The organism is Actinacidiphila cocklensis (genome assembly GCF_907177275.1).
GTDB lineage: Bacteria > Actinomycetota > Actinomycetes > Streptomycetales > Streptomycetaceae > Actinacidiphila > Actinacidiphila cocklensis.
The window spans coordinates 1-49,753 of sequence record NZ_CAJSLV010000083.1 but is presented as its reverse complement, the minus strand read 5'-3'; the positions used below and the strand labels follow the sequence as shown (position 1 = coordinate 49,753).

At 72.1% G+C, this 49,753-nt stretch carries 38 protein-coding genes; 22 read left to right on the top strand and 16 right to left on the bottom strand.

The features are described from left to right. The 6 genes from infB to NFU81_RS30680 form a co-directional block, all read left to right on the top strand. The coding region (gene infB / locus NFU81_RS30705) for a translation initiation factor IF-2 (RefSeq protein WP_251497148.1) at nucleotides 1-2,009 on the top strand (2,009 nt) is incomplete at its 5' end. Nucleotides 2,010-2,125: 116 nt separating this feature from the next. Then, on the top strand, nucleotides 2,126-2,419 hold the full coding sequence (locus NFU81_RS30700; protein ID WP_251497145.1) for a DUF503 domain-containing protein: 294 nt from the start codon (nucleotides 2,126-2,128) through the stop codon (nucleotides 2,417-2,419). Between the two features lie 31 nt (nucleotides 2,420-2,450). Next, on the top strand, nucleotides 2,451-2,921 hold the full coding sequence (rbfA, locus tag NFU81_RS30695) for a 30S ribosome-binding factor RbfA (RefSeq protein ID WP_251497142.1): 471 nt from the start codon (nucleotides 2,451-2,453) through the stop codon (nucleotides 2,919-2,921). After that, a complete protein-coding gene (truB, locus tag NFU81_RS30690; protein ID WP_251497139.1) occupies nucleotides 2,918-3,814 on the top strand; it encodes a tRNA pseudouridine(55) synthase TruB in 897 nt (298 codons plus the stop codon). Before rbfA ends, truB begins: the two co-directional genes overlap by 4 nt. 430 nt (nucleotides 3,815-4,244) lie before the next feature. After that, nucleotides 4,245-7,985, top strand: a complete 3,741-nt coding sequence (locus NFU81_RS30685) for a S1 family serine peptidase (RefSeq protein ID WP_251497136.1) — start codon at nucleotides 4,245-4,247, stop codon at nucleotides 7,983-7,985. Between the two features lie 171 nt (nucleotides 7,986-8,156). Then, on the top strand, nucleotides 8,157-9,125 hold the full coding sequence (locus tag NFU81_RS30680; RefSeq protein ID WP_251497133.1) for a bifunctional riboflavin kinase/FAD synthetase: 969 nt from the start codon (nucleotides 8,157-8,159) through the stop codon (nucleotides 9,123-9,125). 75 nt (nucleotides 9,126-9,200) lie between these two features. Here the strand turns inward: NFU81_RS30680 and NFU81_RS30675 are convergent, their stop codons facing one another. From NFU81_RS30675 to eccE, 7 genes are all read right to left on the bottom strand, one after another. Next, nucleotides 9,201-9,869 carry a response regulator gene (locus tag NFU81_RS30675; RefSeq protein ID WP_274037888.1) on the bottom strand — a complete coding sequence of 223 codons (669 nt, stop codon included), beginning with the start codon at nucleotides 9,867-9,869 and terminating at the stop codon, nucleotides 9,201-9,203. An 86-nt stretch (nucleotides 9,870-9,955) separates the two neighbouring features. Next, nucleotides 9,956-11,323 (bottom strand): sensor histidine kinase, encoded by a 1,368-nt coding sequence (locus NFU81_RS30670; protein WP_251497130.1) that lies wholly within the window; start codon nucleotides 11,321-11,323, stop codon nucleotides 9,956-9,958. 10 nt (nucleotides 11,324-11,333) lie between these two features. Further along, nucleotides 11,334-12,182 carry an ABC transporter permease subunit gene (locus tag NFU81_RS30665; RefSeq protein ID WP_251497127.1) on the bottom strand — a complete coding sequence of 283 codons (849 nt, stop codon included), beginning with the start codon at nucleotides 12,180-12,182 and terminating at the stop codon, nucleotides 11,334-11,336. Next, the gene (locus NFU81_RS30660; RefSeq protein WP_251497124.1) at nucleotides 12,179-13,108 is read right to left on the bottom strand and encodes an ATP-binding cassette domain-containing protein; all 930 of its coding nucleotides are present in this window, start codon (nucleotides 13,106-13,108) and stop codon (nucleotides 12,179-12,181) included. Before NFU81_RS30660 ends, NFU81_RS30665 begins: the two co-directional genes overlap by 4 nt. Before the next feature lie 246 nt (nucleotides 13,109-13,354). Continuing rightward, entirely contained in the window at nucleotides 13,355-16,411 is a 3,057-nt protein-coding gene (locus NFU81_RS30655) for an SCO5717 family growth-regulating ATPase (protein WP_251497121.1), read from the bottom strand. Between the two features lie 653 nt (nucleotides 16,412-17,064). Next, complete coding sequence (locus NFU81_RS30650) at nucleotides 17,065-17,853, bottom strand: hypothetical protein (protein ID WP_251497118.1); 789 nt, start codon at nucleotides 17,851-17,853, stop codon at nucleotides 17,065-17,067. Further along, nucleotides 17,853-19,040: a type VII secretion protein EccE gene (gene eccE, locus NFU81_RS30645; protein WP_308208338.1), complete on the bottom strand. Its 1,188-nt coding sequence runs from the start codon at nucleotides 19,038-19,040 to the stop codon at nucleotides 17,853-17,855. Before eccE ends, NFU81_RS30650 begins: the two co-directional genes overlap by 1 nt. A gap of 281 nt (nucleotides 19,041-19,321) precedes the next feature. On the opposite strand from eccE, the gene eccB reads away from it, so the two are divergent. From eccB to mycP (NFU81_RS30610), 7 genes are all read left to right on the top strand, one after another. Further along, nucleotides 19,322-20,833, top strand: a complete 1,512-nt coding sequence (eccB, locus tag NFU81_RS30640) for a type VII secretion protein EccB (RefSeq protein WP_251497112.1) — start codon at nucleotides 19,322-19,324, stop codon at nucleotides 20,831-20,833. An 83-nt stretch (nucleotides 20,834-20,916) separates the two neighbouring features. After that, nucleotides 20,917-21,396, top strand: coding sequence for a hypothetical protein (locus NFU81_RS30635; protein WP_251497087.1), 480 nt, complete (start codon nucleotides 20,917-20,919; stop codon nucleotides 21,394-21,396). Between the two features lie 76 nt (nucleotides 21,397-21,472). Further along, complete coding sequence (locus tag NFU81_RS30630; protein WP_251497079.1) at nucleotides 21,473-22,954, top strand: WXG100 family type VII secretion target; 1,482 nt, start codon at nucleotides 21,473-21,475, stop codon at nucleotides 22,952-22,954. Nucleotides 22,955-22,997: 43 nt separating this feature from the next. Then, entirely contained in the window at nucleotides 22,998-24,386 is a 1,389-nt protein-coding gene (gene mycP / locus NFU81_RS30625) for a type VII secretion-associated serine protease mycosin (protein ID WP_251497074.1), read from the top strand. Nucleotides 24,387-24,518: 132 nt separating this feature from the next. Beyond that, nucleotides 24,519-24,845 (top strand): WXG100 family type VII secretion target, encoded by a 327-nt coding sequence (locus NFU81_RS30620; protein ID WP_251497071.1) that lies wholly within the window; start codon nucleotides 24,519-24,521, stop codon nucleotides 24,843-24,845. A 57-nt stretch (nucleotides 24,846-24,902) separates the two neighbouring features. Continuing rightward, on the top strand, nucleotides 24,903-25,199 hold the full coding sequence (locus NFU81_RS30615; RefSeq protein WP_251497068.1) for a WXG100 family type VII secretion target: 297 nt from the start codon (nucleotides 24,903-24,905) through the stop codon (nucleotides 25,197-25,199). A 141-nt stretch (nucleotides 25,200-25,340) separates the two neighbouring features. Continuing rightward, a complete protein-coding gene (gene mycP, locus NFU81_RS30610) occupies nucleotides 25,341-26,570 on the top strand; it encodes a type VII secretion-associated serine protease mycosin (RefSeq protein WP_422665332.1) in 1,230 nt (409 codons plus the stop codon). Between the two features lie 71 nt (nucleotides 26,571-26,641). Here mycP (NFU81_RS30610) and NFU81_RS30605 read toward each other — a convergent pair whose 3' ends face one another. From NFU81_RS30605 to eccCa, 8 genes are all read right to left on the bottom strand, one after another. Further along, nucleotides 26,642-27,946, bottom strand: a complete 1,305-nt coding sequence (locus NFU81_RS30605; protein ID WP_251497065.1) for a YrhB domain-containing protein — start codon at nucleotides 27,944-27,946, stop codon at nucleotides 26,642-26,644. A gap of 4 nt (nucleotides 27,947-27,950) precedes the next feature. Continuing rightward, nucleotides 27,951-28,310 (bottom strand): YrhB domain-containing protein, encoded by a 360-nt coding sequence (locus NFU81_RS30600; protein WP_251497046.1) that lies wholly within the window; start codon nucleotides 28,308-28,310, stop codon nucleotides 27,951-27,953. Nucleotides 28,311-28,444: 134 nt separating this feature from the next. After that, nucleotides 28,445-30,136 carry a putative T7SS-secreted protein gene (locus tag NFU81_RS30595; RefSeq protein ID WP_251497043.1) on the bottom strand — a complete coding sequence of 564 codons (1,692 nt, stop codon included), beginning with the start codon at nucleotides 30,134-30,136 and terminating at the stop codon, nucleotides 28,445-28,447. A gap of 240 nt (nucleotides 30,137-30,376) precedes the next feature. Beyond that, entirely contained in the window at nucleotides 30,377-30,655 is a 279-nt protein-coding gene (locus NFU81_RS30590) for a hypothetical protein (RefSeq protein ID WP_251497040.1), read from the bottom strand. 4 nt (nucleotides 30,656-30,659) lie between these two features. Then, complete coding sequence (locus tag NFU81_RS30585) at nucleotides 30,660-32,468, bottom strand: putative T7SS-secreted protein (protein WP_251497037.1); 1,809 nt, start codon at nucleotides 32,466-32,468, stop codon at nucleotides 30,660-30,662. Continuing rightward, the gene (locus NFU81_RS30580) at nucleotides 32,468-33,127 is read right to left on the bottom strand and encodes a hypothetical protein (protein WP_251497034.1); all 660 of its coding nucleotides are present in this window, start codon (nucleotides 33,125-33,127) and stop codon (nucleotides 32,468-32,470) included. The genes NFU81_RS30585 and NFU81_RS30580 overlap by 1 nt, the downstream gene beginning before the upstream one ends. Beyond that, nucleotides 33,124-33,771, bottom strand: a complete 648-nt coding sequence (locus NFU81_RS30575) for a hypothetical protein (protein ID WP_308208337.1) — start codon at nucleotides 33,769-33,771, stop codon at nucleotides 33,124-33,126. Before NFU81_RS30575 ends, NFU81_RS30580 begins: the two co-directional genes overlap by 4 nt. Before the next feature lie 107 nt (nucleotides 33,772-33,878). Beyond that, on the bottom strand, nucleotides 33,879-37,811 hold the full coding sequence (gene eccCa / locus NFU81_RS30570; RefSeq protein WP_251497031.1) for a type VII secretion protein EccCa: 3,933 nt from the start codon (nucleotides 37,809-37,811) through the stop codon (nucleotides 33,879-33,881). Nucleotides 37,812-37,946: 135 nt separating this feature from the next. Between eccCa and eccD the strand changes: the two genes are divergently transcribed. The 6 genes from eccD to NFU81_RS30540 all read left to right on the top strand — a co-directional run bounded on the left by eccD (nucleotide 37,947) and on the right by NFU81_RS30540 (nucleotide 45,101). After that, complete coding sequence (gene eccD, locus NFU81_RS30565) at nucleotides 37,947-39,413, top strand: type VII secretion integral membrane protein EccD (protein ID WP_251497028.1); 1,467 nt, start codon at nucleotides 37,947-37,949, stop codon at nucleotides 39,411-39,413. 177 nt (nucleotides 39,414-39,590) lie between these two features. Further along, entirely contained in the window at nucleotides 39,591-39,878 is a 288-nt protein-coding gene (gene rpsO / locus NFU81_RS30560) for a 30S ribosomal protein S15 (RefSeq protein ID WP_033173003.1), read from the top strand. A 331-nt stretch (nucleotides 39,879-40,209) separates the two neighbouring features. After that, nucleotides 40,210-42,432: a polyribonucleotide nucleotidyltransferase gene (locus tag NFU81_RS30555; RefSeq protein ID WP_251497025.1), complete on the top strand. Its 2,223-nt coding sequence runs from the start codon at nucleotides 40,210-40,212 to the stop codon at nucleotides 42,430-42,432. Next, nucleotides 42,429-43,805 (top strand): M16 family metallopeptidase, encoded by a 1,377-nt coding sequence (locus NFU81_RS30550; protein ID WP_251497022.1) that lies wholly within the window; start codon nucleotides 42,429-42,431, stop codon nucleotides 43,803-43,805. The genes NFU81_RS30555 and NFU81_RS30550 overlap by 4 nt, the downstream gene beginning before the upstream one ends. A 68-nt stretch (nucleotides 43,806-43,873) precedes the next feature. Then, a complete protein-coding gene (gene dapB / locus NFU81_RS30545) occupies nucleotides 43,874-44,647 on the top strand; it encodes a 4-hydroxy-tetrahydrodipicolinate reductase (protein ID WP_251497019.1) in 774 nt (257 codons plus the stop codon). 4 nt (nucleotides 44,648-44,651) lie between these two features. Then, nucleotides 44,652-45,101: a tetratricopeptide repeat protein gene (locus NFU81_RS30540; RefSeq protein ID WP_251497016.1), complete on the top strand. Its 450-nt coding sequence runs from the start codon at nucleotides 44,652-44,654 to the stop codon at nucleotides 45,099-45,101. A gap of 15 nt (nucleotides 45,102-45,116) precedes the next feature. On the opposite strand, the gene NFU81_RS30535 is transcribed toward NFU81_RS30540, so the two are convergent. Then, complete coding sequence (locus NFU81_RS30535) at nucleotides 45,117-45,662, bottom strand: hypothetical protein (RefSeq protein WP_251497013.1); 546 nt, start codon at nucleotides 45,660-45,662, stop codon at nucleotides 45,117-45,119. A 155-nt stretch (nucleotides 45,663-45,817) separates the two neighbouring features. Here NFU81_RS30535 and thyX point away from each other — a divergent pair, with 155 nt between their 5' ends. The 3 genes from thyX (at nucleotide 45,818) to NFU81_RS30520 (ending at nucleotide 49,518) form a co-directional block, all read left to right on the top strand. Further along, nucleotides 45,818-46,603, top strand: coding sequence for an FAD-dependent thymidylate synthase (gene thyX, locus NFU81_RS30530; protein ID WP_422665331.1), 786 nt, complete (start codon nucleotides 45,818-45,820; stop codon nucleotides 46,601-46,603). A 187-nt stretch (nucleotides 46,604-46,790) separates the two neighbouring features. Next, nucleotides 46,791-47,690, top strand: coding sequence for a 4-hydroxy-tetrahydrodipicolinate synthase (gene dapA, locus NFU81_RS30525; RefSeq protein ID WP_251497007.1), 900 nt, complete (start codon nucleotides 46,791-46,793; stop codon nucleotides 47,688-47,690). A gap of 142 nt (nucleotides 47,691-47,832) precedes the next feature. After that, nucleotides 47,833-49,518, top strand: coding sequence for a ribonuclease J (locus NFU81_RS30520; RefSeq protein ID WP_251497005.1), 1,686 nt, complete (start codon nucleotides 47,833-47,835; stop codon nucleotides 49,516-49,518). Nucleotides 49,519-49,753 lie beyond the last annotated feature (235 nt).

Below are 49,753 nucleotides of genomic sequence, written 5' to 3'. Positions count from 1 at the left end.
CTCCCGGCGGTGGCGGCGGCTTCGGCCCCCGTCCCGGCGGCTTCGGCGGTCGTCCCGGCGGCCCCGGCGGCCGTGGTGGCACGCAGGGCGCGTTCGGTCGCGGCCCCGGCGGCCGTCCGGCGCGCGGCCGAAAGAGCAAGCGCCAGCGGCGCCAGGAGTACGAGGCCATGCAGGCCCCGTCCGTGGGCGGTGTGCTGCTGCCCCGCGGCAACGGCCAGACCGTGCGCCTGTCGCGCGGTGCCTCGCTCACCGACTTCGCCGAGAAGATCAACGCCAACCCGGCGTCGCTCGTCCAGGTGATGCTCAACCTCGGTGAGATGGTCACGGCCACCCAGTCGGTCTCGGACTCCACCCTGGAGCTGCTGGCCGGCGAGATGAACTACGTGCTGGAGATCGTCAGCCCGGAGGAGGAGGACCGCGAGCTGCTCGAGTCCTTCTCGATCGAGTTCGGCGAGGACGAGGGCGGCGAGGAGATGCTCGTCTCCCGTCCCCCGGTGGTCACCGTCATGGGTCACGTCGACCACGGCAAGACCCGCCTGCTCGACGCGATCCGCAAGACCAACGTGGTCGCGGGCGAGGCCGGCGGCATCACCCAGCACATCGGCGCCTACCAGGTCGCCACGGACGTCAACGGTGAAGAGCGCGCCATCACCTTCATCGACACCCCCGGTCACGAGGCGTTCACCGCCATGCGTGCCCGTGGTGCGAAGTCCACCGACATCGCGATCCTGGTGGTCGCGGCCAACGACGGTGTGATGCCGCAGACGATCGAGGCGCTGAACCACGCCAAGGCGGCCGAGGTGCCGATCGTGGTCGCGGTCAACAAGATCGACGTCGAGGGCGCCGACCCGACCAAGGTGCGCGGCCAGCTCACCGAGTTCGGTCTGGTGGCCGAGGAGTACGGCGGCGACACCATGTTCGTCGACATCTCCGCCAAGCAGGGCCTGAACATCGACAGCCTGCTCGAGGCCGTGATCCTCACCGCGGACGCCTCGCTCGACCTGCGTGCCAACCCGGAGCAGGACGCGCAGGGCATCGCGATCGAGGCCCACCTGGACAAGGGGCGCGGCGCCGTGGCGACCGTCCTGGTCCAGCGCGGCACCCTGCGGGTCGGCGACACGATGGTCGTCGGCGACGCGTACGGCCGCGTCCGCGCCATGCTCGACGACAAGGGCGAGAACGTGGAGGAGGCGACCCCGTCGACTCCGGTGCTCGTCCTCGGTCTGACCAACGTGCCCGGCGCCGGCGACAACTTCCTGGTCGTCGACGAGGACCGCACCGCCCGGCAGATCGCCGAGAAGCGCGCGGCGCGCGAGCGCAACGTCCGCTTCGCCCGCAAGGGCGTCCGGTTCTCCCTGGAGAACCTGGACGAGGCGCTCAAGGCCGGCCTGGTGCAGGAACTCAACCTCATCATCAAGGGCGACGCGTCCGGATCGGTCGAGGCCCTGGAGTCCTCGCTGCTCCAGCTCGACGTCGGCGACGAGGTCGACATCCGGGTCCTGCACCGCGGTGTGGGTGCGGTCACCGAGTCGGACATCGACCTGGCGACCGGCTCCGACGCCATCGTGATCGGCTTCAACGTCCGTGCGGCCGGCCGTGCCGCGCAGATGGCCGAGCGCGAAGGCGTGGACGTCCGCTACTACTCGGTGATCTACCAGGCCATCGAGGAGATCGAAGCGGCGCTCAAGGGCATGCTCAAGCCGGAGTACGAGGAGGTCGAGCTGGGCACCGCGGAGATCCGCGAGGTCTTCCGCTCCTCCAAGCTCGGCAACATCGCCGGTGTGCTGGTCCGCTCCGGCGAGGTCAGGCGCAACACCAAGGCCCGGCTGCTCCGCGACGGCAAGGTCATCGCGGAGAACCTCAACATCGAGGGCCTGCGTCGCTTCAAGGACGACGTCACCGAGATTCGTGAGGGTTACGAGGGCGGTATCAACCTCGGCAACTACAACGACATCAAGATCGACGACGTCATCGCGACGTACGAGATGCGCGAGAAGCCGCGCGGCTGATGCCGCGGTCCGGCCGTACGGAACTCCGTACGGCCGGGCGACGGCTCTGGGCCGGGGCCGGTCGGCGGGGGAAATCCCGTCGATCGGTCCCGGCCGTCGCCTGTAACGTCGTACCCATGTATGCAGGCACGTTGTGCTTCGACCTGCTCCTGGGTGACGTACGGTCCCTGAAGGAGAAGCGGTCCGTCGTCCGTCCGATCGTCGCCGAGCTGCACCGGAAGTTCGGGGTGAGCGTGGCGGAGACCGGCGAGCAGGACCTCTATCGCAGGGCCGAAATAGGAATCGCGGTGGTGTCGGGAGACCTCGGGCACCTCAAGGGCGTACTCGACCGGTGCGAGCGCTGGATGATCGCCCGTCCCGAAGTGGAACTGCTGTCGGCACGGCAGCGCATCCACGGTGACGACGACTGACGAACGACCAGGACACAGAGAGAAGAAGACGATGACCGACACCGCGCGGGCGCGCAAGCTGGCCGACCGCATCCGGGTCGTGGTCGCGGAGACCCTGCAGCGGCGGATCAAGGACCCGCGGCTGGGCTACGTGACGATCACCGACACCCGGGTCACCGGCGACCTCCGGGAGGCGACGGTCTTCTACACGGTCTACGGCGACGACGAGGAGCGGGCCGCCTCCGCCGCCGCACTGGAGAGCGCCAAGGGCGTGCTCCGTTCCGAGGTGGGCCGGCAGACCGGGGTGCGCTTCACGCCCACCCTGGCCTTCGTCGCCGACGCCCTGCCGGACAACGCGCGGACCATCGACGACCTGCTGGCCAAGGCAAGGGCCGCCGACGAGGAGGTCCGCAAGACCGCCACGGACGCGCAGTACGCGGGGGAGGCGGACCCCTACCGCAAGCCGGCCGACGAGGACGGCGAACTCGACGACGAGGACGAGGGCGGTACGTCGCCGGCATGACCTCCCGTACCGCAGTTCCCTCCGGGCTGGTCGTCGTCGACAAGCCCGGAGGGCTCACCTCGCACGGCGTCGTCTCCCGCATGCGCCGGCTGGCCGGCACCCGCAGGGTCGGCCACGCGGGCACCCTCGACCCGATGGCGACCGGCGTCCTGATCATCGGCGTGGAGAAGGCCACCAGGCTGCTCGGCCACCTCGCGCTGACCGAGAAGGAGTACGTCGCCACCATCCGGCTCGGCCAGACCACGGTCACCGACGACGCCGAGGGCGACGTCACCGCGACGGCGCCGCCCGACGCGGTCGCCGCGATCACCCCGGAGGCCCTCGGCGCCGGGATCGCCGCGCTCACCGGCCCGATCCAGCAGGTGCCGTCCAAGGTCAGCGCGATCAAGGTCAACGGCGTGCGGTCCTACACCCGGGTGCGCGAGGGCGAGGACTTCGAGCTTCCCGCGCGCCCCGTGACGGTCTCGTCCTTCACGGTCCAGGACGTCCGGCCCGCCCCCGGGGTGCTCGACCTCTACGTCACCGTGGTCTGCTCCTCCGGTACGTACATCAGGGCGCTGGCCCGCGACCTCGGCGCCGGGCTCGGCGTCGGCGGCCACCTCACGGCGCTGCGCCGCACCCGGGTCGGCCCGTACGACCTCGCGGGGGCGCACACGCTCGAGCAGCTGACCGAGGACTTCGGAGTCCTCCCCATCGAGGACGCCGCCGCTGCGGCCTTCCCCCGCTGGGACGTCGACGCGCAGCAGGCCGACCTGCTGGGGCACGGGGTGCGCATCCGGACGCCGGAACTGGCTCCCGGCCCGCACGCCGTCTTCGGCCCCGACGGCCGCCTGCTGGCCCTCGTGGAGTCGCGCGAAGGCCAGGCCCGTATCGTCGCGGGCTTCCCGGCGTAGCCCCTGCGGGGGGCTCGCCGGGCTCCCTCCCACGCGCGTGGGCGGGCGGACGGCCCCCGCCGGGGTGCCTTCTTGTCGTCCGGGGGTCTTCTGCCGATGGTGGGCGGCCCCGCCGGACTGCCTTGTCCTGTTGCGCCGGGACCCTCCGCCGGTGGCGGGTGCCTCCGGGGTGCCTCGTCCTGTCGCCCCGGGACCTTCTGCCGGCGGTGGGCTGGCCCTGCAGTTCCCCGCGCCCCTGAAGCGGTTGCCCTCTGCCGTTCGGCAACTGGGGAAGGCCCCGGTCCCCGTCGGGTCACCCGGGTGGTGGGGCGCTCGGGGTGAGGCGGGGCGCGCGAGGGGGCGCCTTCGCTTGGTGATCTAGGCGTGGAGATCAACCGACACTACCGTCGAAGCGGGACGAACTGGGCGCGGTAGTGGGGGAGGTGCCGGCATGGCGGCGGCGGCACGGGGCTCGGCAGGCGGCGGACCGGACGACGTACTCGTCCGGGTCTGCGACCTCGCCGGACGCCCCCGCGGCACCGGCTTCCTCGCCGACGGCGACGGCACGATGCTGACCAGCCACGAGGCCGTCGACGGCCTCGCCCGGCTGGTCCTGCACGCCCCGGGCGGGCAGCTGTGCCTGGTCGAGGCCGCGGCCATCACCGCGCTTCCCGAGCAGGGCCTCGCCCTGGTGGCCACCGAAGGGCTGAGCGTGCCGCCGCAGGCGCTGGCACCCGCAGGCCCCGCGCACCCCGAGCGGCGGATACGGGTCCGGCTGCCGCAGCGCACCGAAGGCTCGGTGCTGGGCACGGCGACGGTGACGTACACCGCCACCGACCGCTTCCACCTGCTGGAGGACGTCTACGAACTCGCCCTGGACGGCACCGACCTGAGCCGCGTGCCGCCGCAGGCGTCCGGCACACCGGTGGTCGACGCGATGACCGGCGCGGTGCTCGGCGTCGTCGCAACCGCACTGCACGCCGGGCACCGCGCCGCCGGGTTCGCGCTGCCGCTGCGGCCCGCGGGAGCCCCGCGCGCGCTGGCCGACCTGCTCGCGCGCAACGCCGCGACCGTGCCCGGCTACGGCCCGCACCTGAATCTCGCCGGTGCGCTGCAGCTCGCCGCGACCTCCGTCGGCACCGCGTCAGGCCCCGCCGAGTGGCGCGAGCCGGTCGCGCGCCCGGACGTGTCCGGCGCCCTGCGGGACTTCCTCACCGCCGGCGGCGAGGGCGCCCCGCTGGTGCTCGGCCTGGTCGGCGAACCCGGCACCGGCCGCAGCACCGAGCTGGCCCGGCTCGCCGCCGACCGGACCCGCGGCGCGCTTCCCGCGCCCACCGTGTGGCTGCGGGGCGCAGAGCTGCGCCCCGCGGACGGCGGCATCAAGGACGCGGTGGAGCGCTCGCTGCGCACCGCGGCCCGGATCGTCGGCGCCGCCACGACCTCGGAGCCGCTGCACGCCTCGCCCGACGCCGTCGCCGACCTCGCGCGCGCCGCGGGACGCCCGCTGCTGATCGTCCTCGACGCCCCGGAGGAGATGCCCCCGGTCCTCGCCCACGCCCTCGCCGACTGGACCGCGGGCACCGCGAGCTGGCTGCGGGCGGGCGCGGCCCGGCTCGTCGTGGCCTGCCGGCCCGAGTTCTGGGACCAGGCCGGCCGGCTGCTGCCCGCAGCCCTGCTGCACGGGCGGCCCGCACCCGCACCGCACGACGACGGCGGACAGCCGCTGCCGCCGTGCGTGCCCGTCGGCGACCTGGACACGGCCCAGGCCGCGGCGGCCCGTGAACGGTACGGCGTACCCGACGGCGTGCTCGGCAGCACCGACGAAGCGCATCCGCTGACGCTGCGGCTGCTGTCCGAGGTGCGCGCGGCCGTCCCCGGGGGCGCGGACGGCACCCCGTCACGCGGGGAGGTCTTCGCCGCCCACCTCGACCTGGTGTGCCTGCGGATCGCGGTCCGGCTGGCAGCCGCCGCGGAGCCGCCGGTACGCGGCACCGGGGTGCGGCGGCTGGCCGCCCGGGTCGCGGGCCAGGTACACGAGGCCGCCCGCCGCTGCCTCGGGCCGGGCCAGGGCGAGCTGGACCGTGAGGCCTTCGAGGAGCTGTTCCCGTGGCGTACGGGCTGGGCCTCCGCAGTGCTGACCGAAGGCCTGCTCGTCCCCGCAGGCGCCGGCTACCGCTTCGCCCACGAGGAGGCCGCCGACTGGCTGCAGGCCGCGCACCTGGACCTGGACGCGGCCCTGCACGCCCTGGTCCACCGCTGGTTCGCCGCCCCGGCCGCGGGCTCCGCGGACGCGCCCGTACGCCTCCCCTCCCGGCCGGCCGCCCGCGCCGGGCAGCCGCCGCCCGTACCGCCGGCCCCAGCGGTCGCCCGGCCGTCAGGACCCCGCTCGCTGCCCGTGCCCCGGCACCGCGCGGGACCGGTCGTCCAGGCGCTGCTGATGGCGCCGCCCGGCATCCTGACCGGGCATCTGGCCGACCTGGTCCAGGCCCTGGACCACAGGACACCGCCGCCCACCCGCTGCACCCCACGCAAGGCGCCCGCACTGCCACCGCCCTCCGCCGACCTCGACGCCGACACGGTGCCCAACCCCCGTACCCGCCGCGCCTTTCGCGCCGAGGCGACGCGGCCGCTCGACCCGGACGACGGCGGCTGGCCCGACGGCGTGTCGGTCGCCGGGCGCCCCGCCCTGCCCGGCCCCGCCGAGCGGCGCGGCGACGCCCTGTGGTGGGCGGCACACCTGCTGCGCGAGGTGCTGCTGCGACTGCCGGACGCCACGGTCTGCCGCGAAGTGCTGCGCGACCTGGCCGCGAGGACGGCCGTACGCGCGGTGGAGCGCGGCGGGTTCACGGCCGAGGGCATGAGCGGGCTCGGCGACTTCGGGCCGAGGTTCTGGCGCCGGGTGCGGCTGCCGCTCGCGGAGCGACTCGAACTGCTGCGGCTGCTGCTCCCCGCCGACGGCCCGCCGGGCGTGCCGGACCGCCAGGACCGCTTCCTGACCGGGGTCGCCGAGCTGCTGTGCGCGCGCCCTGCCGAGGTGCTGCCCGGCGTGTGCGGCTGGTTCGACGACGACCGTCCGCTGCAGGCCCCGCCGGGTCTCGACGGGCTGCGGCTGACCGTCGCCTCCGCCGCCCAGGCCCTGCTGCACACCCACCGCAGGCTGGCCGTGGACGACCTGACAGAGGCCCTCGTCGCCGCGGCGCACCCGGGCGCCGACGAGCTGCTGGCCGCACTGGCGGAGGACGAGCCGTCGGCGGTGTGCCGCGCCGTCGACCGCTGGGCGCACGACCCGCGCCCGGCCCGGCACGTCGCGGCGGCCGCTTACGGCCCGCGCGCCGCCCTCCACGTGCGTTCGGACGCCGACCGCGAACTGCTCCGCTACGCCGCCCTCGTCATCCTCGCCCGGCCCGGCGACTGCTCGCTGCACGGTGCCGCGCTGGGCATGCTGGTCCGCGACCCGGCCACGCGCGGCCGCCACCTTCCGGCCGCGCTCGACCGCTTCTCCGCGGGAGACCCCCGGCTGCCTGCCGGTGCGCTGGCCGTGGCGCTGACCAGCCACCCGGAGCCGGTACTCGCCGCCTTCCAGGCCCGTCTGCGGTCCGCGGAGGACGGCGCCGCGGAGCTGCTCGCGGAGATGGCCGCTGTCACCGACCCGGCGCTCGCCCGCAGGACCGCTGCCCTGGTCCAGGACCACCTGCGGCACCGGCCGGCCGGCGCGGCGGGCGTCGCCCGCTTCCTCGACCTGCGGCTCGAACAGGGTCCAGGGGTCCGGGCCGTCGTCCTCCCGCTGACCTCCGCGCTGCTGCGCGACAACCCGCCGGAGGTCCGCGGCGCCCTGGCCGCGGTGCTCGCCGCACCCGGGAGCCACCTGTCCCGGCCGCTGCGCCAGGAACTGCTGGACGCGGCGCTGGAGACCGAGCGCGACCCCGACGTCCTGGACGCCCTGCTCACCGCCGCCGCCGACGGCGCAGGCCGCCGCCCGCCCCCGCTGACCCATGACCTGGTGCGCCGCCTCGCCCTGCTGCTGGGCCGCACCCCCGAGGGCACCGCCCGCTTCGACCGCCGCATCGTCGAACTCGCCGCCACCACCCCCGACTTCTCCCGCCTGCTGCTCGGCTGGCTCACCGACACCGCCATCTGGGACCCCCTCCTCGGCCCGAGCGCCCGCCGCCGCCTCAGCCGGACCCCCGGCTGAGCGCCGCCCCGCGCGAGGCGGTGGGCTTTCGGGGGGCGTGGGGAACTGCACACCCGGCGCGGAGAAGGGCACCAGGCCGGGCCGGGGGGCCACCGTGCCCGCGGACATGGCAGTCTTGGCTCTGCAGAAAAGCGAATGTCAGGGATTCAGCGAGGGAAGCGGAGCGTCAAGGTGCAGCGCTGGCGGGGCTTGGATGACGTTCCCGGTGACTGGGGACGCTGCGTCGTCACCATCGGCTCCTACGACGGCGTCCACCGGGGCCACCAGCTGATCATGGGCCGTGCGGTGGAGCGGGCCCGTGAGACGGGGCTGCCGTCGGTCGTCGTGACCTTCGACCCGCACCCCAGCGAGGTGGTCAGGCCCGGCAGCCACCCGCCGCTGCTGTCCGCCCACCACCACCGCGCGGAGCTGGTCTCCGCGCTTGGCGTGGACGCGCTGCTCATCATCCCCTTCACCAGCGAATTCTCCCGGCTCTCGCCGAGCGAGTTCGTCCGGACGGTGCTGGTGGACGGGCTGCACGCCAAGTACGTGGTCGAGGGTCCGAACTTCCGCTTCGGCCACAGGGCGGCCGGCGACGTCGACGTCCTCTCCGCGCTCGGCCTGAAGTACGACTACGAGCTGGAGGTCGTGGACCTCTTCATGAGCGGCGCCGCCGGGGGCGGCGAGCCGTTCTCCTCCAGCCTGACCCGGAGGCTGATCAGCGCGGGTGACGTGGAGGGCGCAGCCGAGGTGCTCGGCCGGCCGCACCGGGTCGAGGGCGTCGTCGTGCGCGGCGCGCAGCGCGGCCGGGACCTGGGCTACCCCACCGCCAACGTCGAGACGCTGCCGCACACCGCCATCCCCGCCGACGGTGTCTACGCGGGATGGCTGCACGTCGGTGACGAGGCCATGCCCGCGGCGATCTCGGTCGGCACCAACCCGACCTTCGACGGCACCGCCAGGACCGTCGAGGCCTACGCCATCGACCGGGTCGACCTGGACCTCTACGGCCTGCACGTGGCCGTGGACTTCCTGACGTACCTGCGCGGGATGGAGAAGTTCGACACGATCGACGCGCTGCTCGAACGGATGGCCGACGACGTGAAGCGGGCCAGGGACCTGGTCGGGGCGGCTACCCAGCCCACCCGGTCCGACGGCTAGCGCCGCAACCGCCGGGGGCGCTCGACCCTCCGGGTCCTCCAGCTCCTCCGGGTCCTGCACCGGCCCGGGGGATGCTCAGGTCGGGCGAACCAGCCGGGTCTCGTAGGCGAAGACCACCGCCTGGACGCGGTCGCGCAACTCCAGCTTGACCAGCACGCGGCTGAAGTGGGTCTTCACCGTGGCCTCCGCCAGGTGCAGCGACGCGGCGATCTCCGCGTTCGACAATCCGCGGCCCACCTCCACCAGTACCTCGCGCTCCCTGGCCGTCAGCCGCGACAGCCGCTCGTTCGCCTCAGGCCCGTCGGCACCGCCCGCGGCCGGCAGCTGGTGCGCGAAGTTCTCCAGCAGCCGCCGGGTGATGCGCGGCGCGACCACCGCGTCCCCCGCCGCCACCGACCGGATCGCCGCCAGCAACTCCTCGGGCAGCGCGTTCTTCAGCAGAAAACCCGACGCACCCGCCCGCAGCCCGGCGAACGCGTACTCGTCCAGGTCGAAGGTCGTCAGGATCAGCACCTTCGACTGCGGGCAGCTCTCGATGATCCTGGCCGTCGCCTCGATGCCGTCCGTGCCCGGCATCCGGACGTCCATCAGCACCACGTCGGGACGCAGCTCCCCGGTGAGCCGCACCGCCTGGGCGCCGTCGCCCGCCTCGCCCACCGCCTGCATGTCGGCCTGGGCGTCCAGCACCATCGTGAACGCCATCCGCAGCAGCGGCTCGTCGTCGACCAGCAGCACCCGGATCACCGGTGCCGCCTCCTGCCTGCGCGGGACCGCCCGCCCGGGCGCGGCACCGCCCGCGGTCCGGGCTGCGGCGGGTGCGGATTCTGCGGTCACAACGGCTCCGGAGTGGTCAGAGTGAGAACGGCGGCCACCTGCCAGCCGCCGCCGGGCAGCGGCCCTGCCGTCAGCCTGCCGCCGTAAGCCGCGGCACGCTCACGCATCCCGGGGAGCCCATGTCCCGTGGACGCGGCGGGGTCGCGCGGCACCGCAGGCCCGGCGCCGTCGTCGGTCACCGTGACCGTCACCGCGTCCGGCGCACATTCGACCCGCACCTCCGCCCTGGTACCCGCCGGAGCGTGCTTCAAGGTGTTGGTCAACGCCTCCTGCACCAGCCGGTAGACGGTCAGCTGCGCCGCGACCGGCACGTCCGACGGATCGCCCGCCACCCCGAGCCGGGTCGGCAGCCCCGTCGCCCGCACCTGCTCGACCAGCGCCGACAGCTGGCCGATCCCCGGCATCGGATGCCGCAGCGCGTCCGGCTCGTCAGCCCGCAGCACCCCCAGGAAGCGCCGCATGTCGGTGATGGCCTGCCGCCCGGTCGCCGACACCTGCCGCATCGCGGTGGCCGCCCGCTCCGGGTTGCGCCGCTGGGCGAAGACCGCGCCGTCCGCGAGCGCGACCATCACCGACAGGTTGTGCGTCACGATGTCGTGCATCTCCCGGGCGATCCTGGCCCGCTCCCCGGCCACCGCGAGCTGCGCCTGCTGGTCCCGTTCCCGCTCCAGCCGGACCGCCCGGTCCTCCAGCGACGCCAACCGGTCCCGCCGGCTGCGCATGTTGAGCCCCAGCACCATCGCCGCGGTCGCCATCGCCGACAGCGACACGAACGTCCCCGCACCCCTGTCGTGCACCGACCACCGCAGTGTCGCCAGCAGGATTCCGCCCTCCAGCACGGCGAACGCCAGCAACGCACGGCGCCGGCTGCTGTAGGCCGCCACCGCGTACAGGGCGATCAGCAGCGCCACATCCGTCGGAATCCGCACGTCGAAGCACCACTGCACCAGGGCGGTACCCGCGACGGTGCAGAACACCGCCATCGGTGCCCTTCGCCGCCAGATCAACGGCAGTACCAGTGCCGCGTGCAGCGGCAGCAGCGTCTGCGGGTGGGCGCAGAGGGGCGCACGCAGCGCAGCCGCGGTCGCCAGGAACAGCCCCACCGCGAACACCGCGTCCACTGCGGGCGGCGACAGCCGCACCCAACAGGCCACCCGGGCATAGCCGACCCGGCCCACCTGCTCCGCCCAGGCCGCCGCCCGCCCCACCGGCCCTGTCGCGGGACCCGCGGCGCTGTCCACCGCCTCGACCCCGCCGGCCGGCAACGGCCCCTGGACTGAAGGGGCCAGACCCGAGGGCTGGCCCGCTTCCTGGACCGCCGCCTCCGCGGGCTGCCCGCCCGACGACGGCACCGCGAACGTCATGGCGCCACCGTCACGCGTCGCGCCGCTTGAGCAGCACCGCGGCCGCCGCCAGCGCAAGCGCCGCATACAGGCAGAACACCGCGAATCCCGTCCATGGCGCCAGCGTATGCGCCTCCCTGTGCAGGGCGATCAACGACTGGCCCGCATTGCTCGGCAGCCACTGGTTGACATGGTTCGACCAGGACGTGGGCAGGGCCTCAGCGAGCACCGGCACCACCAGCAGCAGCCCGAACACCGTGGCGATACCGCCTGCCGTGTTCCTGATCAGCGCGCCGATCGCCACCCCGAGCAGACCCACGACGGTGAGATACAGGCCGACGCCCATCACCTGGCGCAGCACGCCCGGATCGCCCAGCGACGTACCTATGTGCTTCGAGGACATCGTCGCCTGGCCGATCAGGAAGGCGACGAGCGCACCCGCGGTCATCAGCACCCATGTGACCGCGGCATACAGGCCCGCCTTCGCCCACAACACCGGCAGCCTGCCCGGCACCGCCGACAGCGACGCCCGGATCATCCCGGTCGCGTACTCGCCGCTGATCATCAGCACTCCGAGCACTCCCACCGCGAGCTGCGCCAGGAAGAAGCCCCGCAGGCTCGTCATGCCGGGCTCGAAATCGGCCCGCTCATGCGGGTTCATACCGGCCCAGTGGCTTGCGGTGAACGCCGAGAACAGCGCCCCGAGCCCGACCAGCGCCACCACGGCCGCTATCAGCGTGTAGAAGGTGGAGCGCAGACTGCGCATCTTGATCCACTCGGAGTGGAGCACCCGCAGCTGGGTGACCTGGCCGCGCGGGGCGGTCGGCGCGGCCGGCGGCACGGCGCCGCCCGCCATGACCGTGCTGGTGGTCGTACTCATGCCGGCTGTCCTTCCCGCTCGCGTGCAGGGGCGTGATACTCCACGGCATCCCTGGTCATCTCCATGAACGCCTCTTCCAAGGACGCCTGCTGCGGCGTCAACTCGGCCAGGGCTATCCCGGAGTCCGCGGCGATCCGGCCGATCCGGTCGCTGCTCAGCCCCGTGACCTCGAGCACCTCGCGCTCGGTCGAACTCACCGTGACGTCACGCCCTGCCAGCGCCTGGCGCAGCCGGTCCGCCTCCTCCGTCCGCACCCGCACCGACGTGCCCGCGGCGGACCGGACGAACTCCGCCACCGAGGTGTCGGCCATCAGCCGCCCGCGGCCGATGACGATCAGATGCTCGGCGGTCAGCGCCATCTCGGACATCAGATGCGACGACAGCAGCACCGTACGGCCCTCGGCAGCGAGATCCTTGAGCAGATTGCGGATCCACAGGATGCCCTCGGGATCAAGCCCGTTCACCGGCTCGTCGAGCACCAGCGTCGCCGGGTCGCCGAGGAGCGCGCTGGCGATGCCCAGCCGCTGTCCCATGCCCAGCGAGAAGCCGCCCGCCCGCTTGCGCGCGACCTCGCGCAGACCCACGATGTCGATCACCTCGTCCACCCGGCGGCGCGGTATCCCCGTGGTGGCGGCCAACGCCAGCAGGTGGTTGTAGGCGCTCCGCCCCGTGTGGATCGCCCGCGCCTCCAGCATGGCGCCGACCTCGTGCAGCGGCGCCCGATGCTGCGCATACCGCTTTCCGTTGACCGACACCCGCCCGGAGGTCGGTGCGTCGAGCCCGAGGATCATCCGCATCGTCGTCGACTTCCCCGCGCCGTTCGGCCCGAGAAAACCCGTGACGGCGCCGGGCCGCACGGTGAAACTCAGCTCGGTCACGGCGGCGCGCTCGCCGTAGCGTTTGGTCAGGGCGTGGGCTTCGATCATGGGAAGGACCTCTTGCCATGCGTGGGAGGGGGTCGATCAGGATGTCTCCATCGTCCGTTTCCCGACCTCCTCGCGCGACGGTCCACGGGCGGATTTCGAACCGCTCCCGCTGCATCCCCGGGGGGACACCGCGTACGACCGGTGGGGTACTCGGCCCCCCACAGCCCGTACACGCCAAGGGGCCGCCGCCGTGGAGACCCACGACGGCGGCCCGATGACCGCGCGGTGCTTTCCGCCCCGCTGCCCCTACTGCTGGGGCGGTGGGGGCGGCGGGTAGCCGTAACCCTGCTGCTCCGGCTGTTGCTGGGGCACCGGCCAGCCCTGCTGCGGCTGGGGTGCCTGGGGCTGCGGCGACTGCGGCTGGAAAGGTTGCACCGGCGGCTGCTGCCCGCCGGGACCGGCCTGCGGATACGGCTGCGGGGCCTGCGGCGGGCCACCGTACTGCGCGGGCGGGGCCTGCCCCGGCTGCATCGGTTGACCGTAGGGCGGCTGGCCGGGCTGACCCGGTTGGCCGGGCTGCATGGGCTGCGCGGGCTGACCCGGCACCGGGTAACCGGCCGGCGCACCGCCGTACGGCCCGGGCGCCCCGTAGGGACCCGGCATCGGCGGTGCCTGGTGCGGCGGCTGGTTCTGGCCGTCCGCCGTCCAGAGCCCCTGCGCCTGCTGGGCGCGGATGAAGTCCTCCGCGACCATCGCGGAGAGGTTGAAGTACGCCTCCCGGGTCTTCGGACGCATCATGTCGAGGTCCACCTCGGCGCCCGCTGCCAGGTGCTCGTCGAACGGCACCACCTGCACCCCGCGGCAGCGGGTCTGGAAGTGCGACACGATGTCCTCGACCTTGATCATCTTCCCGGTCTCGCGGACACCCGAGATCACCGTGATGCTGCGCGCCACCAGGTCGGCGTAGCCGTGCGCCGAGAGCCAGTCCAGCGTCGTGCTCGCGCTGGAGGCGCCGTCCACGGACGGCGTCGACACGATGATCAGCTGGTCGGCCAGGTCCAGCACCCCGCGCATCGCGCTGTAGAGCAGACCCGTGCCGGAGTCCGTGAGGATCACCGGATACTGCCGGCCGAGCACGTCGATCGCCCGCCGGTAGTCCTCGTCGCTGAACGCCGTCGACACGGCCGGGTCCACGTCGTTGGCGATGATCTCAAGGCCGGACGGCGCCTGCGAGGTGAAGCGGCGGATGTCCATGTAGCTGTTGAGATAAGGGATCGCCTGGACCAGGTCGCGGATCGTCGCACCGGTCTCGCGCCGCACCCGGCGGCCGAGGGTGCCGGCGTCGGGGTTCGCGTCGATCGCCAGGATCTTGTCCTGCCGCTCGTTGGCGAGCGTCGAACCCAGTGCGGTCGTGGTCGTCGTCTTGCCGACGCCGCCCTTGAGGCTGATCACGGCGATCCGGTAGCACGACAGCACCGGGGTGCGGATCAGCTCCAGCTTCCGCTGCCGCTCCGCCTCCTCCTTCTTGCCGCCGATCTTGAACCGGCTCGGCTGGGCGTTGGCCCCCGGCTTCTTCGGCTTCGGCTGGTTGCGCAGCAGCCGGTCCGAGGACAGTTCGACTGCGGCGGTGTAGCCCAGCGGCGCCCCGCCGTGCGTCGTGCGCTGCCGCTGATCGGGTGTCACCGTGGGCCAGCCGCCGGACCGTGGGTCCACAGGACCTGGCTGCGCCGCCGGTGCGGCCGGGTCGCCGCCCTGCCGCGGGTCGATTCCCTGGCCCTGCTGCGGCGCGCCCTGTTGCTGCTGCGGCTGCGCTGGGTACGGCGCCGGCAGGTTCTGCGCGGCAGGCTGCTGCGGGAAGCCGTACCCGCCCTGCGCGGGCAGCGGCGGCAGCGGACCCGCGGCCTCGGGCTCCGTGCCCACGGGCTGCGGGTGACCGGGCTGCGGAGGCGGCGGAAAACCGTAACCCCCCTGTGGGGGCAACGCCCAGTTCTCCACCGGTGCGGCCGGCTGCTGCGGCAACCCGGTCGGTACGGCACCGTGAGCCTGCGGCGGCTGCGGGGGTTGGGGCTGCTGCGGGAAGCCGTAACCGCCCTGCTGAGGTGCCGGCGGCGGGAAGCCGTAACCGCCCTGGCCGGCCTCCTGAGGCGCCGGAGGCTGGGGGAAGCCGTAGCCGCTCGGCGGGTTGGGCTGGGCCGTTGCCGCGGGAAGGTTCGGCGCGGGCGGCGGGAAGCCGTAACCGTCCGGGGGACCCGGCTGCGCCGGGGCCGGCGGCTCGGAGGCGGGATAGCCCTGCGGCGGTGCGGGCGCAGGCGGGGGATAGGCCGCCGGCGGACCCTGGGGCGGACCGGCCTGGCCGACGGGAGGCGCCGCGGTAGCCGGGAAGGACTGCGAACTCTCCGGAGTCGGAAACTGCGGTTCCGCCCGCTCGAAGTGCGGCGGCAGCGGCGGCACCGCACTCTGCGGCGCCGCGGGCGCCCACGGCTGCGGTTCCGCAACCGGCGCCTGCGGCAGCGGCGTCCACACCGGCGCCCGGTTCGCGGGCGGCAAGTCATCGGGCACGGCATCCTGCGGCGGCGCCTCAACCGGCCGCGCGTCCTGCGGCTCCGCCGGCACCTCCTCCGCAGGCAGCTCTTCCGCGGCTACCGGCGTGGGCACGGCGTCCTGCGGCTCTTCGGCGGGCGGCGCCGGCGGGCGCGGTTCGGTCGGCGCAATGTCCTCGATCTTTACGCCGGCCCGCTCCTCGATCTCCTGGCGCAGCGCCGCGGCGGTGAACCGTACGGTCTCCCGGGCCACCAGGTCGCCCCGCGCCTCCGCGTCGTCCTCGTCGTCGGCCAATTGCCGCGGCTCGGCAGCGGGTTGCGGTTCGGCTTCCGGCGCGGGGGCCGGAGCTGCGGGCTCGGGCACCACGGGGGATACCGGGGTGCCGGACCAGACGGGGGATTGGGGCTCGGCGCTCGGCGCCTCCGGCTCCCGCGCCTCGGGTGCCGGCGGCGGCACGGCGGCTGCCGACCAGGACTCGCCGCCGGCCAACGGCGTTGCTCCTGCCGCGGGTTCCTGCGGTGCCCGCGGCGGCAGCATCTCCCACACCGGTACGCGCGTCGTCACGTCCTCGGCCGCCGCCACGCCGGGCTCCGGCGCGGCCGGTGCCTCGGGCGCCGCAGGTGCCGGCGCCTCGACCGGCTCGGGCTGCGGCTGTTGCGCCGCCGCCCCGCCCGCGCCCTCGTCGCTGATCTCGCTGCCGTTCTGCATGTACCAGGCCGGCGGGGTGAAGTCGAAGCGGTACTCGCCCGTCACGTCGCCTTCGGCCGGTTCCTCGACAGGGGCGGCCCCGCCCGCGCGGTTGTCGTCCCGATCGCTGTTCACTGTGCCTCCCGGTCTGCGTCGGGGAGCTACCTGTCGCCGGCTCCCCGCCCCGTGCGCCGCAGGGCGAGCGCCCATCCGCCACTGTCCTGCCGCTCTCGACGGACAGCCTAATCGCCGGGGGACGTCCGCCGTCAGGCCGCCCGCTCCCGCTTCCCTCATTCCCCCACCACCGCGCACCGCTAACGGCTACGGGACGCGCCTCTTCTTCCCCTGCACAATGTGCTCCGCCTTCCCGGCGGCCTTCCCACACTACGACCCACCCCGCCCCTCCCGTGCCCGGTGACGAGCCCGAGCCTTCACAACTCCCTTGCAGCCACGGCACTACGCCAAGTCCGCAGGCAGAAGCGAGCAGAACTACCGGCCCCAGCCGGCGCGGCACGGCGCGGCGCGGTACTGAACCACGGCAAGGGGCACTCACCCATGGCGCGGGGAATTGCGCGCCCGGCCAGGACGCGGCGGTGGGCGCCATGCCACGTGAGGGCCAGCAACCCATGGGCGCGGGGAACTGCGCGCCCAGCCACGGTGGCGCAGCGGGCGTCATGCCACCGCAAGTGGCCCCCGTCAGCGCCGCGCAGGCGAATGCGCCGTAACAGCCCCCCGCCCCGGCAGGGCCGGGCCGCAGTCGCGGTGGAACGGTCCCCGGCCGGCCGGGGTCAGTCGATACGACGGGCCTCCCCGAGGAGGCCCACCTCCGCATCGGTCGGCTGCAGCAGCACGAACTGCCGATGCTGCGGGGTGCCCCAGAGCATGACGCCGTCGCCGAGCGCGGGCAGTGCCGCGGCCTCCTCGCGGGTCAGCCGCAGCACCTTGGCCAGGATCTCCGCCTCCTGCGGGGAGACCCGCTGGATGCCGACGAGACCGGCCTCACCGAGCAGCCGGGGCGCCTGCGGGCCGAGGAAGGGCAGCAGCGTCAGCACGGCCTGCCACGGCGCCTTCGCGAGGCGGCTGCGCGGCGGGTACGTACCGCAGTCGCGGACGACCAGCACCGGGCTGGACACCGTAGGACCCTGCGAGGGGAGTTCCTTGACGTCGTGCACGGTCATGCACTGCTGCCCGCCGCCCGCGTCCCGCGCCAGCGGGGTCCAGACCTGCGGGCGGGCCGACTCGACCGCGACGCGTGCACCGGTGCCCACCGCGCGCAGCGCCAGCACCTGGGCGGTCCACACGCTGCCGATCACCACGACGTCCAGTTGCGCCGGTCGGAACAGGCCGAGGACCGCGGGATTCCCCGCCTCGTCGATGCCCGAGACGACCCCGTCGTCGCCCAGCGGCAGCGACATCGCGTCGAGTTGCCGCACCGACAGCCCGTGCCGGTCCCGGCGCGGTCCGCGCAGTCCGAAGCCGGGCCTGGCCTTGCGGCGCTGCGGGGGCAGCGCCTGGCCCGGCTCCCCGCTGGGCCGCATTCCCGCGCGCGGCCCCTGGTGCATCGGCTGAGTGGACATCAGCTGGTACCTCCCAGCGGCAGCGTGGCCAGCACACCGGGCAGCTGCTCCCGGTCGAGCCGGACGAGGCCCACCTTGTGCCGGCGCGCGACCCGTTCCAGTTCCCGACGTGCCGCGGTGAGCTGGCGGTCGTCCCGGGCGGTTATCCGTACGTACGCGCTGAGGGCCGGTGTCTGGCCGGTGCCGCGGCTCAGCGTCAGGGCGAAGCTGCCCGCCATCGCGGGCACCGCGGTCAGCGCGGTGACCGTACGGGCGGTGGGCAGGGCTCCACCGCCCTGCGGCCAGCGGCCCACCCAGTACGTGGTGTGCCAGCGGTCGTCACACCGCCAGGCGCGGCTGCGCTCCAGCGTTCTGCGCTGGCCGGTGCCGATCCGCCCCGCCAGTGCCGTCGCCAGCGGATTGACACCCGCCGACGTGGCCAGTGCCGCGGTCAGCTCCTCCTCGTCCAGCACGGAGGCCTCGAAGCCGGCTCCGGCCAGCCTGCTGGCCAGATGGTCAGCGGCCCGCAGCACGGCACGCTGGGCGCCGCCGAGACCGCCCCCGCGGGCCAGCACCGCCTCCGGGCACAACTCCGGGTCGAGCTTGAGCGCGACCCAGGTCACCCGTATCGCCGGCGTACCGTACTGCGCCTGCAGCGGCCCGTACGACACCGCCGCGACCGCCTGCGCGGGCAGATGCGGGGCGGGGGCGGGCTGGACGTGCTGCACGACCTGGACCGACGCCAGCGAGATGTCGTCGACCTCCAGCGCGTCGTAGAGCAACCCCAGCGGCATGGGCCGGGCAGTACGCAGCGGTTCGTCCCGCGACTGCACCAGCAGCACCGCCGTCAGGAACGTGCCGTCGCCGACCATGCCGACGCTGCGTTCCCGCCGCCGCCCGGTGAAGGTGTACGTCCGCAGGGCCGGGTCGCACTCGGTGATCGGCGCCAGCGCCGGGTCGATGAGCCCTGAACCCGCGGCAATTGCCGCGCCGCCCGGTGTCCCCGTCTCCCGCGCGGCCTCCCTGGCCGCCTCGCGCTGCCTGCGCCGCATCGCCATCACACTGGTCAGCCACTCCGGCAGCGGCCTGCCCCGGCGCCGCAGCACCGCCGCGGCCACCAGCACAACCGCCACCGCGGCACACGGCACCATCACCGCCCGGCTGGTAGCCGCACCGATCGCGACCAGCGCGGCAGCCACCTCGAGCATGGCCAGTTGGTGCAACCGGAGCACACCGATCCGTCCAGGACGCGAACTCAGATGCAGTGCGGCCGGTGCCGGACCGTGTCTGCGGTCTCGGTGTGGTGTGCTTGCGGTGGTCATCCCCCTGCGCCCTCCGTCGTGCGGCGTCATGATGTCCGCTCACCGTACCGGTGTCGTAGGACATGCGGCGCACCCGGCATAGTAGGGGACCGACCCTGCCCACGCGACGGCACGGTGCCTGAAGGCAGCGGGTCCCAGCGGACGTCACCCGGGGGGAAAGCGGAACGATGGCCTCACGCAAGGAACAGCTCAACGCCTACACCTTCGCGCGCAAACGCATGGTGGCGGCATTTCTCCAGCCCAACCCGGCCGGGTCCGACGAGGGCGCCCCGCGCCCGCTGCGCACGTTGGTGCCCGGCATCGTCGTCGGCGCCGTCCTGCTCGCGGGCTTCGGTGCCTGGGGACTGATAAGCCCCTCGGTGCCGCACGGTTGGGACGCGCCGGGCAAGCATGTGATAGTCGCCGACGAATCGACCACGCGCTACGTCGTACTGAACGACGCCGACACCCACAAGCCGGTGCTGCACCCCGTGCTGAACATGGCGTCCGCGCGACTGCTGCTCGACCCCGGGGCCTACGACGTCATCAAGGTCAAGGAGTCCGTGCTCGACCACAGCGGACTCAAGCACGGCGCCACCATAGGCATCCCCTACGCGCCCGACCGGCTGCCCAGCGCCGCCGACGCGGCCAAGGCGAAGGTGTGGGCGGTCTGCGACCGGCCTGGCGGCGGGACGAGCCACATCGCCCAGCAGGCGGTGTTCGTGCTCAGCGGCGACGAGGCGGCCGTCATGAGCGGCCCGTCCAAGCTCAGCGGCAACCAGGTGCTCTACGTGCAGGACCAGGACGGCGTCCAATACCTCGTCGACCCCGACGGGACCAAGTTCGTCCTCGGCGGCACCGACTCGAAGAGCCACGCGCCGGAGGAGATGAACCTCCTGCTGCGCACCCTCTTCGGCGAGGACCCGCAGCCGCAGACCGTCTCCGACACCTGGCTCGCCACGCTGCCCAAGGGGTCCCCCATCCGGTTCCCGTCCATCACCGGCCGCGGCGACACGAAGAAGGTCGTGGGCGTGCCCGGGGGCAGCACCACCGTCGGCACCGTGCTGCGGGCTGCCACGGGGAAGGGCGACGAGTACTACGTCGTCACCGAGGACGGCGTCGCGCCGATCAGCCGGTTCGCGTCACTGCTCCTCCTCCAGGCGAACACCCAGACCGCCCCGGTGCAGACCAGCATCCCGGTCAGTCTGCAGCAGTCCATCGTGCCGGGCGACTGGCCGCAGAGCGACCCCAGCCAGGTCAACACGCCGACGGGCGACTCACCCCGCAACGTCTCGTGCAGCGTGCTGCAGAGCGGCGAGACTGGGGCGACGGGGGTGACGGGAGCGAAGCGGACTCTGTGGGCGGGCAAGGACTACCCCGAGCAGATCGTCGAGGGCGCCAGCAGCGCGTACGTGACGCCCGGCAGCGGCCTGCTCTACCAGGAGGTCAGCGGCACCGACACCAGCGGCGGCTTCCTGTTCCTGGTCACCGACACCGGCCTGCGGTACGCGGTCTCGCGCAACAACGACAGCGCCGGGGCCAACAAGGCGTCCAACGCAAAGCAGGAGACCAACCAGGCGTCGGTCCGGCTCGGCTACCAGGACGTCAAGCCGATGTCGATCCCGTCCAGATGGTCCGAACTTCTACCGAAGGGACCGTCATTGGACACGGCAAGTGCGGCACAACCACAGGGATCCTGATCGCGCCGTGCAACGGGATCTGGGTAAACTCGACTCAGGTGGTGTCTGTGGCCACCGGGGTCATGGGGGAGGGCGACGTTCGAATGGAAGCACCAGTAGATGGCGGCGGGGGCGGCAGTCTGCACGTTGCGCTGGAGGATCTGCGCAGCTTCAAGACCCGTGTGGACGGTCTGCTCGACGAGCTGGACGGCTCGGACTTCGCGCCCAAGGAGATCGGTCAGGGGCGGGTCAAGTCCGTTCAGATCGGCAGCGGTTTCGGTGAGGCCGCGGACCTGATGAGGGCGTACGACTACGTCCACGGCCAGCTCGAACAGCTGTCGTTGACGCTGGCCAACCAGATCGAGGCCATGAGCCTCTCGCTGCACATCGGGCACTCGACGTTCAAGAACGTCGACCTCGGAACCCAGCGCAAGCTCCTCGACCTGAACGACCAGATCGTCCAGGCGTACAACCCGACTCTGGACCCGAACGCGCCCAAGGCCAACATCGCGGGACAGCCCGCGGCCCCCCCGGCCACAGACAGCGGCAGCGGTTCGCAGGCGGGCAGCGGAGGCGTCGGATGACCGGCGGCCGAACGAACAACCGAACAGAAGACGGGGGCAGGACATGACCGACCAGTCAGGGAGCACTCCCGGCGGGTTGTTCGGCAACGTGGTGAAGGCGGTCGAGCACGCGCTCGACTTCTCGCGCACGGACTTCGAGTCGTTCTCGCACGAGCAGATGCTGAGCATGGTCCAGCACGCCGACCCCGAGGCACTGGCCGGGTTCGGTGACCGCCTCACCACGGCCGTCACCAAGATCAACCAGATCGGCACGGACCTCAACGACCACATCGCGTACGTCGACTGGGAGGGCACGTCAGGCGCCGCCTTCAAGGACTGGGGCAAGAACGTCGCCAAGTCCACGCTGGCGCTGGGCGACTACGCCGACTCGACCGGCAAGGCGCTCACCGCCGCCGCCGACACGCTGCGCACGGTCAAGCGCGACATCCCGAAGGTCCCGGCCGGCCCGAAGGCCACGTACGACGCCCTGCACGCCGACCCCACGGCCCGCCACGACCCGGACGGCCAGAAGGAAATCGCGCAAGCCCACACGCAGTTGGAGACCGCCCGCATCCAGGCGGCGGACCAGATGCACAAGCTGGCGCAGTCGTACTCGTTCTCCACGGCGATCATCAACAACTCGAAGCCGCCGACGTATCCGCCGATGCCGGCGACGTTTGTGCCGCCGCCAGGGGCCCGTGCGATCGACCCCTCGCACTACACCTCCGCCTCGAGTTCGTCCTCCCCGTACACATCGGGCAGTAGTAGCAGCTCGTCGCACTCGGTGAAGCCCGCGGATCACGGTGGGGTGGAGAAGGTTTCGGCCAGCGGCGACGTGTCGCATCTGTCCACGACCGGGTCGCCGATCGCGTCCGTGCCGAACAACAGCGCGCCGCCGGTCACGCAGATCCAGTCGACCGGTCCGCTGACTCCGGTTGCGCCGACGCAGCCGAGTCCGGTGGCACCGACCACCAATGGTGGCGGTCCCAACCTGAGTGGGCCGAACCTCACCAATTCGTTCCAGCCGATCCCCAACCAGAACCAGCAGTTCGGCCGCCCCGGTCCGACGCTGCCGAACCAGCTGCGAAACGTCGAACCGATCAGCACCTCCGGTGGTCCGCGCGGTAACGGCCCGTTCAACCCACGGAACATGGCGACATCGCCTGCCGAGGAGATCGGTGCTGCGCCGCCCGTTCGGCGCAGCACGACCAACGGCATCTACGGGGGCCGTCCCACGAACGAGCCGGAGATGTTCGGCGGCCGTACTCAGGGTCAGGTTCCCCGCGGCAGCGTCATCGGCGGCCGGGGTGCCGCCGCACGGATGCCTGGCGGTGGTATGGCAGAGGGCGGCAGCCCCGGCATGGGCGGCCGTAGCGGTATGAACCGCAGCAGCGCAGGCCGGCTGGCGAGCGAGCCCGGCGGGGTCGTCGGCCGCACACCGGCTGGTGAGTTCGCGCCCGGGACGGGTCGCTCCTCCGACCGGGACCGGCGTCGCAACAGCCGCCGTCCCGATCACCTGATCGAAGAAGACGACTGGATCCCGACCCGTGACGACGTCGCGCCGCCGGTTATCGACTGACCTGACGGCGATCCGACCGAGCTGTACCGCGAGGAGAAGAGCGATGAAACGCCGGGCACGTACCTGGGTACAACGTGCCCTGGCTGTCGCCGCCGCAAGCGGCGCCCTGATGCTGAGCATCGGGGCGCTGCCCGCGCAGGCGCAGACCGTGCGTCAATTGCAATGGCATGTTGACGCGATGCGCCTGCCCGAGGCTTGGAAGATCAGTAAAGGCGCAGGCATCACCGTTGCTGTGATTGATACGGGCGTCGATCGAACCATCCCGGATCTGAAGGGGCAGGTGCTCGACGGGAAGAGCTTCACTTATCCCGTCGATTCGCCCTACGACGACAAGATCGGCCACGGAACCGGCATGTCGAGCCTTATCGCCGGGACGGGGATTGCCGATGGTGGCACGGGGGCAATCGGCGTGGCCCCTGAGGCCAAGATTCTTCCGATCCGGATCCTTAACGATCCGCGCGACACGAACGAGGCAGCTAGCGCAGAGTCCTTCACCCTTGAATTGGACAAGGCGCTGCGCTTCGCTGCCGATAGCCAAGCGCGAATTATCAACATCTCGCAGGCGGTGCCAGCCACGTCGCTTCGACCTGAGGACATCGCAGGGTTGCAAGACGCCGTCGACTATGCTCGATCCAAGGGAAAGTTGATCATCGCTGGGTCTGGCAACTCTGGTGAGCACGGCAGCCCGAAGCAATATCCCGCCGCAAGTCGTGGTGTCGTTGGTGCGGGTGCACTGGATCGCAACGGTAAGGCGCTGACTCTGTCCAACAAGGGCCCGGAGGTAGACCTCTCCGCCGTGGGTGACAACATCTCGAAGGCGTGCCCGAGCGGGATCCGGGCCAACTGCGTCAACACAAGCAGTGGCACCAGTGACGCCTCCGCCCTCACCTCCGGCTCCGCCGCCCTCGTCTGGTCCGCCCACCCCACGTGGACCGCCAACCAGGTCCTGCGGGTGCTGCTCAACACCGCGTCGAAGCCCACCGACGGGGCGGAGCGGAACGACTCGATCGGGTACGGCGCGGTGCGGCCCCGGGTGGCCCTCCAGACGCCCGGGGATCCCGGGCCCGCCGGTGTCTACCCGTTGGCGCAGCACGAGGGCTGGGAGCAGTCCGCGGAGCCGTCCGCGACGGCAACCTCGGGGGCCGAAGGCACGCCGGCACCGGCGCCCTCGGCCTCGTCCTCGGCTTCCTCGTCCGACCAAGCGGCAGATGGGGACTCCGGCGGCGGGGGCGGCAGTTCGACGCCGTGGATCGCGGCCGGCGCGGCCGTCGTCGTGCTGGCTGCGGCGGGGACGGCTCTGACCGTTCGCGGGCGGCGCCGACGCGCGGCTGCGGCTGCTTTTGTGGCGCAACCGCTACAACCGCCGCTGCCACCGCAGCAGTCACCGCCGTATGGTGGGTACCGGCCGCCGCCACCGCCGCCGCCCTATTAGGGCGCAACTGGGACCGCTGGGTTCCCTGTTGGGATCGGAAGGTGTTGTGGCTAGAGTGAGCGGGTAACGTATTCGCCCGCGACGACGTACACGCGATTGCATGGGGGAGGGGCAGAAACCATGACTGCCGGAATGAAAGTCACAGCGGCCTCGCTGGCCAAGCTGGAATCCGACATCTACGACATGGTCGGCTCGATGGACCGCCAGGTGAAGGCGCTCCAGACGGTGATCGACAACCTCGAGGGCCACTGGCGGGGTATCGGTGCCAACGCCTTCAACTCACAGCAGAGCCTGATCAACGAGGACCACCGTGTGCTGGCGATCCTGCTGAACAAGATCAAGGAAGCCGTGCACGACACCAACATCACGTCGGGCTCGACCGATGAGGACGTCCTTCAGGACATGAAGAGCGTCGACATCAACGGCAGCGCCGCAGGCAGCGGCATCGCCGGTCTCTGAGCTGGTCTCCGACCACCACGCCACGAGCCGTATCACCTACCTCCATGGGGGAGAATCATGTCCGATCCCGGTGAACTCAAGGTCACATATGCCTCGCTCGAGGAGGCCGCCGGCGCGATCAAGCACCAGGCCGGTCAGCTGGAGACCGACCTCGACAACCTGCTGACCCGCGTTCGCGCCGTCGCCGCGTACTGGGAAGGCGACGCGCAGACCGCTTTCCACGCGGTCGCGAACGAGTGGTCGAACCGTACGCACCACATGCACGAGGTGCTGGAGTCGATCGCGAGCAAGGTGCAGATTGCCAGCGGTCACTACAACGCTGCTGACAAGAAGGCCGCGTCGTACTTCGGCTGAACTGACCGGCCGTGCGGCCGACCCGGACCGGCTGGCCGTGGTGACGGCCGACCGGCGGGTCGGCGATGTGGCCGGCCCATTCGGGCGTACGGGCCGAGGAGAGGCGTCGTGAGGGTTGCAGGGCCGCCGTATCGGCGCGCGTTGTCCGTGGCATCTGCCGCGGCGGTGCTGGCGCTGATACCGGGCGCCGTTCTGGGCGCGGCCGGGACCGCGACCGCCTCTCCCGCCCCGCCCGGTGCGCCCGCTTCAGTCAAGCCTGATTCGCCGCGCGCGGCCGAGCCGTTGGACGGCGACGGCCAGTGCACCTTCCCCGCGCCGCCCGTGAAGCAGACCCCCTGGTCGTTGCAGCGCGTGCTGATGAACCAGTTGTGGCAGAGCACCCGGGGCAAGGGCGTCAACGTCGCGGTGATCGACTCGGGGGTGGATGTCAGGAACCCCCAGTTGACCGGGGCAGTGGACACCGCCCACAGCACCGACCTGGTCGATCCCAAGGGCCACGGCACCACGGACCCGGTCGGGCACGGTACGGAGGTGGCCGGCATCATCGCCGCCCGCCCCGCGGCTTCCACCGGTTTCGTGGGTATCGCACCCGAGGCGACGATCATCTCGATCCGGCAGGCGAACCAGGACGGCACCGGCACCGTGCCGCACCTGGTGACGGCGCTGCAGAGGGCGGTTGCCGCTCACGCCAAGGTCATCAACATCTCGCAGGACACCTCCCGCAGCACACCCGAGCTGGAGAACGCGATCGAGGCGGCCGTACGGGCCGACGTCGTGGTCGTCGCCTCTGCGGGCAACGACGGGGGCGACGGCAAGGCGCGTGCGACGTATCCCGGCGCCTACCCGGGCGTGCTGGCGGTCGGGGCTTCGGACCGGAACAACGAGCGCGCCTCCTTCTCCCAGGCGGGGGATTTCGTGGGCGTGGCCGCGCCGGGCGTGGACATGCTGTCGACCGTCCCAATCGGTGGCCAGTGCGTCGACAACGGCACCAGTTTCGCGGCGCCTTATGTCGCCGGTGTCGCCACGCTGATCCGTGCGAAGCACCCGAAGTGGACCGCGCAGCAGGTCATCGCGCAGATCGAGCAGACCGCGCAGCGCACCTCGCTCGGGCACAACTCGCTGGTCGGCTGGGGCGTCGTGGACCCGGTGCGCGCGCTCACCGACGACGGGAAGCCGATCGAGTCGCCGACACCCGACCCCGGTGTCCTCAAAGGCCAGGACCGGGTCGTGCCCGCCGCGCTGACGTTCGGCGACCCCGCGCGGCAGCGGGAGAAGCGGACCGCGGCCTACGTGGTGAGCGGAATCGGTGTGACGCTGCTGCTGATCACCGGGACGACCGTGGCGCTGCGAGACCGCAGGCGCCGCTCCTGACCCCTCGGGCCTCCCGAGAGCCCCGGGACCCGCAGGCCGGAACGGCGCCCGCAGACGCGCGTCCACGGCCGTCAGCGGTACTGAATCAGGTGCAGCGACCGCACGCCGTCGTTCTCCAGCTCCGCCGGCGCGTCCCGCGCGGTGTCGATGAGGACCAGACCGGTCTCGGTCTGCGCGGCGAGGCACAGCAGCCCGACCGACTCGCGGCCGCGCCGGTCGTTCCTGCGCAGCCACACCACCGAGCGCGACCCGACCGGCATCTCCGTCAGCCCCGCCACCAGCGTCTGCCAGTCGGTGTAGTCGGTCACCGACAGGACGGCGCCCAGCGGGCTCATGGTCGGTGCGAACCAGGCCGCGGGGCCGGGCTCGGGCGGCAGCGGGAACCCGTCGACGCCGGGTGTCGCGCCCTGGTCCCAGCGCTCGAACCAGTTCCACGGGTCGGAGTTCGGCAGCCCGAACGGCACGGAACCGTCCTTCGGCACCACCAGCGCCGCGTCCAGCATCGCGTGCTGCGGGTTGCCGTCGGCCAGGAAGGCGCGGGTGTTGCAGGCGAACAGCCAGCCGCGGGCGGTCTCGTCGGCGGGGGAGGGCTCGACCAGGACGACCTCGTCGCCGTGCACATGCGCAAGCCACGCCTCGGCCGCGCGGACCGCCGACGCCAGATCGGCCGTGCCCCGCGGTGCTCGTGCCACGCCTGGCTGCGTGGCGGCCGGCGAGATCCTGGCCAGCACGATCTCCCGTACGTTCTCGGTCTCCAGCCGGGCCAGCCGCCGCCCCTGCGGGTCGAGAAGCGCGACCTGGCCGTCGTTGTTGTGCGCGTACAGCAGATGGCCGGTCGCTTCCGAGCCGTGCAGCTCGCGTCGCACCCACACCACTCCGGCCGTGCCGGGACCCGGCTCGCCGACCGCCGCGATGACGGTGTCCCAGTCCGGGCAGGGGCCGACCTCGGCCGTGGGGAAGTACCGCCGTAGGAAGTCGTCCCACCAGGTGGGTCCCTCATGGGCGGACTGCCAGGGCAGTGCGGACGCGGGCGCCCCGCCGACCGACGCGTGCGCGGCGAGCACCGCGCCCCTGGCGTTGGTCCTGCGGGCCTGCTCGGCGGGGTCCCTGGGACGCGGGTCGCGTTCGAAGTCGGCCAGGTCGCCCCACGGGTCGTCGGTGGCCGGGTGGAAGGGCGGTGCGCCGTCCTTGGGCACGCACACCAGGGAGGTGAGCATGGCCGAGGGCGCGGCCGTCCCCGCGCCCGGCACCGGGCGCAGGGCGGCGCTGAACACCCAGGCCCGCGGCGTCTCGGCGACCGGCGTGCGCTGCAGCTCCAGTGGCACGTCGTAGGTGGAGCTGAGCCACTCGTGGGCGAGGTGGTACGGGTCGGTCATGTCCTCACGCCCTGGAGGGAGGGGGCTGGTGGACCCACTGGGTGCCGAAGACCCGCGGGTCGGTCAGCTGCGCGAGCTGTGCGGGCCACACGCCGTCCTCGAACCATGCCGTGGCGTTGTCCGTGCTCAGCGCGCTCGGCGTGAAGTCGATCAGCGAGCCGTCCTTGAACACGACGACCTCGCGCACCATCGGCGCCTGCATCATGTCGCCGGTGTCGATGTGCTCCTGCGAGTCGAAGTGGACGGTCCACGCAAGCCGGTACTCGGTGGTGCTCCCCGGCCCGATCACGATCGTCGGCGGCCCGTCGCCGTACCTGTCCCGAAGGAACGCCCAGGCGGCGGCAAGCGCCTCCTCCTCGGTCATCACAGGTGCACCTTTCTTCGTTGCGGCGGCCCGGCCGGTGGCCGCGCCTGTTCTGGGGTCGCGCCTGGCCGGCGGCCGCGCTTGGCCGGGGGGTCACGCCCGCCCGTGCGGTCGCGTCGGTCGCGGTGTCCAGGCTACTTGTACGGCATGTACTTGATCTGTACGCCGTTTTCGAGCTGCGCCAGCCGGCCGGTCTGCCCGTCGAGGAAGACCACGCCGTTGCCGTCACGTACGACGTTGAAGACGTGCGCGGAATTGCCGCGGCCGACGTAGACGACGCCTCGGGAGCCCTCACCACGCGCGTTCATGTCGTTGATGATGTCGTCGTAGCTTCCGACGTCCTCGAACTTGGCGCCGGGATTGCCGAGCCGTGCCGGGCTCGGCCACTGCGGCGACTGCAGCGGCGTGGCCTGGGACGGCATGCCGTCGAGGCGCTCGTTGACCGCCTCGACGTTCTTCGAGCAGTTCTGCGTGTAGCCGGGCTCGCCCGTCCTGTTGACGTCCTTGAGCCACGGGTATTCGTCGTGCAGGAACTGCGCCTCCTCGGCCGGGGTCATCGAACCCTGGTGGAAGGCCTTGCCCTTGACGTCGGAAGTGGACCTGGCGAGGCCCTTCCACTTGCTGCCGTTCTCCGCGGCGTCCTTCGCGGCCTGCTCCGCCGCGTCCTTGCCCGCGCCCTCGACGCCGGCCTTGGCGCCCGCGCTGCCGCCGTCGGTGGCCAGTGCCAGCAGGATGTTGCCGACGAGCCTGCCGCCCGCCTCGTCGCCGTCCGAGCCCCATCCGCTGCCGAGCAGCATGCCGGGCAGCCGCTCGGGGTGCGCGGTCATGTCCACGAGGCCGGCGGCCGTGGCGTTGAGGTGGGTCAGGTACTGCGCGGGGTGGGTGATGTTGTACGGGTCGTACGGGTTCAGGCCGCGGACGAACTTCAGCGCGTCGGTGCCGGAGCGTATGAGGCCGCCAGCGAAGTGCTCGGCCTGGATCGGCGCGGACTTCACGAAGTCGCCGCCGTCGCCCTTCATCCGGTCGGTGAAGTCCGGTTTGGCGGGTGCGAGCGCGGTGGCGGTGCGGACCTTGGCCTCCGTCTCGCCGGCCACCGTGTCGCGCTGCTTGCGGGCGGCGCTGAGTATCTCCTTGGCGTGGTTCTTGTCAGCGACGCCGGGGTCGACGAACGCGGCGGGGGCCGTCGGCGGCTGGCCGGGGTCGCCGTTACCGTCCACCAGCTCCTTGTAGCTGGCCAGGTCCTTGTTGTACTGGTCGACCTTCCCGTTGTAGGCCGTCGCGGCCTGCTTGCGTGCCTCGGTGCCCTTCTTCCACAGCCGGATGGCCTCCTTGGCCTGGCCCTGCGCCCAGTCGACGGTGAAGGCGTAGTGCTCCAGCGCGTTCGACGCGTCCTGGCAGGCGGTCGCGGCCTTGGCCCACTTCGCGGGCTGCGGGGCGAACTTCTTCCTGAAGGACTCGGCTCCGTCGCCCTCCCAGCTGCCCGGGTCGAGGTGGGTCAGGCCGGTGTGGCCGGTGTCGAAGGCGGTGTGGAAGCGGTTGAGATGCCCGGAGACCTCGCGGATCTTGTTGGAGTCCCCGTGGACCAGCTCTTTGGGCTCCTCGGTCTGGCCGAGCTGCTGCTCGTCGACGTGCGCGCCGAGGTGGTCGGCGATGGAGTCGCCGTGGTCGTCGACCCAGTCGGCGGCGTCGTGCAGGCCGACGTGGTCGAGGCCGTCACCGACGAGGTGGGCACCGTCGTCGATCAGCTCGCCGGCCTTCTGTTTGGCTTTGCCGATCAGTTTCTCGCCACCGTCGCCGATCTTGTTGATCAGACTTCCGATGCCCATCAGCCCACCCCCGCGGTGCTGTTGTGCGGTGCCGGTTCGGCGGCCGGTCCGCTTCTCACTGTGTCGAAGATCCGGGTCATCCTCTCAGGTTTCGGCCACGGGTTGCATCTTCGGTGCCGGAACGGCCAGGCCAGGCAGGGTGACAGAGCGCGGCGGAACGGACGTTTCCGGACGGCGGTCGGGCCGTGGCCGCGGTGCGACCGTGCCACGCCGGCGCAGCGGAGGGCCGCCGGCGTCCCGTCAGGAACAGATGCGGCGGTAGTAGGCGGCGGTCCCCTCGGTTCCGTGGTATGGCACCACCGTGGCCGATTCCGTGGCCTTGTCCACGACGACCGCGGCGGTGCCGGGCTGCGTCATGTGCGGCGGTTGCCCGGGAAGGCGGGGCGGGGGCGGCGGGAGGACGGGCAGCACGATGAAGCCGAGGTCGAACTCGATGGCGCTCGTCGGGGCCGGCTCGCCGTTCGCCAGCCGCCAGCAGTAGCCGCGCGCGGCGATCCGCCGCGCGTCGTCCTCGTTCAACGGGCTACTCCTCGGCGGCTGTCACGGCCGGCCGGCGGGTGACCGGACGGCGGTCCGCGTCCAGGACGTAGTGGAAGACATGCCGCGCCGCCGCGTGGATGGGGTCGGTGCTGACGATGCCGGCCTGCGGGTCGAACCAGAACACCTCGCCGCCGTGGTTCAGCGCGGTGAAGACGTGCGAGGTGCGCACACCGTCGGCGGTCGGGGGCCACTCGACATGGACGAAGGCGCTCGACCCGTGCCCCGCGCCGCGCACCTCGTCGGCCACCCGCTCGTAGGCGGCAGGCCCGGGGCCGGTGTAGCCGAAGGCGGTGCCGCCCCACACGTTGCCGTTCTCCACGCCGAACCGCTCGGCGCTCAGTACGTCGAGCGTTCCGTCCGCCGCCCTGCTGAGCGTTCGGGCGGCGGCGACCTGCGGGTTGCCGTACCAGGTCTCCAACGCGGCACGTACGTTGTCGGCGCAGTTGTTCGAGCGGCCCGCCACTTGGGTGCCGCCGTCGTTCTGCAGCCCCGTCCATGGGCCGCGCGGGTCGGGATACCGCTGGAAACTGCCGTCGTGATTGCGCGGCACCACCTTTTCCAGCGCCCGCTGGTCGGCGTGGTCGACCGGCTGCAGCCCGTCGGGCCCGTCGCGCAGGGCGCTGCGGACGTCGTCGAGCGAGGCGCCGCGCGGCGGTACGGCGTTACGCCAGCCCGCCGCATTGCGGCCGGCCGCACTGCCGCCGTCCGTTGCCATCGTCAGCAGTACATTGCCGAGCAGCCGCCCGCTCGCCTCGTCGCTGTCGGCGCCCCAGCCCGAACCGAGGACGAGCCCGGGAAGCCGCTCGGTGTGTGCCGCAAGGTCGAGCAGCCCGGCCGCGGTGGCGTTCAACCGCGTCACATATGCCGCGGGATGGGTCAGGTTGTACGGGTCGTACGGGTTCAGGCCGCGGGCGAAGCGCACCGCGTCGGTGGCGCTGCGGATCAGCCCGCCGGCGAAATGCTCCAGGCGGATCGGCGCGGTGTCGAGCAGGTCGACGGTGCCGGCACAGAACCGGCCGGCGAAGTCCGGCAGTGCGGGGGCGAGTCCGGCCGCGGACCGTACCGCCGCCTCGGTGCCGCAGGCGGCCGTGTCGCGCTGGTCCCGCGCCGCGGCCAGGAGGTCGGCGGCGGCGCCCCGGTCGTCAGCGCCCGGGTCGGTGAAGGGGCCGGGCCGAGCCGGGAGCTCCTCGGGGCCGGCGGCAAGTGCGGCCGCGTAGCGGTCCAGCCGGGCGTTGTACGCGGCCGCGGCCTTCTTCCGCGCCTCGGCGCCCCGCCGCCAGAGCCGGACGGCCTCCTCGGCCCTGCGCTGCGCCCACTCGACGGTGAAGGCGTAGTGGTCCAGGGCGTCCGCCGCCTCCTGGCACGCGGTCGCCGCCCGGCCCCACGCACCGGGTTGCGGCGTGAAGGCCGCGTGGAAGGCGTCGCCGCCGAAGCCGTTCCAGGTGCCGGGGTCGAGCCGCGACAGGCCCGTACGGCCCGTGTCGAAGGCCCTGTGCAGCCGGCGCAGCCGACCGGACGCGGCGCGGATGCGGCCGGGGTCGCCGTGCAGCAGGTCCTTCGGGTCGTCGCTCTGCCCCAGCTCCTGCTCCGCGACCTCGGCACCGAGCCGGTCGGCGACGAGGTCGCCGGTGTTCTCGGTCCACTCGGCGGCGCGGTGCAGGCCCGCGGCGTCCAGCCCCGCGGCCACCAGGCGGGCGTTGTCGTCGATCAGGGCGCCGGTCTCGCGCTCCGCCGCGCGCAGCAGCCGGTCGCCGCCGTCGCCGAGCGCGTCGACCAGCGCCCTGACGCCCATCAGCCGCCGCTGCCGGTGCCACCGCCCTGCGCCTGCTGCTGCGCGCGCTCTTCCGGGGTCGGGCCGTAGGCCTGTTCGAGCGCCTGGTCGTAGTCGTCCTTGTGCCCGCTGACCGTCGCCGCGGTCTCCATCGGGATCGACTGGCTCATGTCGTGAGCCGTGTCCTTCCAGGTCTGCCCCATGTCGGACAGCGCCTGCTGGGCGGACTTCGCGCTGTAGTCAGGGTGCAGGAACTGGTTGATCGGGTTGTCGGACCCGATCTGACCCCACGACATGTTCTCCTCCTGCTCCTCCGTCAGGTTGGGATTGCCGAGGTCGGAGGCCACGACGACCTTGAGGGTCTTCATGGCGTACTGGTCCATCTCGTAGTACGTGCCGGCCGCGAGACCCAGCCGCTGCGCGATCTGGTCGGCGTCCTGGACGATCGTCCGCACGCCCCACTCCCAGCGGTCGCAGAAGCCGTCGAAGGCCGACGTGAGGCCGGAGTGCCCGGTCTGCATGCCGGTCAGCTTGAGGTTGTCGAACCCGCGGCCGACGTCGGCCGCTGCTTCCTGGCCCATCGACTGCAGTTCGTGGATGACGCCGTTGAGCCCGCTCGCCGTCTGGGCCAGTGCCGTCTCGGTGACGTTGTAACCGCCGCCGCCCCCGCCTCCGGTCATCGTTCCTCCCCGTTGCCTGCCACGGCGTCCACCGCGGCCCTGTCAGGTACCACACCCACCACCGGCGGGAAGATCATCGGCCGGCTGCCGGCCACGTCCAGTGCCACACCGGCCGGTTCGCCGACCGCGGGCACCACCTCGTCCAGCAGCCGCCAGCCGTAGACCGTCACATAGTCCACGCCCGACGAGCCGTCGGCGCCCCGCGCCACCGCGAAACGCGCCAGCTCGGTGTCGTCGGAGAAGGCGTACACCCAGTGCACGCCGCCCATGCTCGTCGCCCACAGGTCGCCGCCGTCGAGCGTCGGCACCATGACCAGGCTGGCCCGGAAGGCGTCGAGCAGCGCGTCGGGGTCGCCGTTGCCCGCGTGCAGGTCGGCCAGTTCCGAGACGAGCGCGGCATGGGCGCCCTCCTGGGCGCTCGGCAGCATCCCGAAGGCCGCGGCCACCGGGACCTGCGGGCTGTCGCCCGCACGATCCACCAGCTCCGTCAGCCGCGACCACGCCGCGTCCGCGTCGCCCTCGCCGCCGGCCGCCGCGCCATGCCCGTTCGCACCGGCACTGTCCGGGCCGTGGCCGTTCACGCCGGAGCTGCCCGGCGCAGCGTCACCGCCGGAGCCGTACAGCCGGTCCCAGTCCGACTTCATGATCGTGCCCCCATCGCCGGTGCGGCCGCTGACCTGCGGCCGCACGCATCACGACAAAAAACCTAGCAGGCGGCGGGGATTGCGGAAGTCGGCCGTCAACCTCCCGCTCACCCCTCGGCGGTCCAGGCCAGTTGCACCAACCGGCTTCCGCCGCGGCGCGCGGCGAAGATCGCCCGCCCGGGTGGCATCGGCCGCGGCCTGACCGAGGCCATCAGCTCGCCCTCGTTCGGGTCGCCGGACAGCACCAGGCCCTGCGCGGCCAGCTCCTTGGCGCGCTGCATGAACGGCTCGTACATCGAGCGCCCCGCCCCGCCGCTGCTGCGGGCGATGATGAAGCGCACACCCACGTCACGGGCGAAGGGAAGGCTGTCGGCGAGCTGCGCCATCGGGTTGCTTCCGGCCGCGACCAGCTCGTAGTCGTCGATCAGCACGAACAGCTGCGGGCCGCTCCACCAGCTGCGGTCGCGCAGTTGCCGCGGTGTGACGTCGGGGCCGGGTGCACGCCGTTCGACCAGCTTCTGCACCTCGGTCATGTGCGTCTCCATGGCCGCGGACGCGGCAATGTACTCCAGCATGTGGCTCTCCGGGAGCGAGCCCAGCAGGGTGCGCCGGTAGTCGCCGACGACGAGCATGGCCTCCTGCGGGGTGTAGCGCTGGCTGATCTGCCGGGCGATGTGCCGCAGCGCGGCCGTCTTGCCCGACTCGCTGTCGCCGAAGATGATCAGCACGGGATCGGTCTCGAAGTTCACGAAGACCGGAGCCAGCGCCGTCTCGTCGATGCCGATCGCGACCCCGCGCTCCGGGAAGCGCGAACCGTCGGGCAGCTGCTCGGCGCCGAGCAGCGTCGGCAGCATCCGGATACCCGGTGCGGGCGCCCCGCGCCATGCCGAGTTGACCGCCTCGACCAGCCCCGCGCCGCCCTCGGTGAGGTCGGCCGACGACGAGCTGCCGTCGATCCGCGGCAGGCCCGCCATGAAGTGCAGCTGCGCCGGGGTGATACCGCGGCCGGGCACCCCGGCCGGCACGTTCGCGGCGACCTTGCGGTTGATCTCGGAGTCCATGGTGTCGCCGAGCCGCAGTTCGAGGCGGTTCAGCAACTGGTCCTTGAGCGCGGCCCTGACCTCCATGTAGCGCGACGCGGTGAGCACCACGTGCACGCCGAAGCCCAGGCCGCGGGCGGCGATGTCGGCGACCACCGGTTCGAGGCGCTCGTTGTCCTGCTTGAACGCCCCCCAGCCGTCGATCAGCAGGAAGACGTCGCCCCACTGCTCGTCGGGCAGTTCACCGGTCGCCCGCAGCCTGCGGTACGACGCCACCGTGTCGATGCCGCGGCTGCGGAAGACCTCCTCGCGGCGGGCCAGCACCCCCGCGACCTCGGCGACCGCACGGCGTACGCGGTCGGGTTCGAGCCGCCCGGCGACCCCGCCCACATGGGCCAGGCCGTCCACCGCGCGCAGCGCGCCACCGCCGAAGTCCAGGCAGTAGAACTGCACCTCGCTCGGCGTGTGGGTCAGCGCGAAGGACGCCACCAGGGTGCGCAGCATCGTCGACTTGCCGCTGCGCGGACCGCCGACGATCAGACCGTGGCCCGCCGCACCGCTGAAGTCCAGCGTCAGCGGGTCGCGGCGCTGCTCGAACGGCTTGTCCACGATGCCCAGCGCCACCGTCAGACCGCCCAGCGGCATCCCGCTGCTGGCCTGCAGTCCGCGGTCGGCGGACACCGCGAGCGGCATCAGGCGGTCCAGGCTGGGCGCCTCGTCCAGCGGCGGCAGCCACACCTGGTGCGCCTCGGGGCCGCGGCCCTCAAGGCGCCGCACCAGCACGTCCAGGACGGTGTCGGCCACGGCGTCGTCGCGCTGCGCCGCCACCGGCCGCACCACCGGCGCGCTCATGGCCACCGGCGCCGCGGTGAAGGGCGCGGGCCTGCGGCCGCCCTGCGCGCCGCCGTCGGCCTCGGCCTCCCGGCCCCTGCGGTGCGGCCCGGACACGTACGCGGCCTTGAACCGCACCATGGTGTCGGTGCCGAACTTCAGGTAGCCGGACCCCGGTACCGACGGCAGGTGGTACGCGTCGGGCACGCCGAGCGCGGCCCGCGACTCCGAGGCGGAGAAGGTCCGCAGACCGATGCGGTAGGACAGGTACGTGTCCAGGCCGCGCAGCCTGCCCTCCTCCAGGCGCTGCGAGGCGAGCAGCAGGTGCACACCCAGCGAGCGGCCGATCCGGCCGATCTGGATGAACATGTCGATGAACTCGGGCTTCGCGGTCAGCAGCTCGCTGAACTCGTCGATGACCAGCACCAGCGACGCCAGCGGCTCCAGAGCCGCGCCCGCGGTCCTGGCCCGCTCGTAGTCGTGGATGTTGGCGTAGTTGCCGGTGGACTTCAGCAGTTCCTGGCGCCGCTGCAGTTCACCGGTGATCGAGTCGCGCATGCGGTCGACGAGCGTCAGGTCGTCCGCCAGGTTGGTGATGACCGCGGACACGTGCGGCATCTCGCTCATGCCGGCGAAGGTCGCACCGCCCTTGAAGTCGGCGAGCACGAAGTTCAGCGACTCCGACGAGTGCGTGACGGCCAGACCGAGCACCAGGGTGCGCAGCAGCTCGGACTTGCCGGAGCCGGTGGCACCCACGCACAGGCCGTGCGGCCCCATGCCCTCCTGCGCGGCCTCCTTCAGGTCCAGGTGGACCGGCTCGCCGTCCTCGCCCACCCCGATCGGCACCCGCAGCCGCTCGTGCTGGCTGCGCGGCACCCAGCCGCGGGCCACGTCGAAGGACGAGGCCTCGCCGATGCCCATCAGGTCGGTGAAGTCCAGGTTGGACAGCAGCGGTTCGTCCTCGCCGCCGTCGGCGGGCCGCAGCGGTGCGAGCTGCCGGGCCAGCGACTCGGCCTCTATGGCGCTCAGCCGGTCCGGGGCGCCGCCGTAGGCGCCGCCGGCCGCCGACCGCAGCAGCATCTCCTCGGAGGTGCAGCGCAGCCACAGGTCGCCGCGCGGCTCGCCGGTCTCGCCGGGCGCCATCTCCACGACGGTGACGCCCAGCAGGCCCTCACCGGAGGCCAGCACCGACGTCGGGGGGACCGTGCCGCCGTCCACGAAGACCACCACGTGCGGCTGGTCGAGCAGCGGCGTCGCGTCCCGCTGGAAGCGCGGCCGGTCCTCGATCCGGCCGCGCAGCAGCTCCTCCAGCTCGCCCATGTCGCCGACCACGAGCCGCCGGGTGCCCGCCCCGTCCAGTTCGCCCAGCGACTGGCTGTGCGGCAGCCACTTGACCCACTCCCACTCGCGCAGCGCGGACGGCGACGCGGCCACGCCGAGCACCAGGTCCGCGGGCGAGTGCAGCGTCGACAGCTGGGCGATCATCGCCCGCGCCTGCCCGTAGACCGCCTCGGGCTCACCGGTCAGCGCGACATGCGAGAACGCCCGCAGCGACACCGCGAGCGGCAGGCCTTCGACGGTGCCGTAGGCGGCGATGAAGCGCTGCATGGCGTGCGCGGTGAGCGGTTCGAGCTGGTCGACGGGGGCGGTGTCGGGGGCGACCAGCGGGGTGGCCAGTTGCTGCGGGGCGAGTCCCACCCGCACCTGCCCGAAGTCGTCGTCGCCCGGGCGGCGTTCCCAGACCCTTTTGCCCTCGGCGGCCAGCGCCCACAGCTGGTCGGGCGCGGGGTGGGTGTAGAGCTGGCTGCTGCGCTGGTGGTCGGCGACCTTGCGGGCCTTGCGGCGCTGCTGCGCCAGGTACTTGAGGTAGTCGCGGCGGCTGTCCGCCATGTGCCCGCTGGCGCCTTGCCGGGTGCGGACGACCTGCGCGATGCCCATCGCCACCATGGAGGTCATCATCAGGCCGCCCATGACCTTCATGATCGGCTGGGACCCCGGCATGAAGAAGTACGCCGCCGAACCGCCCATGGCGAGCATGGGCAGCAGCATCATCATCACGCCCTGGTCCTGGCCGCGCTGCAGTTCGGGCGGTGACGCCAGTTCAAGTTCCTCCGACGGCATCTCGGGCGGGAATGCCCGCGCCGGACGCTTGACGATGACCGAACTCACTGATGTGCTCGCCCCCCGGGATCATCGACCCGTTGTGACTGATATTTTGTCGCAGATACTACTTACAGCCATCGTCCACCGGCCAGGCGGGAGTTGGCTGATCGCGGAAATCCGCAGCCTAGGGGGCACAGCGCGGTGAGCACGATCTCAGCGACCGGATTCTGCCGCGTCACGGTCGTAGCACCGGACAGCAGGATCGACGTGGCACTGCCGGACGACCTGCCGGTCGCGGACCTGCGCCCCGACATCCTGCGTCTGTCGGGGCAGGTGCAGACCGAGGAGGAGCCGACCGGCTTCCACCTCGTGCGCCGGGACGGCAGCGTTCTCGACCCGGCCCTGTCGCTGTCGGCGCAGCGCGTCCTGGACGGCGAGCTGATCGCGCTGCGGGCCTTCGCCGAGTCGCTGCCGCCCGCGGTCCACGACGACGTGGCCGACGCCATCGCCACCGCCGTCGTCCGCGACCGGCGCCGCTGGGACGACGACCTGATGCGGGTCGTCGGCCTGACCGGCGGCGCGGTGCTGCTGGTGATGATGGGCTTCGTGCTGTGGTGGGCCGAGCCGGTCAGGCACGACATGCACTCGATGCCGGGCGTCGTGGCCGGCGTCCTCGGCACGGTCCTGGTCGCCTTCGCGGCCGTACGCGCCCGGATCTACCGCGACCGTGTCGCGGCGGTCGCCCTCGGCCTGGCCGCGCTGCCGCACCTGCTGATCGCCGGCTCCGGCATCGTCGCCCCCGACGACGGGCACGGCCCGGGCCGGCTGCAGTTCCTGGTCGGCTGCGCGACCGTCCTGGTGGCCTCGGCGATCCTGGTCGCGGTGCTGCCCACCGGCGACGCGCCCTTCGTGGCGTCCGCCTTCCTGGCAGCCGTGGGCACCCTGGCGACCTACGGGGCCATCGCCACCGACGCCCCGCCGCGCGGGGTCGCCTCGGTCGCGGCCGTCGGCGCGGTCGCGCTGGTCGGCTTCCTGCCCGGCTGGTCCGCGCGCTTCGCCCGGCTCCCGATCGGCTTCGGCTCGCCCGAGCCGTCCGCCGAGGTCATGGAACGCTATGGCGACCGGCGCGAGCCGGAGCAGGCCATCGACTACGAGGCGGTCGCCGCACAGGCCCGCCGCGGCCACGAACTGCTGCTCGGACTGGTCGGCGGCTGCTCGGCCACCGTCGTCGGCGCCGCCGCCGTGATGAGCTTCTCCGATTCCGCGCCCGCCCAGGTGCTCGCGCTGACCGCCGGCGTCGCGGCGCTGCTGCGCGCCCGGCTCTTCCGCTACACCAGCCAGGTCGCCAGCCTGGTGATCGCCGGCATCCTCGCGGTGGCCCTGCTGATCCTCGGGCTCGCGCTCAACCCCGACATCTCGCTGCTGGTGCACCTGGCCAGGGGCGACCACGGGCCGCTGGACCTGCACACGCTGTGGCTGTCCGCGGCGATCGCGGCCGGCGCCGTGCTGCTGGTCGCGATCGGCCTGATCGTGCCCCGCAAGGGTGTGTCCCCGTTCTGGGGCCGCAGCCTGGACCTCGCCGAGGGCGCGATCCTGCTGTCGCTGGTCCCGCTGTGCCTGGGCGTGCTCAAGGTCTACGGCTCCGTACGCGGGCTGAGCAGCGACTGAACCGCGTCCGGCGGGCCGATGACCCGCCGGTAAGGAGCCCCGCGACCGGCTGGTACCCTGGGTGACGGTCACCTGTGTGTTTACGCCCGGTGACCGTACGCCGTGCGAGTCACCTGAGATTTCCCCGCGATGCAGACCGGGGACGCTCGCCGGCCCACGATCCCCAGAGGAGTCCGTATGTCGCTCGACGTCGAGACGAAGAAGCAGATCATCGCCGAGTTCGGCACCAAGGAGGGCGACACCGGCTCCCCCGAGGTCCAGGTGGCACTGCTGTCCCGCCGGATCTCGGACCTGACCGAGCACCTCAAGACCCACAAGCACGACCACCACTCGCGTCGTGGTCTGCTGATCCTGGTCGGCCAGCGCCGCCGTCTGCTGCAGTACCTGGCCAAGAAGGACATCACGCGCTTCCGTGAGCTCCGCGAGCGCCTCGGCATCCGTGCCGGCGCGGCGGGCGTTCGCTAGGACGCGTGGAGGGGAGCGGTGCCCGCACGACGGGGCCGCTCCCTTTGCCATATGCACCGAAACCTGTCACCGGCACCGAGTTCGTGACCACCCGGCTACCAGGCGCGCACATGACGTGCGCGACACCTGCGTCGTCTGGTGCAATGGTGCTGTTGACAACGTATGAGGAGGAGCGTCCTCCTATCCGCCGCAGTAGCCGGTCCTCGGTAGTGGCCCCCGGGTGGTTCCACCCCCGGTGGCTTCGATCGAAGACCGGCCCCCGGCAGGACGCCCCTCCACCGATGGCCCACGGGGACACGCCCCGCGGGCAAGGACGAGGAGAATCCCCATAGTGGAGAACGAGACCCACTACGCCGAAGCCGTGATCGACAACGGAACCTTCGGCACCCGCACCATCCGCTTCGAGACGGGCCGGCTGGCCCGCCAGGCCGCCGGCTCCGCCGTGGCCTACCTGGACGACGACACCATGGTGCTGTCGGCCACCAGCGCCTCCAAGCAGCCCAAGGAGCACTTCGACTTCTTCCCCCTCACGGTGGACGTCGAGGAGCGCATGTACGCGGCCGGCCGGATCCCCGGTTCCTTCTTCCGCCGCGAGGGCCGCCCGTCCGAGGACGCCATCCTCACCTGCCGGCTGATCGACCGCCCGCTGCGCCCGTCCTTCGTCAAGGGCCTGCGCAACGAGATCCAGGTCGTCTGCACGGTCATGGCGCTCAACCCCGACCACCTCTACGACGTGGTCGCCATCAACGCCGCCTCCTGCTCCACGCAGCTGGCCGGCCTGCCCTTCTCCGGCCCGATCGGCGGCGTCCGCGTCGCGCTGATCCGCGGCCAGTGGGTGGCCTTCCCGACGCACAGCGAGCTGGAGGAGGCCGTCTTCGACATGGTCGTCGCCGGCCGCGCGCTGGACGACGGCGACGTCGCGATCATGATGGTCGAGGCCGAGGCCACCGACAAGACGATCAAGCTCGTCGAGGGCGGCGCCGAGGCGCCGACCGAGGAGATCGTCGCGGGCGGACTGGAGGCGTCCAAGCCGTTCATCAAGGTGCTGTGCAAGGCGCAGTCCGAGCTGGCGGCCAAGGCGGCCAAGCCCACCGCCGAGTTCCCGATCTTCCTGGACTACCAGGACGACGTCTTCGAGGCCCTGGAGTCCGCCGTCACCGGCGAGCTGGCCTCGGCGCTGACGATCGCCGGCAAGCAGGCCCGCGAGTCCGAGCTGGACCGGGTCAAGGCGCTGGCCGCCGAGAAGCTGCTGCCGCAGTTCGAGGGCCGTGAGAAGGAGATCTCCGCGGCCTACCGCTCGCTGACCAAGAAGCTGGTCCGCCAGCGCGTGATCCGCGACAAGGTCCGCATCGACGGCCGCGGCGTCACCGACATCCGTACGCTGGCCGCCGAGGTCGAGGCGATCCCGCGGGTGCACGGTTCGGCCCTCTTCGAGCGCGGCGAGACGCAGATCCTGGGCGTCACCACGCTGAACATGCTCCGGATGGAGCAGCAGCTCGACACCCTGGCGCCCGAGACCCGCAAGCGCTACATGCACAACTACAACTTCCCGCCGTACTCGGTCGGCGAGACCGGCCGCGTGGGCTCGCCCAAGCGCCGCGAGATCGGCCACGGCGCGCTCGCCGAGCGCGCCCTGATCCCGGTCCTGCCGACCCGCGAGGAGTTCCCCTACGCGATCCGCCAGGTCTCCGAGGCGCTGGGCTCCAACGGCTCCACCTCGATGGGCTCGGTCTGCGCCTCCACCATGTCGCTGCTGAACGCCGGTGTGCCGCTCAAGGCCCCCGTCGCCGGTATCGCCATGGGCCTGATCTCGCAGGAGATCGAGGGCGAGACGCACTACGTCGCGCTGACCGACATCCTCGGCGCCGAGGACGCGTTCGGTGACATGGACTTCAAGGTCGCCGGCACGAAGAAGTTCGTGACCGCGCTGCAGCTGGACACCAAGCTGGACGGCATTCCCGCGTCCGTGCTGGCCGCGGCCCTCAAGCAGGCCCGCGACGCCCGGCTGCACATCCTCGACGTGATGATGGAGGCCATCGACTCCCCGGACGAGATGTCGCCGAACGCGCCGCGGATCATCAGCATCAAGATCCCGGTGGACAAGATCGGCGAGGTCATCGGCCCCAAGGGCAAGATGATCAACCAGATCCAGGAGGACACCGGCGCCGACATCTCCATCGAGGACGACGGCACGGTGCTGATCGGCGCCACCGAGGGCTCGCAGGCCGAGGCGGCGCGTGCGGTGATCAACCAGATCGCCAACCCGACCATGCCCGAGGTCGGCGAGCGCTACCTGGGCACGGTGGTGAAGACCACCACGTTCGGCGCCTTCGTCTCGCTGATGCCCGGCAAGGACGGCCTGCTGCACATCTCGCAGATCCGCAAGCTCGCCGGCGGAAAGCGCGTCGAGAACGTCGAGGACGTGCTCGGCGTCGGCGCCAAGGTGCAGGTCGAGATCGCCGAGATCGACCAGCGCGGCAAGCTCTCGCTCGTCCCCGTCGTCGAGGGCGAGGACGGCGACGCCGAGGACGCGAAGGACGAGTCGGCCAAGTGACGACCCGCTCCACCGCCGCGACGGCCCGCCCCTCCACCAAGGGGCGGGCCGTCCGCACGCGGACCCTGCTGCCCGGCACCGACGGCATCGGCACGGTGCGCCGTAGCGTGCTCCCCGGCGGCCTGCGGGTCGTCACCGAGACGCTGCCGACGGTGCGCTCCGCCACGTTCGGCATCTGGGCGGCCGTCGGCTCACGCGACGAGACCCCGGTGCTCAACGGCGCCACCCACTATCTGGAGCACCTGCTCTTCAAGGGCACCCGGCGGCGCAGCGCGCTCGACATCTCCGCCGCGGTCGACGCGGTCGGCGGCGAGATGAACGCGTTCACCGCCAAGGAGTACACCTGCTACTACGCCCGGGTGCTCGACACCGACCTGCCGCTGGCCATCGACGTGGTCTGCGACATGCTCACCGGGTCGCTGATCCGCCAGGAGGACATCGACGCCGAGCGCGGCGTCGTCCTGGAGGAGATCGCGATGACCGAGGACGACCCAGGCGACCAGGTCCACGACCTGTTCAGCACCGCCATGCTCGGCGACACGCCGCTCGGCCGCCCCGTCCTCGGCACCGTCGAGACCATCAACGCGCTCACCCGCGACCAGGTCGCCCGCTTCTACCGCAAGCACTACGACCCCACCCGCCTGGTGGTCGCCGCGGCGGGCAACATCGACCACGCCGGCCTGGTACGCCAGGTCCGCCGCGCCTTCGACCGGGCCGGGGCTCTGCGCGACCCCGACGCGCAGCCGCAGCCGCCCCGCGACGGCGCCCGCACGTTGCGCACTGCCGGCCGGGTGGAGGTGCTCGACCGGCGCACCGAGCAGGCCCATGTCGTCCTCGGCATGCCCGGCCTGTCCCGCACCGACGAGCGGCGCTGGGCGCTGGGCGTGCTCAACACCGCCCTCGGCGGCGGCATGAGCTCCCGGCTCTTCCAGGAGGTCCGCGAGAAGCGCGGCCTGGCCTACTCGGTCTACTCCTACACCTCCTCCTTCGCCGACTGCGGCCTCTTCGGCGTCTACGCGGGCTGCCAGCCCGCCCGGGTGCCGGAAGTGCTCAAGATCTGCCGGGACGAGCTGAACCAGGTCGCCGAGCACGGCCTGACCGACGAGGAGCTGCGCCGCGCCATCGGCCAGCTGTCCGGGTCGACCGTCCTCGGCCTGGAGGACACCGGCGCGCTGATGAACCGGATCGGCAAGAGCGAGCTGTGCTGGGGCGACCAGCTCTCAGTCGACGACCTGCTGGCGAAGATCGCCGCCGTGACCCCCGACGAGGTGCGCGCGGTCGCCCGCGACGTGCTCGGGCAGCGCCCCTCGCTGGCCGCCATCGGCCCGCTCAAGCAGAAGCAGACCGCCCGCCTGCACGAAGCCGTCTCCTAGCCGGGCCGCGCGCCGCACCCGTCCGCGCAGCACCCACCCGTACGCATGACTCGGAGGACCCCGAAACGATGAGCAAGCTCCGTGTGGCCGTCATCGGCGCCCAGGGCCGGATCGGCTCGGCGGCGGCCGCCGCCGTCGAGGCCGCCGACGACCTCGACCTGGTCGCCGCGATCGACCGCGACGACCGGCTGGAGGCGCTGACCGAGGCCGGCGCCCAGGTCGTGGTGGAACTGACCCACCCCGACGCGGTCATGGGCAACCTGGAATTCTGCGTCGGGCACGGCATCCACGCCGTGGTCGGCACCACCGGGTGGACCGAGGAGCGCCTAAGCCGGCTGACCGGGTGGCTGGCCGCCGCCCCGGGCACCGGGGTGCTCGTCGCCCCGAACTTCTCCATCGGCGCCGTCCTGACCATGCAGTTCGCCCGGCAGGCGGCCCGCTGGTTCGAGTCGGCCGAGGTCATCGAGCTGCACCACGACAACAAGGCGGACGCCCCCAGCGGCACCGCCACCCGCACGGCCCAGCTGATCGCCGCCGCCCGGGCCGAGGCCGGCCTCGGCCCGCAGCACGACCCGACCACCCACGGCCTCGACGGCGCCCGCGGCGCGGACGTCCAGGGCGTGCCGGTGCACTCGGTAAGGCTGCGCGGCCTGCTCGCCCACCAGGAGGTGCTGTTCGGCGGCACCGGCGAGACCATCACCATCCGGCACGACTCGCTGCACCACAGCAGCTTCATGCCCGGCATCCTGCTCGCCGCCCGTACCGTCCCCGGTGTCCCCGGCCTCACCTACGGGCTGGAGAACTTCCTCGACGGCACGGAACCCGGCTCCCAAGAGGACTGACCGCATGCGCTCCAAACTCAGCTACGCCGTCTCCGCCGCCGCGCTGCTGTTCTACTTCGTCCTGGTCGGCGACCGGGGGGTGCTGCTCATCGCGGACGGCCGCCCGGTCACCGTCGCCTTCGGCGTCGCGGTGCTCGTGCTGCCGCTGATCGGCGCCTGGTTCCTCTGGCACACCACGCAGTTCGCCCGGCACGCCGGACGGCTCGGCCGGGAGCTGGAGGCCGAGGGCGGCCTGCCGGTCGACGAGCTGGCCCGTACGCCGAGCGGCCGTATCGACCGGGACTCGGCCGACGCGGTCTTCGCCAGGCGGCAGGCCGAGACCGAGGCGGCGCCGGACGACTGGCGCAACTGGTTCCGGCTGGCCGTGGCCTACTTCGACGCCCGCGACACGCCGCGGGCGCGCAAGGCGATGCAGCGCGCGATCGCGCTGCACGACGGCAAGCCGCCGCGCTGACCCGGAAGGGACTGCTCAGCGCAGTTCCGAGGCCCAGCCCTCGATGGTGTCGGCGGCCATGTCGAACGCCTCGACCCGGCCGAGGAAGTCCGCGTTGTGGTCGGTGAGCTGCGCGCGCAGCGGCTCACCGCCCTTCCGGGTGATGATCAGCGCCTGGCCCTGGACGCTGCGCGGCAGCCCCAGCACCCGCACCGGCTGCTGCGCGGTGCGCACCGAGGCGACCTTGCGCCACGGCACGGTCACGGTGCTGAAGAAGGTCGTCTGCCGCAGCCCCTTGCCGCTCACCCACACGCCGACCCGCAGCAGCCGCAGGGTGGCCGCAATCACCGCGAGCGCCACCGCCAGGAGCACCCCCGCACCCTGGGTGTTGCCCGCGGCGGCCATGATCAGCGCGGCGAACATCAGATACGAGGCGAGCATCAGCGCCAGCGCCGCGGGGGCGACCCGCCACGGCCCCGGGCGGTACGGCCGCATCCAGCGGTCCTGCTCGAGGTGGGGGAGGGGACGTCCGGCCGCCAGGTCGTCGGTCGTGGCGGTCACGGAGCTGTAGGGCAGGGACACGCGGAGAATCCTCTTCCGGTTCCAGCGGGGGCAGGTCGGAGCGGGGTGCACTCCGATCCGGTGAGGCTAGCCGCCCCGGCGGCCCCTCGGCTACTTCGGGTCGGCCGATCGGCTGCGGGCCGCTGTCACACCCAGCGCCTAGGCTGGTCGCCGCAATGCCGCCCAGCAGGAAGGACACTCCGGTGCCGACCGACCTCCCCACCGGGACCCCCGCCGCCCCGCCGGCCCCCGTCGAGTTCCGGGACGACGTCACCGTCGACCTCGTCAAGCACAGCGCGTCGGACTCCGACGTCCTGTGGGCGGCCCGTGTCTCCACCGCGGGCGAGCAGTCACTCGAAGAGCTGACCAAGGACCCGGAGCGTTCCAAGGGCCTGATCAACTACCTGATGCGGGACCGCCACGGCAGCCCCTTCGAGCACAACTCGATGACCTTCTTCGTCAGCGCGCCGATCTTCGTCTTCCGCGAGTTCATGCGCCACCGCGTCGGCTGGTCCTACAACGAGGAGTCCGGCCGCTACCGCGAGCTGCAGCCGGTCTTCTACGTGCCGGGTCCCGACCGCAAGCTGGTGCAGCAGGGCCGCCCGGGCAAGTACGAGTTCGTGCACGGGACACCCGAACAGCACAAGCAGACCGTCGCGGCCATGGAGGAGTCCTACGCGCAGTCGTACGCGGCGTACCAGGCGATGCTCGCCGACGGGGTCGCCCGCGAGGTGGCCAGGGCCACCCTCCCGGTCGGCCTGTTCTCGTCGATGTACGCGACCTGCAACGCTCGCTCGCTGATGCACTTCCTGGGCCTGCGCACCCAGCACGAGCTGGCAGCGGTGCCGTCCTTCCCTCAGCGGGAGATCGAGATGGTCGGCGAGCGGATGGAGACGGCCTGGGCGGAGCTGATGCCGCTCACCCATGCGGCGTTCAACGCCAACGGGCGTGTCGCCCCGTAGCGGGGCGGCCGACCGCCCCATCGCAGGCGAATGTCCGAAGTGTTCGGATTGCAGGCATTAGTGAGGTTCATCTAGGCTGCAGAAACGGACCCCGGCGGTGCCTGAACCCCCGAGCAGACACCGCCGGAGTCCTTTGCGCAGGTCCCGCGGCTGCGTGCCCCCGTACACACCGAGTAGCGTGGGACCCATGGCTCCGACCTCCACCCCCAAGGCCCCCTTCGGGCGGGTACTGACCGCAATGGTCACGCCGTTCACCATGGACGGCGCACTCGACCTCGCCGGCGCCCAGCAGCTCGCCGCCCACCTCGTGGACGCGGGCAACGACGGGCTCGTCGTCAACGGCACCACCGGGGAGTCGCCCACCACGAGCGACACGGAGAAAGACCAGCTCGTACGGGCCGTGGTCGAGGCCGTAGGCGACCGCGCCTTCGTCATCGCCGGCGTCGGAACCAACGACACCCGGCACAGCATCGAGCTGGCCCGCCAGGCCGAGCGCAGCGGCGCCCACGGCCTGCTCACGGTCACGCCGTACTACAGCAAGCCGCCGCAGGAAGGCCTCGTCCGGCACTTCACGGCCATCGCCGACGCCACCGACCTGCCGGTCATGCTCTACGACATCCCCGGCCGCAGCGGCGTCCCGCTGGAAACCGAGACCATCGTCCGGCTGGCGGAGCACCCCAGGATCGTCGCCAACAAGGACGCCAAGGGCGACCTCGGCGCCGCGAGCTGGGCACTCGGCCGCAGCGGCTTGGCCTGGTATTCGGGCGACGACATGCTGAACCTGCCGCTGCTCTCCATCGGCGCCGCAGGCTTCGTCTCCGTCGTCGGCCACCTCGTCACCCCCGAGCTGCGCGCCCTGCTGGACGCGTACACCGGCGGCGATGTCGCCAAGGCGGCAGAGATCCACCAGCGGCTGCTCCCGGTCTTCACCGGCATGTTCCGCGCCCAGGGCGTCATCACCACCAAGACGGCCCTGGCGCTGCGCGGACTGCCCGCAGGCCCGCTCCGGCTCCCGCTCACCGAACTTGACGCGGACGCCACGGAACGCCTCAGGAAGGATCTCGCCGCCGGCGGGGTACACCTCTGACAACAGACTTCACAACTGAATACGCACCACCCGAAGACAGAGGCACCGCCCGAATGACGGTGCACCACCGTAAAAGTCACACACAGTTCCGCGCGCCACGGCCCAGGAAGGCCCATCCGGCGTGCGTGGTAGGGAGAAACTTTTGAGCCATCCGCACCCTGAACTCGGCCCCCCGCGGAATCTCGTCGAAGGGGGCCTGCGCATCACACCGCTCGGCGGCCTCGGTGAGATCGGCCGCAACATGACGGTCTTCGAATTCGGCGGCAAGCTGCTGATCGTCGACTGCGGCGTCCTCTTCCCCGAGGAGGAGCAGCCGGGCGTCGACCTGATCCTGCCCGACTTCAGCTCCATCCGGGACCGCCTCGACGATGTCGTCGGCGTCATCCTGACCCACGGCCACGAGGACCACATCGGCGCCGTCCCCTTCCTGCTCAGGGAAAAGGACGACATTCCGCTGATCGGCTCCAAGCTCACCCTCGCCCTGATCGAGGCCAAGCTCCAGGAGCACCGCATCCGGCCGTACGCCCTGGAGGTCAAGGAGGGCGACCGCGAGCGCATCGGCCCCTTCGACTGCGAGTTCGTCGCCGTCAACCACTCCATCCCCGACGCGCTCGCCGTCGCCATCCGCACCCCGGCCGGCATGGTCGTCGTCACCGGCGACTTCAAGATGGACCAGCTGCCGCTCGACGGCCGGCTCACCGACCTGCCCACCTTCGCGCGGCTCGGCGAGGAGGGCATCGACCTGCTGCTCGCCGACTCCACCAACGCGGAGGTCCCCGGCTTCGTCCCGCCGGAGCGCGACATCTCGCAGGTGCTGCGGCAGACCTTCGCCAAGGCCGAGAAGCGCATCATCGTCGCCAGCTTTGCCAGCCACGTGCACCGCATCCAGCAGGTGCTGGACGCCGCACACGAACGCGGCCGCAAGGTCGCCTTCGTCGGCCGCTCCATGGTCAGGAACATGGGCATCGCCCGCGACCTCGGCTACCTCAAGGTCCCCGGCGGCCTCGTCGTGGACGTCAAGGTGCTCGACGACCTGCCGGACGAGAAGGTCGTGCTGGTCTGCACCGGCTCGCAGGGCGAGCCCATGGCGGCGCTGTCCCGGATGGCCAACCGCGACCACCAGATCCGCATCGTCGAGGGCGACACCGTCGTCCTCGCGTCCTCGCTCATCCCGGGCAACGAGAACGCGGTCTACCGCGTGATCAACGGCCTCACCCGATGGGGCGCCAACGTCGTCCACAAGGGCAACGCCAAGGTCCACGTCTCGGGCCACGCCTCGGCCGGCGAGCTGCTGTACTTCTACAACATCTGCAAGCCGCGCAACCTGATGCCGATCCACGGCGAATGGCGCCATCTGCGCGCCAACGCCGAACTGGGCCAGCTCACCGGCATCCCCAAGGAGCGCACGGTCATCGCGGAGGACGGCGTCGCCGTCGACCTCGTCAAGGGCGTGGCCAAGATCGCCGGCAAGGTCCAGGCCGGCTACGTGTACGTCGACGGCCTCTCGGTCGGCGACATCACCGAGTCCTCGCTCAAGGACCGGCGCATCCTCGGCGAGGAGGGCATCGTCTCGGTCTTTGTCGTGGTGGACAGCACGACCGGCAAGCTTGTCGGCGGCCCGAACATCCACGCGCGTGGTTCGGGCATCGAGGACGAGGCCTTCGCCGCCGTCATCCCGAAGATCGAGGAGGGCCTTTCCCGTTCGGCCTCCGACGGGGTGATGGAGACACGCCAGATCCAGCAGCTCATCCGACGGTCCGTCGGTAAATGGGTCTCCGACACCTACCGCCGCCGGCCGATGATCCTCCCGGTGGTCGTGGAGGTCTGACCCTCCGTCAAGCCACTGACCACGGGCGGGCCACCGGATTTGCATCCGGTGGCCCGCTCCAGTACGTTGGCACAACCGCCTCGACGAGAACCGCGGAAACGTATGTTCTCGAAACGGGGTTGGTAAATCCGACCGCAAAGCATCTGCTAAAGTCGGAGACACAACGAAGGGAAAGCCCGGAGGGGCCGGTGAAACGGTCTCGAAGGAAGCTTCCGTTCCTTGAGAACTCAACAGC

What these genes read in the sequence shown, in the direction of transcription:
- NFU81_RS30700 (WP_251497145.1), top strand. Translation starts at nt 2,126, where the DNA reads ATGTATGCAGGCACGTTGTGCTTCGACCTGCTCCTGGGTGACGTACGG.
- rbfA (WP_251497142.1), top strand. Translation starts at nt 2,451, where the DNA reads ATGACCGACACCGCGCGGGCGCGCAAGCTGGCCGACCGCATCCGGGTC.
- truB (WP_251497139.1), top strand. Translation starts at nt 2,918, where the DNA reads ATGACCTCCCGTACCGCAGTTCCCTCCGGGCTGGTCGTCGTCGACAAG.
- NFU81_RS30685 (WP_251497136.1), top strand. Translation starts at nt 4,245, where the DNA reads ATGGCGGCGGCGGCACGGGGCTCGGCAGGCGGCGGACCGGACGACGTA.
- NFU81_RS30670 (WP_251497130.1), bottom strand. Translation starts at nt 11,323, where the DNA reads ATGACGTTCGCGGTGCCGTCGTCGGGCGGGCAGCCCGCGGAGGCGGCG.
- NFU81_RS30665 (WP_251497127.1), bottom strand. Translation starts at nt 12,182, where the DNA reads ATGAGTACGACCACCAGCACGGTCATGGCGGGCGGCGCCGTGCCGCCG.
- NFU81_RS30660 (WP_251497124.1), bottom strand. Translation starts at nt 13,108, where the DNA reads ATGATCGAAGCCCACGCCCTGACCAAACGCTACGGCGAGCGCGCCGCC.
- NFU81_RS30650 (WP_251497118.1), bottom strand. Translation starts at nt 17,853, where the DNA reads ATGTCCACTCAGCCGATGCACCAGGGGCCGCGCGCGGGAATGCGGCCC.
- eccE (WP_308208338.1), bottom strand. Translation starts at nt 19,040, where the DNA reads ATGCTCGAGGTGGCTGCCGCGCTGGTCGCGATCGGTGCGGCTACCAGC.
- eccB (WP_251497112.1), top strand. Translation starts at nt 19,322, where the DNA reads ATGGCCTCACGCAAGGAACAGCTCAACGCCTACACCTTCGCGCGCAAA.
- NFU81_RS30635 (WP_251497087.1), top strand. Translation starts at nt 20,917, where the DNA reads ATGGAAGCACCAGTAGATGGCGGCGGGGGCGGCAGTCTGCACGTTGCG.
- mycP (WP_251497074.1), top strand. Translation starts at nt 22,998, where the DNA reads ATGAAACGCCGGGCACGTACCTGGGTACAACGTGCCCTGGCTGTCGCC.
- NFU81_RS30620 (WP_251497071.1), top strand. Translation starts at nt 24,519, where the DNA reads ATGAAAGTCACAGCGGCCTCGCTGGCCAAGCTGGAATCCGACATCTAC.
- NFU81_RS30615 (WP_251497068.1), top strand. Translation starts at nt 24,903, where the DNA reads ATGTCCGATCCCGGTGAACTCAAGGTCACATATGCCTCGCTCGAGGAG.
- NFU81_RS30605 (WP_251497065.1), bottom strand. Translation starts at nt 27,946, where the DNA reads ATGACCGACCCGTACCACCTCGCCCACGAGTGGCTCAGCTCCACCTAC.
- NFU81_RS30600 (WP_251497046.1), bottom strand. Translation starts at nt 28,310, where the DNA reads ATGACCGAGGAGGAGGCGCTTGCCGCCGCCTGGGCGTTCCTTCGGGAC.
- NFU81_RS30595 (WP_251497043.1), bottom strand. Translation starts at nt 30,136, where the DNA reads ATGGGCATCGGAAGTCTGATCAACAAGATCGGCGACGGTGGCGAGAAA.
- NFU81_RS30585 (WP_251497037.1), bottom strand. Translation starts at nt 32,468, where the DNA reads ATGGGCGTCAGGGCGCTGGTCGACGCGCTCGGCGACGGCGGCGACCGG.
- NFU81_RS30580 (WP_251497034.1), bottom strand. Translation starts at nt 33,127, where the DNA reads ATGACCGGAGGCGGGGGCGGCGGCGGTTACAACGTCACCGAGACGGCA.
- NFU81_RS30575 (WP_308208337.1), bottom strand. Translation starts at nt 33,771, where the DNA reads ATGAAGTCGGACTGGGACCGGCTGTACGGCTCCGGCGGTGACGCTGCG.
- rpsO (WP_033173003.1), top strand. Translation starts at nt 39,591, where the DNA reads ATGTCGCTCGACGTCGAGACGAAGAAGCAGATCATCGCCGAGTTCGGC.
- dapB (WP_251497019.1), top strand. Translation starts at nt 43,874, where the DNA reads ATGAGCAAGCTCCGTGTGGCCGTCATCGGCGCCCAGGGCCGGATCGGC.
- NFU81_RS30540 (WP_251497016.1), top strand. Translation starts at nt 44,652, where the DNA reads ATGCGCTCCAAACTCAGCTACGCCGTCTCCGCCGCCGCGCTGCTGTTC.
- thyX (WP_422665331.1), top strand. Translation starts at nt 45,818, where the DNA reads ATGCCGCCCAGCAGGAAGGACACTCCGGTGCCGACCGACCTCCCCACC.
- dapA (WP_251497007.1), top strand. Translation starts at nt 46,791, where the DNA reads ATGGCTCCGACCTCCACCCCCAAGGCCCCCTTCGGGCGGGTACTGACC.